This window comes from Denitratisoma sp. agr-D3 (genome assembly GCF_054658675.1).
In genome coordinates this window covers 320,001-375,280 of record NZ_BAAGIA010000001.1, presented here as the reverse complement: position 1 = coordinate 375,280, position 55,280 = coordinate 320,001, and the positions used below count along the sequence as shown (strand labels likewise).

Annotated in this window: 56 protein-coding genes, 2 rRNA genes and 1 pseudogene (2 of these 59 cut by a window edge); 35 read left to right on the top strand and 24 right to left on the bottom strand. The window is 63.1% G+C overall.

What is annotated here, in order from left to right:
• The 5 genes in view from fliW to ubiA are tightly spaced (at most 37 nt apart) and all read left to right on the top strand, a layout consistent with a single transcriptional unit that may run on beyond the window.
• Positions 1 to 363, top strand: the 3' portion of a protein-coding gene (gene fliW, locus ACYQ2U_RS01835) for a flagellar assembly protein FliW (RefSeq protein WP_459948625.1). It extends 81 nt beyond the left edge of the window; only the last 363 of its 444 coding nucleotides appear in the window; the start codon falls outside the window, past its left edge; its stop codon occupies positions 361 to 363.
• A gap of 37 nt (positions 364 to 400) precedes the next feature.
• Positions 401 to 781, top strand: a complete 381-nt coding sequence (locus tag ACYQ2U_RS01830) for a Rid family detoxifying hydrolase (RefSeq protein WP_459948624.1) — start codon at positions 401 to 403, stop codon at positions 779 to 781.
• Positions 759 to 2,924, top strand: coding sequence for an ATP-dependent DNA helicase RecG (recG, locus tag ACYQ2U_RS01825; RefSeq protein ID WP_459948623.1), 2,166 nt, complete (start codon positions 759 to 761; stop codon positions 2,922 to 2,924). The genes ACYQ2U_RS01830 and recG overlap by 23 nt, the downstream gene beginning before the upstream one ends.
• Complete coding sequence (locus ACYQ2U_RS01820; protein ID WP_459948622.1) at positions 2,921 to 3,523, top strand: chorismate--pyruvate lyase family protein; 603 nt, start codon at positions 2,921 to 2,923, stop codon at positions 3,521 to 3,523. Before recG ends, ACYQ2U_RS01820 begins: the two co-directional genes overlap by 4 nt.
• On the top strand, positions 3,520 to 4,389 hold the full coding sequence (gene ubiA / locus ACYQ2U_RS01815; protein ID WP_459948621.1) for a 4-hydroxybenzoate octaprenyltransferase: 870 nt from the start codon (positions 3,520 to 3,522) through the stop codon (positions 4,387 to 4,389). The genes ACYQ2U_RS01820 and ubiA overlap by 4 nt, the downstream gene beginning before the upstream one ends.
• A gap of 189 nt (positions 4,390 to 4,578) precedes the next feature.
• Here ubiA and ACYQ2U_RS01810 read toward each other — a convergent pair whose 3' ends face one another.
• From ACYQ2U_RS01810 to ACYQ2U_RS01775, 8 genes are all read right to left on the bottom strand, one after another.
• Positions 4,579 to 5,163 (bottom strand): acyl carrier protein phosphodiesterase, encoded by a 585-nt coding sequence (locus ACYQ2U_RS01810; protein ID WP_459948620.1) that lies wholly within the window; start codon positions 5,161 to 5,163, stop codon positions 4,579 to 4,581.
• Positions 5,164 to 5,371: 208 nt separating this feature from the next.
• Positions 5,372 to 6,673: a DUF1329 domain-containing protein gene (locus tag ACYQ2U_RS01805; RefSeq protein WP_459948619.1), complete on the bottom strand. Its 1,302-nt coding sequence runs from the start codon at positions 6,671 to 6,673 to the stop codon at positions 5,372 to 5,374.
• 121 nt (positions 6,674 to 6,794) lie between these two features.
• Positions 6,795 to 7,799, bottom strand: coding sequence for a 2Fe-2S iron-sulfur cluster-binding protein (locus ACYQ2U_RS01800; protein ID WP_459948618.1), 1,005 nt, complete (start codon positions 7,797 to 7,799; stop codon positions 6,795 to 6,797).
• Positions 7,796 to 8,788, bottom strand: coding sequence for an aromatic/alkene monooxygenase hydroxylase subunit beta (locus ACYQ2U_RS01795; RefSeq protein ID WP_459948617.1), 993 nt, complete (start codon positions 8,786 to 8,788; stop codon positions 7,796 to 7,798). Before ACYQ2U_RS01795 ends, ACYQ2U_RS01800 begins: the two co-directional genes overlap by 4 nt.
• A gap of 12 nt (positions 8,789 to 8,800) precedes the next feature.
• Positions 8,801 to 9,112: an MmoB/DmpM family protein gene (locus ACYQ2U_RS01790; RefSeq protein WP_459948616.1), complete on the bottom strand. Its 312-nt coding sequence runs from the start codon at positions 9,110 to 9,112 to the stop codon at positions 8,801 to 8,803.
• A gap of 21 nt (positions 9,113 to 9,133) precedes the next feature.
• Positions 9,134 to 9,448, bottom strand: coding sequence for a Rieske 2Fe-2S domain-containing protein (locus ACYQ2U_RS01785; RefSeq protein WP_459948615.1), 315 nt, complete (start codon positions 9,446 to 9,448; stop codon positions 9,134 to 9,136).
• 26 nt (positions 9,449 to 9,474) lie between these two features.
• Positions 9,475 to 9,738: a toluene-4-monooxygenase system B family protein gene (locus ACYQ2U_RS01780; protein ID WP_459948614.1), complete on the bottom strand. Its 264-nt coding sequence runs from the start codon at positions 9,736 to 9,738 to the stop codon at positions 9,475 to 9,477.
• A gap of 26 nt (positions 9,739 to 9,764) precedes the next feature.
• The gene (locus ACYQ2U_RS01775; RefSeq protein ID WP_459948613.1) at positions 9,765 to 11,270 is read right to left on the bottom strand and encodes a ferritin family protein; all 1,506 of its coding nucleotides are present in this window, start codon (positions 11,268 to 11,270) and stop codon (positions 9,765 to 9,767) included.
• A 135-nt stretch (positions 11,271 to 11,405) separates the two neighbouring features.
• Here ACYQ2U_RS01775 and ACYQ2U_RS01770 point away from each other — a divergent pair, with 135 nt between their 5' ends.
• Together ACYQ2U_RS01770 and ACYQ2U_RS01765 are read left to right on the top strand one after the other, a co-directional pair.
• Positions 11,406 to 11,642 carry a hypothetical protein gene (locus tag ACYQ2U_RS01770; protein ID WP_459948612.1) on the top strand — a complete coding sequence of 79 codons (237 nt, stop codon included), beginning with the start codon at positions 11,406 to 11,408 and terminating at the stop codon, positions 11,640 to 11,642.
• A 10-nt stretch (positions 11,643 to 11,652) separates the two neighbouring features.
• Positions 11,653 to 13,425, top strand: a complete 1,773-nt coding sequence (locus ACYQ2U_RS01765; RefSeq protein ID WP_459948611.1) for a sigma 54-interacting transcriptional regulator — start codon at positions 11,653 to 11,655, stop codon at positions 13,423 to 13,425.
• An 18-nt stretch (positions 13,426 to 13,443) separates the two neighbouring features.
• On the opposite strand, the gene ACYQ2U_RS01760 is transcribed toward ACYQ2U_RS01765, so the two are convergent.
• Positions 13,444 to 13,773 carry a CZB domain-containing protein gene (locus ACYQ2U_RS01760; protein ID WP_459949231.1) on the bottom strand — a complete coding sequence of 110 codons (330 nt, stop codon included), beginning with the start codon at positions 13,771 to 13,773 and terminating at the stop codon, positions 13,444 to 13,446.
• 96 nt (positions 13,774 to 13,869) lie between these two features.
• A pseudogene (locus ACYQ2U_RS01755) lies at positions 13,870 to 14,298 on the bottom strand (methyl-accepting chemotaxis protein); the annotation flags it as partial.
• A 488-nt stretch (positions 14,299 to 14,786) separates the two neighbouring features.
• Here ACYQ2U_RS01755 and ACYQ2U_RS01750 point away from each other — a divergent pair.
• The 20 genes from ACYQ2U_RS01750 to ACYQ2U_RS01655 all read left to right on the top strand — a co-directional run bounded on the left by ACYQ2U_RS01750 (position 14,787) and on the right by ACYQ2U_RS01655 (position 32,431).
• Complete coding sequence (locus ACYQ2U_RS01750) at positions 14,787 to 15,965, top strand: glycosyltransferase (protein ID WP_459948610.1); 1,179 nt, start codon at positions 14,787 to 14,789, stop codon at positions 15,963 to 15,965.
• An 8-nt stretch (positions 15,966 to 15,973) separates the two neighbouring features.
• Positions 15,974 to 16,351 (top strand): diacylglycerol kinase, encoded by a 378-nt coding sequence (locus ACYQ2U_RS01745; protein WP_459948609.1) that lies wholly within the window; start codon positions 15,974 to 15,976, stop codon positions 16,349 to 16,351.
• A 73-nt stretch (positions 16,352 to 16,424) separates the two neighbouring features.
• On the top strand, positions 16,425 to 17,618 hold the full coding sequence (locus ACYQ2U_RS01740; RefSeq protein ID WP_459948608.1) for a glycosyltransferase family 4 protein: 1,194 nt from the start codon (positions 16,425 to 16,427) through the stop codon (positions 17,616 to 17,618).
• Positions 17,619 to 17,682: 64 nt separating this feature from the next.
• Positions 17,683 to 19,176 (top strand): 4-hydroxy-3-polyprenylbenzoate decarboxylase, encoded by a 1,494-nt coding sequence (gene ubiD / locus ACYQ2U_RS01735; protein ID WP_459948607.1) that lies wholly within the window; start codon positions 17,683 to 17,685, stop codon positions 19,174 to 19,176.
• 153 nt (positions 19,177 to 19,329) lie between these two features.
• A complete protein-coding gene (locus ACYQ2U_RS01730; RefSeq protein WP_459948606.1) occupies positions 19,330 to 20,304 on the top strand; it encodes a helix-turn-helix transcriptional regulator in 975 nt (324 codons plus the stop codon).
• A gap of 140 nt (positions 20,305 to 20,444) precedes the next feature.
• Positions 20,445 to 20,801, top strand: a complete 357-nt coding sequence (locus ACYQ2U_RS01725; protein ID WP_459948605.1) for an ArsR/SmtB family transcription factor — start codon at positions 20,445 to 20,447, stop codon at positions 20,799 to 20,801.
• Between the two features lie 13 nt (positions 20,802 to 20,814).
• Entirely contained in the window at positions 20,815 to 21,324 is a 510-nt protein-coding gene (locus tag ACYQ2U_RS01720) for an arsenate reductase ArsC (RefSeq protein WP_459948604.1), read from the top strand.
• Positions 21,325 to 21,357: 33 nt separating this feature from the next.
• On the top strand, positions 21,358 to 21,771 hold the full coding sequence (locus ACYQ2U_RS01715) for an arsenate reductase ArsC (RefSeq protein WP_459948603.1): 414 nt from the start codon (positions 21,358 to 21,360) through the stop codon (positions 21,769 to 21,771).
• Positions 21,772 to 21,815: 44 nt separating this feature from the next.
• Entirely contained in the window at positions 21,816 to 22,841 is a 1,026-nt protein-coding gene (gene arsB, locus ACYQ2U_RS01710) for an ACR3 family arsenite efflux transporter (protein WP_459949230.1), read from the top strand.
• A gap of 12 nt (positions 22,842 to 22,853) precedes the next feature.
• Positions 22,854 to 23,219 carry an arsenite efflux transporter metallochaperone ArsD gene (gene arsD, locus ACYQ2U_RS01705; RefSeq protein ID WP_459948602.1) on the top strand — a complete coding sequence of 122 codons (366 nt, stop codon included), beginning with the start codon at positions 22,854 to 22,856 and terminating at the stop codon, positions 23,217 to 23,219.
• A gap of 9 nt (positions 23,220 to 23,228) precedes the next feature.
• Positions 23,229 to 24,980, top strand: a complete 1,752-nt coding sequence (arsA, locus tag ACYQ2U_RS01700) for an arsenical pump-driving ATPase (protein ID WP_459948601.1) — start codon at positions 23,229 to 23,231, stop codon at positions 24,978 to 24,980.
• Between the two features lie 99 nt (positions 24,981 to 25,079).
• Complete coding sequence (locus ACYQ2U_RS01695) at positions 25,080 to 26,732, top strand: sigma-54 interaction domain-containing protein (protein WP_459948600.1); 1,653 nt, start codon at positions 25,080 to 25,082, stop codon at positions 26,730 to 26,732.
• Between the two features lie 150 nt (positions 26,733 to 26,882).
• A complete protein-coding gene (locus ACYQ2U_RS01690) occupies positions 26,883 to 28,052 on the top strand; it encodes an acyl-CoA dehydrogenase family protein (RefSeq protein ID WP_459948599.1) in 1,170 nt (389 codons plus the stop codon).
• Between the two features lie 24 nt (positions 28,053 to 28,076).
• Positions 28,077 to 28,259, top strand: a complete 183-nt coding sequence (locus ACYQ2U_RS01685; protein ID WP_459948598.1) for a rubredoxin — start codon at positions 28,077 to 28,079, stop codon at positions 28,257 to 28,259.
• A gap of 78 nt (positions 28,260 to 28,337) precedes the next feature.
• On the top strand, positions 28,338 to 28,877 hold the full coding sequence (locus ACYQ2U_RS01680) for an OsmC family protein (protein ID WP_459948597.1): 540 nt from the start codon (positions 28,338 to 28,340) through the stop codon (positions 28,875 to 28,877).
• A 4-nt stretch (positions 28,878 to 28,881) separates the two neighbouring features.
• Positions 28,882 to 29,226, top strand: coding sequence for a carboxymuconolactone decarboxylase family protein (locus ACYQ2U_RS01675; protein WP_459948596.1), 345 nt, complete (start codon positions 28,882 to 28,884; stop codon positions 29,224 to 29,226).
• Positions 29,227 to 29,328: 102 nt separating this feature from the next.
• Positions 29,329 to 30,498, top strand: a complete 1,170-nt coding sequence (locus tag ACYQ2U_RS01670; RefSeq protein ID WP_459948595.1) for an FAD-dependent oxidoreductase — start codon at positions 29,329 to 29,331, stop codon at positions 30,496 to 30,498.
• A gap of 54 nt (positions 30,499 to 30,552) precedes the next feature.
• Positions 30,553 to 31,041, top strand: a complete 489-nt coding sequence (locus ACYQ2U_RS01665) for a GNAT family N-acetyltransferase (protein ID WP_459948594.1) — start codon at positions 30,553 to 30,555, stop codon at positions 31,039 to 31,041.
• A 95-nt stretch (positions 31,042 to 31,136) separates the two neighbouring features.
• On the top strand, positions 31,137 to 31,850 hold the full coding sequence (sfsA, locus tag ACYQ2U_RS01660; protein WP_459948593.1) for a DNA/RNA nuclease SfsA: 714 nt from the start codon (positions 31,137 to 31,139) through the stop codon (positions 31,848 to 31,850).
• Complete coding sequence (locus tag ACYQ2U_RS01655) at positions 31,850 to 32,431, top strand: M48 family metalloprotease (protein ID WP_459948592.1); 582 nt, start codon at positions 31,850 to 31,852, stop codon at positions 32,429 to 32,431. The genes sfsA and ACYQ2U_RS01655 overlap by 1 nt, the downstream gene beginning before the upstream one ends.
• On the opposite strand, the gene ACYQ2U_RS01650 is transcribed toward ACYQ2U_RS01655, so the two are convergent.
• Positions 32,428 to 33,231 (bottom strand): UDP-2,3-diacylglucosamine diphosphatase, encoded by an 804-nt coding sequence (locus tag ACYQ2U_RS01650; RefSeq protein ID WP_459948591.1) that lies wholly within the window; start codon positions 33,229 to 33,231, stop codon positions 32,428 to 32,430. The two genes, ACYQ2U_RS01655 and ACYQ2U_RS01650, sit on opposite strands and share 4 nt — an antisense overlap.
• A 357-nt stretch (positions 33,232 to 33,588) precedes the next feature.
• On the bottom strand, positions 33,589 to 35,007 hold the full coding sequence (gene dacB / locus ACYQ2U_RS01645; protein WP_459948590.1) for a D-alanyl-D-alanine carboxypeptidase/D-alanyl-D-alanine endopeptidase: 1,419 nt from the start codon (positions 35,005 to 35,007) through the stop codon (positions 33,589 to 33,591).
• Between the two features lie 228 nt (positions 35,008 to 35,235).
• Here dacB and ACYQ2U_RS01640 point away from each other — a divergent pair, with 228 nt between their 5' ends.
• From ACYQ2U_RS01640 to ACYQ2U_RS01625, 4 genes are all read left to right on the top strand, one after another.
• Positions 35,236 to 35,757 carry a DsrE family protein gene (locus ACYQ2U_RS01640; RefSeq protein WP_459948589.1) on the top strand — a complete coding sequence of 174 codons (522 nt, stop codon included), beginning with the start codon at positions 35,236 to 35,238 and terminating at the stop codon, positions 35,755 to 35,757.
• A gap of 236 nt (positions 35,758 to 35,993) precedes the next feature.
• Positions 35,994 to 36,284, top strand: coding sequence for a co-chaperone GroES (gene groES, locus ACYQ2U_RS01635; RefSeq protein WP_459948588.1), 291 nt, complete (start codon positions 35,994 to 35,996; stop codon positions 36,282 to 36,284).
• 39 nt (positions 36,285 to 36,323) lie between these two features.
• Positions 36,324 to 37,967: a chaperonin GroEL gene (gene groL / locus ACYQ2U_RS01630; protein ID WP_459948587.1), complete on the top strand. Its 1,644-nt coding sequence runs from the start codon at positions 36,324 to 36,326 to the stop codon at positions 37,965 to 37,967.
• A 261-nt stretch (positions 37,968 to 38,228) separates the two neighbouring features.
• Positions 38,229 to 38,831 carry a hypothetical protein gene (locus ACYQ2U_RS01625; RefSeq protein ID WP_459948586.1) on the top strand — a complete coding sequence of 201 codons (603 nt, stop codon included), beginning with the start codon at positions 38,229 to 38,231 and terminating at the stop codon, positions 38,829 to 38,831.
• Here the strand turns inward: ACYQ2U_RS01625 and ACYQ2U_RS01620 are convergent.
• From ACYQ2U_RS01620 to ACYQ2U_RS01585, 8 genes are all read right to left on the bottom strand, one after another.
• On the bottom strand, positions 38,814 to 39,302 hold the full coding sequence (locus tag ACYQ2U_RS01620) for a disulfide bond formation protein B (protein WP_459948585.1): 489 nt from the start codon (positions 39,300 to 39,302) through the stop codon (positions 38,814 to 38,816). The two genes, ACYQ2U_RS01625 and ACYQ2U_RS01620, sit on opposite strands and share 18 nt — an antisense overlap.
• Before the next feature lie 70 nt (positions 39,303 to 39,372).
• Positions 39,373 to 40,662 (bottom strand): sulfate adenylyltransferase subunit CysN, encoded by a 1,290-nt coding sequence (cysN, locus tag ACYQ2U_RS01615; protein ID WP_459948584.1) that lies wholly within the window; start codon positions 40,660 to 40,662, stop codon positions 39,373 to 39,375.
• The gene (cysD, locus tag ACYQ2U_RS01610) at positions 40,662 to 41,576 is read right to left on the bottom strand and encodes a sulfate adenylyltransferase subunit CysD (protein WP_459948583.1); all 915 of its coding nucleotides are present in this window, start codon (positions 41,574 to 41,576) and stop codon (positions 40,662 to 40,664) included. Before cysD ends, cysN begins: the two co-directional genes overlap by 1 nt.
• Before the next feature lie 12 nt (positions 41,577 to 41,588).
• A complete protein-coding gene (locus ACYQ2U_RS01605; RefSeq protein WP_459948582.1) occupies positions 41,589 to 42,317 on the bottom strand; it encodes a phosphoadenylyl-sulfate reductase in 729 nt (242 codons plus the stop codon).
• 9 nt (positions 42,318 to 42,326) lie between these two features.
• A complete protein-coding gene (locus ACYQ2U_RS01600) occupies positions 42,327 to 42,845 on the bottom strand; it encodes a DUF934 domain-containing protein (RefSeq protein WP_459948581.1) in 519 nt (172 codons plus the stop codon).
• Positions 42,838 to 44,523 carry a nitrite/sulfite reductase gene (locus ACYQ2U_RS01595; RefSeq protein WP_459948580.1) on the bottom strand — a complete coding sequence of 562 codons (1,686 nt, stop codon included), beginning with the start codon at positions 44,521 to 44,523 and terminating at the stop codon, positions 42,838 to 42,840. The genes ACYQ2U_RS01600 and ACYQ2U_RS01595 overlap by 8 nt, the downstream gene beginning before the upstream one ends.
• Positions 44,524 to 44,536: 13 nt before the next feature.
• Positions 44,537 to 45,307: a sulfite exporter TauE/SafE family protein gene (locus tag ACYQ2U_RS01590; protein WP_459949229.1), complete on the bottom strand. Its 771-nt coding sequence runs from the start codon at positions 45,305 to 45,307 to the stop codon at positions 44,537 to 44,539.
• A 97-nt stretch (positions 45,308 to 45,404) separates the two neighbouring features.
• On the bottom strand, positions 45,405 to 47,216 hold the full coding sequence (locus tag ACYQ2U_RS01585; protein WP_459948579.1) for an ABCB family ABC transporter ATP-binding protein/permease: 1,812 nt from the start codon (positions 47,214 to 47,216) through the stop codon (positions 45,405 to 45,407).
• 55 nt (positions 47,217 to 47,271) lie between these two features.
• Here ACYQ2U_RS01585 and ACYQ2U_RS01580 point away from each other — a divergent pair, with 55 nt between their 5' ends.
• Complete coding sequence (locus ACYQ2U_RS01580; RefSeq protein ID WP_459948578.1) at positions 47,272 to 47,694, top strand: acyl-CoA thioesterase; 423 nt, start codon at positions 47,272 to 47,274, stop codon at positions 47,692 to 47,694.
• Between the two features lie 15 nt (positions 47,695 to 47,709).
• On the opposite strand, the gene ACYQ2U_RS01575 is transcribed toward ACYQ2U_RS01580, so the two are convergent.
• Complete coding sequence (locus ACYQ2U_RS01575; protein WP_459948577.1) at positions 47,710 to 49,008, bottom strand: protein kinase domain-containing protein; 1,299 nt, start codon at positions 49,006 to 49,008, stop codon at positions 47,710 to 47,712.
• Between the two features lie 13 nt (positions 49,009 to 49,021).
• The gene (argH, locus tag ACYQ2U_RS01570) at positions 49,022 to 50,428 is read right to left on the bottom strand and encodes an argininosuccinate lyase (protein ID WP_459948576.1); all 1,407 of its coding nucleotides are present in this window, start codon (positions 50,426 to 50,428) and stop codon (positions 49,022 to 49,024) included.
• Between the two features lie 80 nt (positions 50,429 to 50,508).
• Between argH and ACYQ2U_RS01565 the strand changes: the two genes are divergently transcribed.
• From ACYQ2U_RS01565 to ACYQ2U_RS01555, 3 genes are read left to right on the top strand one after another with little or no spacing between them, the layout of a single operon-like run.
• Positions 50,509 to 51,345, top strand: coding sequence for a sensor histidine kinase (locus tag ACYQ2U_RS01565; protein WP_459948575.1), 837 nt, complete (start codon positions 50,509 to 50,511; stop codon positions 51,343 to 51,345).
• A complete protein-coding gene (locus tag ACYQ2U_RS01560) occupies positions 51,342 to 52,115 on the top strand; it encodes a LytR/AlgR family response regulator transcription factor (protein ID WP_459948574.1) in 774 nt (257 codons plus the stop codon). The genes ACYQ2U_RS01565 and ACYQ2U_RS01560 overlap by 4 nt, the downstream gene beginning before the upstream one ends.
• Before the next feature lie 10 nt (positions 52,116 to 52,125).
• Positions 52,126 to 53,661, top strand: a complete 1,536-nt coding sequence (locus ACYQ2U_RS01555) for a cyclic nucleotide-binding domain-containing protein (protein ID WP_459948573.1) — start codon at positions 52,126 to 52,128, stop codon at positions 53,659 to 53,661.
• A 349-nt stretch (positions 53,662 to 54,010) separates the two neighbouring features.
• On the opposite strand, the gene rrf is transcribed toward ACYQ2U_RS01555, so the two are convergent.
• Positions 54,011 to 54,123 (bottom strand): 5S ribosomal RNA (rrf, locus tag ACYQ2U_RS01550).
• A 140-nt stretch (positions 54,124 to 54,263) separates the two neighbouring features.
• Positions 54,264 to 55,280: ribosomal RNA gene (locus tag ACYQ2U_RS01545) — 23S ribosomal RNA — on the bottom strand (it continues 1,862 nt past the right edge of the window).

Sequence of the window (55,280 nt, the reverse complement as noted above, 5' to 3'; positions counted from 1 at the left end):
GCGGGCATTCCCGGCTTCGACGAGATGCACCGCTTCAGCCTGTTCCATCCCGAAGGCGAGGACCCCAAGTACTTCATCCTCCAGTGCCTGGACCATCCCGAGGTGGCCTTCAACATCGCCGATCCGGCCCGTTTCGGCTTCAGTTATGAAATCGCCCTGTCCGACGAGGAAAGCGCCATCCTGGGTCTCGACGACCCGGCCGACGCGGTGGTGGCGGTCCTGCTGCTCAAGGAAGCCGAAAGTGGCCAGCCCCTGCGGGCCAACCTCCAGGCACCGTTGATCCTCAACCTGAAAACCCGCAAGGGCCTTCAGCATGTATTCTCTCGCCTCGACTATCAGGTCACCCTGAAGGGCAGCAAGTAAGCCCTCAACAAGCCCTTAGCCGCGAGGAAGTCCATTCATGAGCAAGAAAATCATCGCCACCGACCAGGCCCCCGCCGCCATCGGTACCTACTCCCAAGCCGTACAGGTGGGCAACACCGTCTACATGTCCGGCCAGATCGGCCTCGACCCCGCCACCATGACCCTGGTGGACGGCATCGATGCCCAGATCGTGCGCGTCTTCGAGAACCTCAAGGCCGTGGCCGCCGCCGCCGGCGCCAGCCTGAACGACGCGGTGAAGTTCAACATCTACCTCACCGACCTGGCCAATTTCGCCAAGGTCAATGAAGTCATGGCCAAGTACGTCGCCCAGCCCTACCCGGCCCGCGCCGCCGTGGGCGTCAAGGAACTGCCCAAGGGCGCGCTGGTCGAGGCCGATGCCGTCCTCGTCCTCGGCTAAAAAGCCCACCACACCCCGTCGCAAGAAGACCGCAGCCGCCGTCGCCGACGGGGCGCCCGCCGACACCACGGCGGACGGCAAGGCCGCCAAGGCGTCCGTCAAGCGCGTCCCCGCCGCCGCCATTCCGGGCGTCACGCCCCTGCTGGCGGAAAAGCTGGACCGCCTCGGCATCCAGCGCGATGAAGACCTCGCCCTGCACCTGCCCCTGCGCTATGAGGACGAAACCCGCATCACTCCGGTAGCCGAGGCCCTGCCCGGCCTTGCCGCCCAGTTCCAGGTGGAGGTGATCAAGACCGAAGTGGCCTTCCGCCCCCGCCGGCAACTGATCTGCCACACCCAGGAAGCCGATAGCGGCGACACCCTGCTGCTGCGTTTCCTCAACTTCTATCCCAACCAGCAACACGCCCTGGCCCCCGGCGTCACCGTGCGCCTGTTCGGCGAAGTACGCCACGGCTTTTTCGGCGCCGAATGCGTCCATCCCCGCTTCCGCGTGGTGCGGGAGGACACGCCCCTGGCCGACCGCCTGACCCCCGTCTATCCCACCACCGCCGGGTTGGGCCAGGGCACGCTGCAAAAGCACGTGCAAGCCTCCCTGGCCCGGGTGGATCTGAGTGACACCCTGCCTGACGCGCTGCGCCGTCCACTCAAGCTCATGCCCCTGGCCGAGGCGGTGCACACCCTGCACCATCCCCCCCCCAGCCTGAGCATGGAAGTGCTGGAACAGCGCGGCATCCCCGCCTGGACCCGGGTGCGTTTCGACGAGCTGCTGGCCCAGCAACTCTCCCTGCGCCTGGCCTACGCCGCCCGCCGCGCCAAGGGGGCGCCGCGCCTGCAAGCCAGCGGACGACTCAGCCAAAAACTCCTGGCCAGCCTGCCCTTCGCCCTCACTGGCGCCCAACAAAGGGCCTGGCAGGAAATCGCCGCCGACCTGGCCCAGCCCCACCCCATGCAACGCCTGCTGCAAGGGGACGTGGGCAGCGGCAAGACCATCGTCGCCGCCCTGGCCATGCTCCACGCCGCCGAAGCCGGCTACCAGTCCGCCCTCATGGCGCCCACGGAAATCCTCGCCGAACAGCACTACCGCAAGCTCGCCGCCTGGCTCGAACCCCTGGGCCTGCAAGTGGCCTGGCTCACCGGCAGCCTGAAGAAAAAAGACAAGGAGGCCATGGCCGCCAAGATCGCCAGTGGCGAAACCCTGCTGGCGGTGGGCACCCACGCCCTGATCGAGGACACCGTGCAGTTCGCCCGTCTGGGCCTGTCCATCGTGGACGAGCAGCACCGCTTCGGCGTCAAACAGCGGCTGGCCCTCAAGCAGAAAGCCGAGTCGCCCCACCAGCTCACCATGTCGGCCACCCCGATCCCCCGCACCCTAGCCATGAGCTTCTACGCCGACCTGGATGTCTCGGTGCTGGACGAACTGCCGCCTGGCCGCACGCCAGTGGTGACCAAGCTGGTCAGCGATGCCCGTCGCCACGAGGTAGTGGGGCGGGTGCACGACGCGGTGCTGGCGGGGCGGCAAGCCTACTGGGTCTGCCCCTTGATCGAGGAATCGGAAGCCCTGCAACTCAAGACCGCCCAGGAAACCTTTGATCATCTCTGCGCCGAACTGCCGGACCTCAAGGTGGGCCTGGTGCATGGCCGCCTCAAACCCGCCGAGAAGGCCCAAGTGATGGAAGCCTTTCTGCGCAATGACATCCAGGTGCTGGTGGCCACCACGGTGATCGAAGTGGGGGTGGACGTGCCCAACGCCAGCCTCATGGTGATCGAGCACGCCGAACGCTTCGGCCTGTCTCAACTGCACCAGCTGCGTGGTCGCGTGGGCCGCGGCACGGCCGAGTCGGCCTGCGTGCTGCTGTTCGCCAGGCCCCTGTCGGAGACCGCCAGCCAGCGCCTGCGCATCATTTACGAGAACACCGACGGCTTCGAGATCGCCCGCCAGGATCTGGCACTGCGTGGCCCCGGCGAATTCATCGGCGCCCGCCAAAGCGGCGTGCCGATGCTGCGTTACGCCACCCTGGAGGACACGCAACTGGTGGAGCAGGCACGCAACGTCGCCGAGGAAATGATCCGCCACCATCCTGACGCGGTACAGCGCCATATCCGCCGCTGGCTGAGGGGCGCCGAGGAAATGTTGAAGGCATGAAACGGGCAGCGCCAATCCGCAACGTCTCGCGCAAGGCCCAGGGCCCTGACGCGGGCGGCTGGCAGCCCGGGCTCACCGGACTCCATTGCCCGCCACGTCTGGCCGACTGGTTGCAGGAGCGCCGTTCCCTCACCGCCCGCATCCTGCGCCAAGCCCCTTCCGGCACGGCGTTTTCCGTCACCGTATTGCGTCAGGGCCTGGCCCTTCCCCTGGCGGACGAAGCCGTCCTGATCGGTGGCCGTGCCGACCGGCGCGTGCTGGTGCGCGACGTGGTGCTCAGCCTCGGCGGGCGGGCAGTGATTTACGCCCATACCGTGCTGGCGCCGGACCAGGCGCGCCATCCCTGGCCCTGGCTGGACCGCATCGGCCAACGGCCCCTGGGCAGTATCCTGTTCACCCGTCACGACATCGTCGCTGGCCCCCACCGTTATCGCGGCCTGGACCGTCGTCATCCGCTTTACCGGGCCGCCGCGCCCTGGTCTGGCACCCCGACCCCGGCCCGCCTGCCGGCGCGACGGGCCTGTTTTTTCCTGCAAGGTTCGCCCTTGCTGGTCACCGAAGTCTATTTGCCCTCTCTGTTGGAACTCTGCGCACCATGAACTGGCAAGCCGTCAAACACCGCCTCGATCTCTACGAAAAACTGATGCGCCTGGACAAGCCCATCGGCATCCTGCTGCTGCTCTGGCCCACCCTCTGGGCCCTGTGGATCGCCAGCCATGGCCAGCCGGACGGGTTGCTGGTCTGGATCTTCTCCCTCGGCACGGTGCTGATGCGCTCCGCAGGCTGCGTCATCAACGACTACGCCGACCAGGACTTCGACCGCCACGTGGAACGCACCAAGGACCGCCCCCTCACCGCAGGCAAGATCGGCAGCAAGGAAGCCCTGGCCCTGGCCGGCGGGCTGGCGGTGCTTTCCTTCCTGCTGATCCTGCCCCTCAACACCCTGGTCTGGTTATTGTCCGTGGGCGCGTTGTTCGTCGCCGCCAGCTACCCCTTCACCAAGCGCTTTTTCGCCATCCCCCAGGCCTACCTGGGCATCGCCTTCGGCTTCGGCATTCCCATGGCCTTCGCCGCCGTGCAGGAACGGGTGCCCGTCGAGGCCTGGTTGATGCTGCTGGCCAACATCTTCTGGGCCATCGCCTACGACACCGCCTACGCCATGGTGGACCGCAACGACGACCTGAAAATCGGCATCAAGACCAGTGCCGTCACCTTCGGTCGCTTCGAGGTGAGCGCGATCATGATTTGCTACGTCCTGACCTTTTCCCTGCTCGCCTATGTGGGCCATCGCGTCCATCTCGGCTGGGGCTGGTACGGCGGCCTCCTCGCCGCCTGCGGCCTGGCGGGCTACCACTACACCCTAATCCGTACCCGGGAACGAGGGCCTTGCTTCAAGGCCTTCCTCCATAACAACTGGGTCGGTGCGGTGATCTTTGTGGGGCTGGTGGTGGATTACTGGATTTGAGTAGACGCCGTTTGCGCTGAGCCCTTCGATACCCAGAGGATCGGCTCAACGCATGGTGTTGAAGCATCACCCCAGAATTTTTCCAAAAGCGCCCACCGGGACCCCTACTGGTCGTAGCGTCGCAAAGTCGAAACTTCCTTTGTCTCTCCTCCGCTCGTGCTGAGGTATCGAAGCACGAGCGGAAAAATGCTACGCGGCTAACACTTCCGCCACCATCGCTTGCGCCGCTACCATGAACTCACGGAAGTCGGCCTCGAAGCCCGCCGCATCGCGCAGGAACTCCACCTCGCTGCCCGCCAGGGGATTGGGCAGACGCAGGCGGCGTTCTCCCATGCGACGCAGGGCATGGGCCACGGCATCCAGGTCGGCGTAGCTGGCAAGCCAGTCGCCTTGGGCCATGGCGCGGGCGACCGGCACCATGGCGGCGGGCAGTTCGTTTTCCCGGCGCTGCATCAAGGTGTAGGCCTGCATCGTGAAATCGGCCAGGGGAGCGGCATGGAAATCGGTCCAATGCTTGGCCAGCAGATGGTCGTAGAACATGTCCACCAGGATGCCGCCGTAGCGGCGACGCTCGGCGCTGACCCTTTGCCGGCTGCGCTGAAAAGCGGCGTGGCGGTCGGCAAAACTGTCGATGCGGCGATGGAGCATGACCCCTGCCGCCAGATCGTCAGGCAGGACGCCAGGTAAGGGCCCCTTGACGAAATCCCCCATCACGCCGCCCAGGCGAAGATGGTCGGCATCGGTGGCGAGATAGAGATGAGCGAGGAAATTCACGGTGCGGTGTTGTCGCCCCGGCGTGCGAATACGCAACAAGCGGGGGAGCAAGCCAGCAGGCAGTCAGTAAAGTCGTCAGCATACCCGAACGGGGACAACAGCCATCCATGGCCCAGGCACTGGTGGCGACGCCGAAAAAACCACGGGGCAAAAGGGCCGGCGGCGGGATCTCTCGCAGGGTGACCCCGCCACCGGCAAGTAATGCGGGTTAGTCGCCGCCGCGCATATATTGGACGTTGAACATGGACGGTGGGTTGGCCGTCGGTTCACTGACCATCTTGAGCTCCAGGGCAGTGCAATGGCTGGCCTGCACGTCGAGCATGGAGGCGCTGGTGTAGATCATGATGCCGGCGTTCTTATTGATCGGCACGTGGTAGGCGGAATCGGAGAAGCCCACCATCCAACGCTTCCAGAGCGCCCCCTTCTTGTCGTAGATGAGGATGATGGGGAACACGGTGCCCTGGGCGTCCATGTACATCACCCGCTTGCCGATGGGGTTGCTCGGGTTGGTTGGCACGCTTTCCAGCACATGGACCTGGCGCAGGGACCAGGGGATGTTGGGGAAACAGTTGGACTGGCCATGGAAAGTGACCATGCCGAAGCCGTCATTGTCCTTGGGCCCCAGGCTTTTCCACTCGCTGTGGCGATAGACCGGCATCAGCATGGTCTTGGTTTCCAGATATTTCCAATCGGCGTCGAGCACCCGTCCGTTATAACCCTCGAAGTCCTCGATCATCAGGTCGGAGCCAAGGAAGGAGTCGGTCGTCTGACCCGTGGCGAGCCGCCGCACGCGACGCTGAAAACCCAGATAGAGATAGGAATCGTCCAACTTCTGGTCGTCGTCGAAGCGCTGGATGAGGAGCTGGGTGTTCTTCAAATCCTGGGGCGCAAGCACCTTGAGGTAGATGCCGCGATAGATATTCGAGGGGTTGGGTTCGATATCGTTCACCGGATTCTGGGTGGTCCGGTGCTTCAAGCTGATGAAGTGGAAATCGAAGTCCATCTGGCGCTCGACCTTGGCGGAGGCGTAGTCGATGTATTTCCAGTAGAAAGGGAAAATGCGTCCGCTATCGCCGACGATCTGGCTGAACTTGTAGTTGAAGGCCAGCTTCTCCCCCGCGCGGGGATCGCTCTTGTCGGGCTGGATGGGAAAGGGCCGGCCGGCCACGTAGCCTTCTATGGTGCCGGGCTTTGCGCCCAGCTTCACCTGATTGGCGTTCTTTTTGGTGGCGGCGATGTAATTGGGATGGAGCGCGATCGACTGCGTCTGCTCGACCGGGATTTCCAACTGCCCTTTCTCGACCAGATTGTAGGTAGCGATGTCGAGAATCTCCTTGAACCTGGCCACGTTGCCCTTGTTGATCACCGTCCCCTGGCTCAGGCCGGGCACGGTGGGCATCCCTTTCTTGTAGGGAAAAAACGAGGCATCGATATCCGCCTCGGTGACGGCATGGGCGGATGTGGCCAGGACGACGGCCGGAACGGCAAGTGCGATGAGACTTTTTTTCATGCGAGAGTCCTCCGTGCTGTTGTAGGTATTTGACGACGTTCGGCGGGACGGCACGCCAACTTGGAGATCGGCGCGCCGTCCCGCATTGCTGCTGGGTTGAGGCGGGGCAAGCGAAAATGGGCTAGAAGAATCGGTCTTGGTGGATTTGGCCAAGCGGAACCTGGTGACGCAGGATCAACATTTCCTGCACCGCCTCAACCATGGCGGGCGGCCCCGCCAGGTAGAACTCGAACTCCTTGAAACGGGAGGCCAAGTCCTCCTCCAGGCATTGGTGGATGAAGCCACGACGACCGGACCACGCCGGATCGGGTAACGACACCGCGATCACATGGCGCAGACCGTTGCCCTGCCCGGCCAGCGCGGCGACCTCCTCTTCGCCGCATACGTCGGCCCGGCTACGGGCACCGTAGTAGAAATGCACGGCCGGTGGGATAGGCATGGCCATCGCGCCACGGACAATCGACAACATCGGCGCCAGGCCAGAACCACCGGCAATGCAGACGATGTCGCGCCCGGCCTGTTGCCGCAGCCAGGCCATGCCGTAGGGACCGTCTAATCTGATCCCGCCCCCCGGCTGGCATTGCTCGAATAGACGGGAGGTGAATTCGCCACCGGGCACCTTGCGGATGATGAATTGCCAGACGCCTTCCCCATTGGGCAAATTGCTCATGGAGTAGGCACGTGGCCTCGCTACGCCGGGCAGGCTCAGCAAGGCGTATTGGCCGGGAAGGAAGGTCGCGGCATCGTCGGTGCGAAAAGTGAACTCACGCAGGTCGTGGGTCAAATCGCGCACGGCGAGCAAGGTCGCCTCATGCATGGTCGGCCTCACGGGGGGAACGTATTCCCCCCCCGGCTTTGCCCGGATGACGCAATCCCCTTCCACCAAGGATTGGCAAGACAGGTACTTCCCCTTCGCCCGATCCCGCTTGGAAATACCCGGCGCCTCCGGCCAACGGTCATGGATATCCCCGGCCAGCAGTTCGACGCGGCAGTTACCACAGGCGCCGGAACAACAGTCGTAGGGCAGACCCAGGCCCGCGCGCAGGGCGGCGCCGAGGAGCGTGTCTCCCGACGCGACCGGGAAGACCTCGCCCCCCTCGATGGTCACCATCGCCGCCATGGTCATGAAGCCAGGCCACAACTGCGATGGAAGGCCAGCACCCTCTCCTTGGCACTGGCAGCGGTGGCGGCACCGTCCGGCAAGGGGCCGCAGTAGGCATCGATGGCCCTTTCGGCGAGTGGCAGCCATTTGTCCACCCATTGCTGGATCCGCGGCCGGTTGCCTTCGCTGGTGGCGGCAAACTCGACCAGCGCGGTGGCCCAACGCCGATGCCGGGCGGCGTCCAACAACTCCGCATCGGCCAGCAGACCCAGCAGGGTATCCCCCTCGTGCTTGGCGGCGTTGCCCAGGCCGCGCAGCACGGCCTCTTCCATCGCCGGCTTGACGATGAGGTTGAGCACGACGAAGGACTCCGCCCAATCCCAGGTGATCAAGGCCTTCTCGATCAATTCGCGAAATCCCTGCCAGGCGGCATCGCCTTCCCAGATCGCCCGTTCCTGGATACCGAAACCCGACGCGGTAAAGGTCTTGCTCAGTTCGCGGGTGCGGTAGGCGACGTGGGTCAACCAACGCAGGGAATCGGCGGTCTGATAAGTGGCACAGTTGGAAATGGTGGACGCAGGCGCCATCTGGGACAGGTAGGCGGACATCATCTGAATGCCGTGCACCAGGTAGCGGGACGGTGTGTACAACCGGGCCAGTTTGCCCGCCCATTCGGCACTCAGGGAAAGGTCGTGTTCGCGCTCGGAAAACTGGTCGAGCAGACTGAACACATAGGTCTCCTGGCCATCCTGAATCAGGTTGTAGGTGCGATACACAATTTCGTCCGGATCGCGGAAGGCGTTCCAATCGGCGTGGCGCACCGGACTCAGGTTGCGATGCCGCTTGAACCACTCGGCGATGGGAAAGTTCGGATCGAGCTCGAAGGGTGCGTCCGGATTCTTCGTGCTGTAGTGCAGGTTGGTCGACACGATTTCGTATTCGCTCGGACGACGGCGGTTACCGGCCAGATGGCTCCAGGTCTTGAGGGGCTTGAGGGGCGTTACGGTGGTCATGGACAACTCCCGTCAGATGGATTTGTTGAAGTAGAAGCGGACGAACTCGGCGGTCTGCTCGATGCGACCGGCGAAGGACCCCAGGTTGATCTCCAGCTCGGACATCCTGAAGGGCCGGCCCAACTGGGCTTCCAGGGTGTCGCGGCGGATGATCAACTCGTTTTCGGTGTCGATGCGGATGTAGGCGCCCTTATCGTCCACGCGGATCGCCTTGCCCGGGTTGTCGATCTGGGCGGCCTCGATCACGGCCTCGGTGATGTCGCTGCAACGCAAGACCGGCCCGACCCGGTTGTTCTTGTAAGCATCAATGGTGGCTTGGCTCATTTACTGTCCTCGGTTGTCTTCTTAAGAATGGGCGTAGTAGGGTTCGATGCCCGCGATGTCCACATGGACCTCCTCCCCGATGACTTGCAGCGGGTATTCGGCGAGCTTGCAGTCGCCGGGGTTGATCCCGGCGCCGCTGGCGGCATCGAAGGTCCATTGGTGAGCGCGGCACATCACGACCTTTCCGGAGAACTTGCCCTCGGCCAGGGAGATGTCCTGGTGTGGACAGAGTCCCTGGAAGGCCTTCAGGTCGCCACCGGTGGGCCAGACCAGGAGGATTTCGGTGTCACCGAGATCGAAGGCGGCCATGTCGCCTTCCCAGATGTCGTCGAGCATGCACAATTTCTGAAACGCCATACCGCTTACTCCGGTGTGCAGAAAATGAACTCAAGACAGTCCATGGGCTGGATGTCAGTCTGGTCCACCCGCAGCCTGGCGTCGTAGAAACTCTCGCCATCCTGGCGGCGGACGCGCACGATCTTGCCGGGCTGGGCCTTGACCCGCTTTCCCAGCGAATGCACGGCGGCATCGTCGATCAACTCGGCAACGGTCTTGCTCGTATCCGTCACCACCAGCTGGAGCACGAAGTCTCCCTGGAAATTGGAAATGATTGGAAGTGCAGCCATGTTTCCTCGCCTATCGTTTGGTTGAGTTAAGCGGCCTTGGCCGCATAGTGTTGGGCACGGAACTTTTCCGCCCAGGCATATTGGTGGGCATCGTCGCCACACTCGCCCGGCGCGATGTTCATGTAATTGAGGACTCCGCCCAGATCGGCGGGCTGGATCACACCGCCCAACAACCGATCCACGATGGACATGTGGTCGCGGTAACGGGCAGGGTTGGTCTGGAACACCCAGCGGTCGATCTCGGAATTGAAGTGATAGCGACGCCCCTCGTAATCGAGCGGATAGTCGCGCACGTTCCATTTGTCGCCGGGGATGGCGCAGATGGGCAACTGACTCATGTTGCACACCACGGGCAGCGTTTGCGGCAGGGTCTTGTCGATGCGACCGGTCAGGATGTTCTCGGTGATCACGTCCCAACACCTGCCGAAGCTGTCATTCCAACCCGGGTACTTCTCCTCCAGCCAATCGCGTTCCTCTGGGGAAACGCCGGCAGCGGGGTTCCACCACAGGGTCGGCCGCCAGAACCACAGGCCCATCTGGTAGGCGTGGTGCTGGTAGTCGAACTCGGCGATCATCTTTTCCCAGTACCAGGGCAAGTCCAACCCCAGATCAATCAGGGAGCGCTCGAACTGGCCGACGATCCACTCCTGCATAAACTCCTTGAAGGAATGCTTGCGATTGGCCAAGGGCGTGTTGTAGTCCATGGCGGGACCGGTCAGGATGCAGAAGATCCGCCAGGCCCGGGCGATGCCGAGATACACCAGTTGTTCGGCCTCCTCCTTCTTGCCGTTCTCGATCAATACCTGCAAGGCAGGACCGCCGATCTGGGCATGGCGGGACTCATCGGTCTGGATGGAGGAGATCAAGCTTGAAAAGGTGTAGTCCCCCACGTCGCCCGCATCGGACGCCAAGCCGAGGAACTGCATGTTGGTGAATCCGGTCTCGAAGGCGAAGGTCAGCATCACGGCGATACTCGTCGCGTCACGGGCGAGGAACAGGTCGTCGAAGGTGTGACGGGCGGCGATGGCAGCCCATTCGTTCGAGTGGTAGGCCTTGTGTGCCCAGTCGAACTGGCGGTCCTTGCTGCAATGCTCATGGGGAAAGAAGAGCTGAAGCTGGGCATGGCGGTTCTCATCCATCATGCCGAAGGTGGCCATGTTGCGCATACCGGGGGCCAGCCCGAAGCGGGCCATGCGGGCCTCGGCGCTCATGGCCGCGTATTCACCCAGGGCGATGGCGCCATAGTGGGACTTGAGGATGGACAGCCAGCCCGGGTCTGCATTCTCGAACAGCTTGTTGCGTTCCAAAGCCGCCTTGACCGAATAGGCGCCGGCATCCTTTTCACGCTGGATAGAAACGTATTCGGGAAATGAGGTCTTGTAGGGCTCGTCGTAACTCTCCCACTTTTCCCGGCCAACACCGATGCCGCCGGTCATTACATCGGGGAAGAGTTCCGCCTCGGTGACGTAGGCGGGGCTCCAGTTCGTGCTCCGCGCGATGTCGTACCACTCGTTGCGTTCCAGTAGCGCCATGTCGAATTCTCCTGTTCAGGTTTTTGTCGAGTCGCCTTGGCAGGCGTCGGACAGGAGGATTGCAACGGCTATGCCAGCGGGGCGGGACGTCCCGCAATTAATTGACGACTCAAAAATAAAAAGTTGTTTTTATTGATGAATGAAATAAAAGTGCTATATCTATGGCCGACGGCGATCCGCTGGTCATCCGGCATCGCCACCGATTTTTCTTGTAATGCTGAAAAGCGGTGGCTGGATTTTCAGGCGGTGTTTTCATGCCTTGATGAAATCCAGATGAAGGACATGCCGACGGCAACCCATGACACGACGGCAACAGAGAGCATGGTTTTTGCAGACCCCTATGCGCCCCAACCATGCGCATGCGAGCTGTGAGTGAGACGAAATGAGTGACGAGAAAAAAACGATCAATGGCACGCCCCTACTCGACCAAGTAGCCACCAAGTACGTGCCCAACTTCCCCGACATCGGTGATCTTTCCAAGCGCCTGCGGTTCACTCCCGACAAAGGAAGGATCATGCTCGACGACAGAAGGATGATCCTGCTACATGTTTCTTCCCTCGCCTCGTTGCGGCGGGAACTGATCGAAAGCATGGGCCTTGAAGCCGCGCGTGGGCTGCTGACCCGCATCGGCTACCAGGCCGGCGCACGGGATGCGGAACTCACCAAGAAGGTCCGCCACAAGAGTGGCATCTACGATTCCTTCCTGGTGGGTCCCCAATTGCTTTCCCTAGAGGGCGTGGTGTTCTCGGAACCGATCAATCTCGTCATCGATGTGGAACTGGGGGAGTACTTCGGCGAATTCATCTGGCGCGACTCGTCCGAGAATGAAGCCCACATCGCCTCCTACGGTATCGGCAACGAACCCGTATGCTGGATGCAGACCGGTTACGCCTGCGGGTTCACGAGCACCTTCATGGGTCGACAGATTCTTTACCGCGAGGTCGAATGCAAGGGCATGGGCCACGAGTTCTGTCGCGTGATCGGCCGCCCCCTGGACGAATGGGACAACCCGGAAGAGGATGCCCGCTACTTGCAGGTGGGCGATTTCGTTCAATGGCAACCGTCGGCCCGCGAAAAAAACCGTCCGCACACGGGTGACAGGAAGCGCACGGAAGACGCCGCCAATGGCGACTTCGGCATGATCGGCATGTCGGCCGGCTTCAATGCGGTTTGCCACATGGTCAAGAAGGCCGCGCCCACCGATGCCACGGTGCTCTTCCTCGGCGAGAGCGGCGTTGGCAAGGAAATCTTTGCCCGCAACCTCCATGCCCTGAGCCACCGCGCGGACAAGCCCTTCATCGCGGTGAACTGCGCGGCGATTCCGGAACATTTGATGGAGTCCGAGTTGTTCGGCGTGGAAAAGGGTAGCTACACCGGTGCCACGGCTTCACGCCCGGGACGTTTCGAACGCGCCCATGGCGGCACCCTGTTCCTCGACGAGATCGGTACCCTTTCCCTGACCTCTCAAGGCAAGCTGTTGCGCGCCTTGCAGGAAGGGGAAATCGAGCGGGTCGGCGACAGTCGCACACGCAAGGTGGACGTCCGGGTGATCGCGGCGACGAACGTGGACTTGCGCGAGGAGGCCAAGAACGGTGCTTTCCGGGAAGACCTTTATTTCCGGCTCAACGTCTTCCCGATCCGGGTGCCGCCCCTACGCGACCGCCGCGACGACATTCCCGTGCTCATCGATTGGTTCCTACAACGCTTCTGTACCAAGCACCGCAAGAACATTACCGGCTTCAAGGAACGGGCGGTCGATGCCCTGATCAATTACGACTGGCCGGGGAATGTGCGCGAGCTGGAAAACATCATTGAACGCGCCGTCATCCTCGCCGACGAAGGCAATGCGCTCGACCTGTGCCATCTCTTCACTTGCGGCGAAGAGCTGCGCCCGGAGTCCCTCACCCTCGACACCAAGGGGGTGGTTTCGGCAGTCAGCCCGGAGGCCGAGGACGAAAGCGCGGCCCTGGTAGAAAATCTGCTGACAACGATACAGATGGGCGCCAACCGCTCACTGGAACTGCCGGAAGCGGAAAAAGCCCTGATGAAGGCGGCCCTGCAACAGTCCAAGGGGAAACTTTCCAGTGCTGCCCGCCTGCTCGGAATATCGCGGGCGAAACTCGAATACCGACTGAAGAAATACGGGTTGGCGTAACCGCCGCCCCCAGGATCGTCAGCGAACCGCGGACTCGGCCGCCAGGCGCTCCAGATATTCCACCACCTTCAAGCTGGCCTCTTCCATGCCGGCCAGGGCGGTGATGGCAGCGTCGCCATCACCGCCGCGATGGGCCTTGACCGCGTCGGTGCCGTTGCTGTGCACGGCGATGTGTTGCAACTCCAGTTCCCGATAACCGGGCAGGGAGGAGAACAGGGCGGCGCCGTCGCCTTCGTAGTACCACTTGCCGAGCCGACATTCCCGGTGACTGGCAAAACCCGTTTCATCCTTGTCGCTGAGCCCCATGACCACCCGGTACACCTCCATCTTGTAGACCAGGTGATCCACCTTGGCCGTCTCGACGAAGCTACGCAGGGCCACGGCGGAAATGGTGTGACCCAGGGTATCGGATACCTTTTGCAGCACGGCGATGTGGCGCTTGGCGTCCTCCCCTTCGCCGGCGAAGGAAGCCATCTGGGCCGGTGTCACCTCCAGTTCGTTCTTGGCCTTGTCGGTTTCCGACTGGACACCGTCCACTAGGGCGGCGATCTGGGCAGTGGCCTGGGTGGTGCGCACCGCCAGCTTGCGCACTTCGTCCGCCACCACAGCAAAACCGCGCCCGGCCTCGCCGGCACGGGCCGCCTCGATGGCAGCGTTGAGGGCCAACAAGTTGGTCTGATCGGCGATCTCCTTGATGAGATCAAGAAAGTTGCCGATCTCGGTGGTGCGGGAACGCAACGTCACCACCGCCTCGCCGGTCTGCTGGGTCTTCACCGTCAGCAGATGAATGATCTCATCGAGCCGGTCCACGGCGGCGACGCTGGCATGGACCGATTGATCGGCGTCGCCGGCCACGTCCTTTTCCTGCTTCATGGCCTGGGCGAGGGTCGCCAGGGTCTGCTGCACCAATTTGAGGGAGTCGCCGAAGGTGTTGATCTGGCGGTACAAGCCCTGACCGTAGGCCACGGCACGTTCCTGTTCGGCAAGGCGGGCCTGGGTTTGGTCAAGCGCCTCGCCCATGGACGCCAGCTTGTCCTCCCGTTCCTGCAAGGCCGCCTTCAAAGCGGCAATTTCCTCATCCCGCGCCTGCAATAAACGTTTGGACTTGCCGAACATGAGGCCCTCTCCCGGTCGGTTTTCTAATAAAGCCGGCGATCATAGGCCACCTGGATGCCAAATAGTTATCTAATTTGGATTCCAGTGTTAGTAATTTCTCACCCCGTCGGCCGCGCCGAAACGGCCACGGGGTGGGCCTTGGCATCGATTTCAAACATCGCAAAAACCTCACTTCCGCCCAGGGAGCGGCTCCCGGTCTTGCCGCTGTAATACCTTCGCAATACAGAGCCGTTACCGTGGCGGGCATGATGACCGAACCCTTGCGCGTACTGATGCTCTCCGACGTGTACTTTCCCCGCATCAACGGGGTGTCCACGTCCATCGAAACCTTCCGCCGCGATCTGCCCGAACAGGGGGTCGAGGTCACCCTGATCGCCCCGGACTACCAAACCCCGGAACAGCACGCCCACATCCACCGGGTGCCGGCGCGGCAACTGCCCTTCGACCCCGAGGACCGACTGATGCACTGGGGCAAGCTGCACCGCACTGCCCACGGCCTGGCACCGCGCCGCTTCGACGTGGTGCATATCCAAACGCCCTTCGCCGCCCACTACGCCGGCATCCGCTTCGCCCGCCGCCACCGGCTGCCGGTGCTGACCACCTACCACACCCATTTCGAGGAATATTTCCACCACTACCTGCCCCTGCTGCCGCGCCCCCTGCTCAAGGGCACCGCGCGCTGCATCGCACGGGGCCAGTGCAACGGCCTCGACGCGGTGGTGGTGCCCTCCCGCGCCATGGAAGACACGCTGCGCGGTTACGGCGTCCATGCCCCGGTGCACATCCTGCCCACGGGGATTCCGGTGGACCGTTTCCGCGACGGCGACGGCGCTGCCTTCCGCCGCCGTCACGATATTCCCGCCGACCGCCCGGTAGGCCTCTACGTGGGCCGCGTCGCCCATGAAAAGAACATCGGCTTCCTGCTTGAAGCCACCCGCCACATGCGCGACCTGAATCCGTCCTTCCTGCTGCTGGTGGCCGGCGAGGGCCCGGCCTTGCCGGCCCTGCAACGGCAGGCGCGGCAACTGGGCATCGAGGACCAGGTGCGCTTCATCGGCTACCTGGACCGGGCCACGGAACTGCCCGGCTGCTACGCCGCCGCCGATGTCTTCGTGTTCGCCTCCCGCACCGAAACCCAGGGCCTGGTATTGCTGGAAGCCATGGCCGCCGGGGTACCCGCCTACGCCTTCGCCGAGATGGGCACCAAGGACATCCTCGATCCCCTGCGCGGCGCCGTCATCGCCCCCCAGGAGGCCGCTGCCTTCGCCGCCGGACTGCACGACCTGCTGCGGGACGAAGCGCGTCTGGCCGACCTGGGCCAGGCCGCCCGAGCCTGGGCCGACGAATGGTCGGCGCCGCAACGGGCCAAGCAATTGGCCTCGCTTTACGCTCAACTCGCCTCCCAATCCCGCAACCAACCCTGACTTCGACTATGTCCGAACAAGAAAGCCCCTTCAAGGGCAAGACCGGCCTCACCCGCATCTGGAACGCCTTCAACTATTCCCTCGACGGCCTCGCCGCGGCCTATCGCCACGAGGACGCCTTCCGCCAGGAAGTCTGGCTGGCCCTGGTGCTGATCCCCGCCGCCTGCCTGCTGCCCGCCCCCAACCTGGGCCGCGCCCTGATGATCGCCAGCGTGCTGCTAGTGCTCATGGTGGAACTGCTCAACTCTGCCGTGGAAGCGGCGGTGGACCGCATCTCCCTGGAAAACCACCGCCTCGCCAAGCGGGCCAAGGACATCGGCAGCGCCGCCGTGCTGGTGTCCCTGGTCAATGTGGCCGTGGTCTGGGGCCTGGTGCTGCTGGGCTGACCACGGCGTCACTGTCACGGATTCATCACCGGCCTGTCATCAAACCGTCGCGCCCCGGGCACACCATGGGGTCATGCACGCCGAATTCCAGAACCTGATCGAATCCGCCCCCCGGGCCGCCCTGCGGGTGGCCCTGGTGACCGAAACCTTCGCGCCGGAAGTCAATGGCGTGGCCATGACCCTGGGTCGCATGGTGGACGGCCTGCGCCAGCGCGGCCACGCCGTGCAGTTGATCCGGCCGCGCCAGGGCAAGAGCGACGCGCCGCCACCCCAGCCGGGGCTGGAGCAGGTCGTGGTGCCGGGCCTGCCCATTCCCCGCTATCCGGGGCTGCGCTTCGGTCTGCCCAACGGTCGCGCCCTGCACCGCCTCTGGGCCGCCCAGCGACCCCACATCGTGCACGTGGCGACGGAAGGCCCCCTGGGCTGGGCAGCGCTGAATACCGCACGGCGACTGGGCATTCCCGTCAGCTCCACCTTCCACACCAACTTCGACGCCTACAGCCGCTACTACGGCATCGGCTGGCTGCGGGGCGGCATCATCCGCTACCTGCGCCATTTCCATAACAAGGCGGCCACCACCCTGGTGCCCACCCGCCGCCTGGCCGACACCCTCAACGAAAACGGCTTCCGCAACGTGGGGGTGCTCTCCCGCGGTGTGGATACCAAGCTGTTCACCCCTCAACGCCGTTCCGCCGCCCTGCGTGCCCGCTGGGGCCTGAAGGACGACGACCTGGTGGTGGCCTACGTCGGCCGCATCGCTCCGGAAAAGAACCTGGGGCTGGCCATTCACGCCTTTGATGCCATCCGCCACAAAGTGCCCAACGCCCGCCTGCTCTTCGTCGGCGATGGACCGGCCGCCGCCGACCTGCGCCGGCGCAGCGACAGCCAGTCGCCCTACCTGTTCGTCGGCATGCGCCATGGCGAGGACCTGGCCGAGCACTACGCCTCGGCGGACCTGTTCCTCTTCCCCAGCATGACGGAAACCTTCGGCAACGTGACGACCGAGGCCATGGCCAGCGGCCTGGCGGTGGTGGCCTTCGACTACGGCGCGGCGGGGGAATTGATCCGCGACCGGGTGAATGGCCGCCTGGTGCCCAACGGCGCCAGCGCCTCCTTCGTCGAAGCGGCGGTGGAGGTGGCCAGCAACGACGAATTGCGCCAACGCCTGCGCCACCAGGCCGCCCCGTCCGTGGCCCACCTGGACTGGGAAAACATCCACAACAGTTTCGAGGCCGCACTGACCCGCCACATCCCTCAGCAGGCCTAGTCTGTCCGGCCCGACAACGGGGCTTCGTATAATCGGGCCAGATCAACAGCCCGGTTTCCCCCCCATGGCCTACCGCGACCTGCGCGACTTCATTGCCCAGCTGGAACAGCGGGGCGAACTCAAACGCATCACCGTGCCGGTGGACACCCACCTGGAAATGACCGAAATTGCCGACCGGGTGCTGCGCGCCGGTGGCCCGGCCCTGCTGTTTGAAAATCCCGTCACCCAGGGCGTGCCCCAGGCCATGCCGGTGCTGGCCAACCTGTTCGGCACGCCGGAACGGGTGGCCTTCGGCATGGGCGTGCCCATCGCCGAACAGGCCGATTGGCAAGGCGCCCTGCGCGAAGTGGGCCGCACCCTGTCGGCCCTCAAGGAGCCGGAACCGCCCAAGGGCCTGCGCGACGCCTGGGACAAGCTGCCCCTGCTCAAGCAAGTGCTCAACATGGCCCCCAAGGTGCTGTCCTCCGCCCCCTGCCAGGAAGTGGTGTGGCAAGGCGAAGAGGTGGACCTGGCCCGCCTGCCCATTCAGCACTGCTGGCCCGGCGACGTGGCCCCCCTGATCACCTGGGGCCTCACCGTCACCCGCGGCCCGCACAAGGCGCGACAGAACCTGGGCATCTACCGCCAGCAAGTCATCGGCAAAAACAAAGTCATCATGCGCTGGCTGGCCCATCGCGGCGGTGCCCTGGACTACCGCGACCATTGCCAGCACCATCCCGACCAGCCCTACCCCGTGGCGGTGGTCTTGGGCTGCGACCCGGCCACCATCCTCGGCGCGGTGACGCCGGTGCCCGACACCCTGTCCGAATACCAGTTCGCCGGCCTGCTGCGGGGCGGCAAGACCGAGTTGGTCAAATGCCTGGGCAACAGCCTGCAAGTGCCCGCCTCGGCGGAGATCGTGTTGGAGGGCGTGATCCATCCCGGCGAGACCGCCCTCGAAGGCCCCTACGGCGATCACACCGGCTACTACAACGAGCAGGCAGAGTTTCCCGTGTTCACCGTCGAGCGCATCACCATGCGCAAGAACCCCATCTACCACAGCACCTACACCGGCAAGCCGCCGGACGAACCCGCCATGCTGGGCGTGGCACTGAACGAAGTGTTCGTGCCCCTGCTGCAAAAACAGTTCCCCGAGATCACCGACTTCTACCTGCCACCGGAGGGCTGTTCCTACCGCCTGGCCGTGGTCAGCATCAAGAAGCAGTACCCCGGCCACGCCAAGCGAGTCATGTTCGGCATCTGGAGTTTCCTGCGCCAGTTCATGTACACCAAGTTCATCATCGTGGTGGACGAGGACGTGGACATTCGCAGCTGGCAGGAGGTCATCTGGGCCATCACCACGCGCATGGACGCCAGCCGCGACACCCTGTTGGCGGACAACACGCCCATCGACTACCTGGACTTCGCTTCGCCGGTGGCCGGTCTTGGCAGCAAGATGGGCCTCGACGCCACCAACAAGTGGCCCGGCGAAACCACGCGGGAATGGGGCCGGCCCATCGTCATGGATGAGGCGGTGAAGCTGAAGGTGGACGCACTCTGGGCGACCCTCGGCCTGTAAGGAGATGGCAGCCACACCCCAACCCGTTCGTATTGAGCGTAGCGCAGCGGAGTCGAAATACGGGAATACCCATCCATCCCGCGCCCTTCGACTCCGTGGGTTGCACTACGCTCAGGACGAGCGGTAGCGACTTTAGCGATCCTCAATCCCGTCATGAACCAGACCGAGCGCTTCTACAAGATCGACCAGCTCATCACCGAGCGCAAGGTGGTGAGCTTCCAGGCCCTGCTGGAAGAACTGGAAATCTCCCGCGCCACCCTGCGTCGGGATCTGGAGTTCATGCGCAGTCGGCTCAACGCGCCCATCGTCTACGACCGGGATGCCAACGGCTACCGTTTCGACGGCGGGCCGCAGCTCGGCGACAAGTACGAACTGCCGGGGCTGTGGTTCTCCCCGGCGGAAATCCACGCCCTGCTGACCATGCAGCACCTGCTGGCGGGGCTGGATTCCGGCGGCATCCTGACGCCCCACATCCAGCCCCTGATGGCCCGGCTCAACGCCCTGCTAGGCACGGCGGACAACAGTGCGGAGGAGGTGAAGCGGCGCGTTTCGGTGCTGGCGATGGGTCGCCGCCAGGTGTCCCTGGATTGCTTCGAGCGGGTAGGCTCGGCCCTGATCGGCCGCAAGCGGCTCAGGATCGCCTATCTGTCCAAGGGCAAGGGCGAACAGACCGAGCGGGAAGTCTCGCCCCAGCGCCTGGTGCACTACCGGGAGAACTGGTATCTGGACGCCTGGTGCCACCTGCGCAACGAACTGCGCAGCTTCGCCCTGGATTCCATCCAGTCCTCCGCAGTGCTGGAAAAGCCCGCCAAGGAAATGTCGGCCCGCAGCCTGGACGAGGTGCTCGGCCCCGGCTACGGCATTTTCAGCGGCAAGAAAGTGCAATGGGCGACCCTGGCCTTCTCGCCGGCACGGGCGCGCTGGGTGGCCAAGGAACAATGGCACCCGCGCCAGAAGAGCCGCTTCGACGCCGATGGCCGCTACCGGCTGGAAGTGCCCTACGCCGACCACCGGGAACTGATGATGGACATCCTCAAGTACGGCGCCGACGTGGAAGTACTGTCGCCCCCCGAACTACGGCGACAGGTGCGGCAGGCCCTGGCCGCCGCGGCCTCGCTATACGACTAAGGATGGGCCGAATAGCTCTGTCCGCGTAGCGTCGGTCGGAAGTCCGCCGACCGCCCCTCGCGTCCCCTCCTCGCGCCATTGCCCACCAGGGCGCTAAAGAAAATCCGGCAACATTTCCATAGTTTGATAATATTCAAATCATGGAAACGTTAACCGCCGCCGAAATCTTCGCCGCCCTGGGCCACGAAACCCGTCTCGCCATCTTCCGCCTCTTGGTGGAAGCGGGCCCGGAGGGCATGAACGCCAGCGCCATCAGCGACCAGCTCGCCATGGTGCCCGCCACCCTGTCCTTCCATCTGGCCCACCTGAGTCGGGTCGGCCTCATCGCCGGCACGCGCGACAGTCGCTTCATCCGCTACGCCGCCAACTACGGAACGATGGACGACCTGATCGCTTTCCTCACCGACAACTGCTGCAACGGCCAAGCCTGCCTGCCGAAAACCGGCGCTGCCAGCAGCGTGACCAAACGGCGAGCCCGGACCAAATCTGCCTGCTGAAAGGAGTCACATCGTGACTGATCGCGTATTCAACGTTTTGTTTCTTTGTACCGGCAACTCCGCCCGCAGCATCATGGCGGAGTCCATCCTCAACCATCTCGGTCGAGGCCGTTTCCGGGCATACAGCGCGGGCAGCCATCCCGCCGGCAAGGTCAATCCCTGGGTACTGGCCCTTCTTGCCAGCCAGGGCTTGCCGACGGAAAACCTCAGTAGCAAGAGTTGGAACGCTTTCGCCGTGCCTCAAGCCCCGCGCATGGATTTTGTTTTTACCGTCTGCGACAACGCCGCCGGAGAGGTCTGCCCGGTTTGGCCAGGTCAGCCCATGACGGCCCACTGGGGCATTGAGGATCCTGCCGCCGTGGAAGGCAGCGACGAAGACAAGCGGGAGGCCGTGTCCACGGCCTTCCACCTGCTCAACCGCCGAATATCCCTGTTCACCCACCTTCCGTTTGCCAAGCTTGATGCCATGTCCCTCAAGAAGGAACTGGACGGCATCGGTCGGCTGCGGGAACAAAGCGAGTAAGTCCCGATCACTCTTCATCCGTCACGCCCCACCATGACCACAGCCAAGACCGTCCTGGTGCTTTGCACCGGAAACTCCTGCCGCTCCCAGATGGGAGAGGCCATCCTCAATCACGACCTGGCCGGTCTGGTGCGGGGGATTTCCGCCGGTACCCAGCCCCAACCCAAGGTGGCCGATGGCGCCATCGAGGCCTTGAGACTTGCCGGCCTGCCGACCGAGGGCCTGTATCCCAAAACGGTTGAGGAGGTGATGGACCAGGAAATCGACCTGGTGGTCAGCGTCTGTGACAACGCCAAGGAAACCTGCCCCATCTTCCCCCGTCCGGCAAAGCGGATTCACGTGGGCTTCCATGATCCCCATGGCGAACCCCTGGAGAGCTTCATCCAGGTACGGGACGACATTCGGGCGCGCCTGATTCCCGCCGTGCGGGAGGCTCTGTCCCTATGAGCGCCCAATGCGAAGTCGCCGTGAAGGCCGGTAGCGGAATCCCCATGAGCCGCTTTGAACGCTGGCTGACCCTCTGGGTGTTCCTCTGCATCGTGGCCGGCATCCTGCTCGGGCAGCTTGCCCCGAGCGTCTTCCAGACCATCGGCCAGATGGAAGTCGCCCAGGTCAATCTGCCGGTGGGGCTGCTGATCTGGGTCATGATCATCCCCATGTTGGTCAAGGTGGACTTCGGTGCTCTCCACGAGGTGCGTCAACACGTCAAAGGCATCGGCGTCACCCTGTTCGTCAATTGGCTGGTCAAACCTTTCTCCATGGCCTTCCTGGGCTGGCTGTTCATCCGCCATCTGTTTGCCCCCATGCTGCCGGCCGACCAGTTGGACAGCTACATCGCCGGGCTGATTCTGTTGGCCGCCGCGCCTTGCACGGCCATGGTCTTCGTCTGGAGCCGGCTGTCCAATGGTGACCCGCTGTTCACCCTTTCCCAAGTGGCCTTGAACGATTCCATCATGGTGGTGGCCTTCGCACCGTTGGTGGGCCTATTGCTGGGAATTTCCGCCATTAGCGTGCCCTGGGCCACCCTGTTCACCTCGGTGGTGCTCTACATCGTGATCCCGGTGATTCTGGCCCAGTGGCTGCGTAGGTCCTTGTTGTCCAAGGGGCAGGCTGCCTTCGATGCCGCCATGGAGAAAATCGGCCCCTGGTCCATCACGGCGCTGCTGGCCACATTGATCCTGCTGTTCGCCTTCCAGGGCGAGGCCATCATCCAACAGCCGCTGGTGATCGCCTTGCTCGCGGTGCCCATCCTGATCCAGGTCTTGCTGAACTCAGCCCTGGCCTACTGGCTGAATCGCGCCGTCGGCGAAAAGCACAACATCGCTTGCCCCTCGGCTCTGATCGGCGCCTCCAACTTCTTTGAGTTGGCCGTCGCCGCCGCCATCAGCCTGTTCGGTTTCCAGTCCGGGGCCGCCCTGGCCACCGTGGTCGGTGTTCTCATTGAAGTGCCGGTCATGTTGTTGGTGGTTAAGATCGTCAATGCTTCCAAGGGCTGGTACGAAGCCCCAAACGCGTAAAAGGAGATTGCCATGAAAAAACTCGAGGTCTTTGATCCCGCCATGTGTTGCTCCACCGGCGTTTGCGGCGTCGATGTGGATCCCGTCTTGGCCCAGTTCGCCGCCGACCTCAAATGGGTGGAGGAACACGGTGTTGCCGTTGAGCGCCACAACCTGGGCCAGGAACCCCAGGCCTTCGCCGCCAATCCGGCTGTCGTGAAGGAAATGGAGGCGGGCATCGACCGTCTGCCCATCCTCGTGGTGGACGGTCACATCATCGCCACCGGCATGTATCCCTCGCGGGTTCAGTTGGCCCAGAAGCTGGGCATCACCCTGACCACGGCAGAAAAGCCCCATATCAAGGCGGGTAGCTGCGGCTGCAAACCCGGAACCTGCTAAGGAGTCATCATGCCCTTGCCCCAGGTGAATACCCGCTTCCTGTTCTTTACCGGCAAGGGCGGAGTCGGCAAGACCTCCCTTTCCTGCGCCACGGGTCTGGCCCTGGCCGATGCCGGCAAAAAGGTCCTGATCGTCAGCACCGATCCAGCGTCCAACCTTGACGAGGTGCTGGGCGTTTCCCTGGGTCAGGCACCAACCGCCATTCCCGGAGCGCCGGGATTGTTTGCCCTCAACATCGACCCGGAGGCGGCGGCCCATGCCTATCGGGAGCGCATGGTGTCCCCTTACCGGGGCGTACTACCGACGGCCGCAATCCAGAGCATGGAGGAACAATTCTCCGGGGCCTGCACCGTGGAGATCGCCGCCTTTGACGAATTCTCCAAATTGCTGGGCGATCCGACGGCCACGGCGGACTTCGATCACGTGATCTTCGACACCGCGCCCACCGGACATACCCTGAGGCTGCTGACCCTGCCGTCGGCCTGGGACGAATTCATTGCCACTTCCACCGGCGGCGCCTCCTGCCTGGGCCCACTGGCTGGCCTGGAAAAACAGAAAGCCCTCTACGCCGCCACCGTGGCCCGCTTGTCCAATGCCCAGGAAACCACGGTGATTCTGGTGAGCCGTCCGGACACCGCCTCGCTGCGGGAGGCGGCTCGCACCCACGGAGAACTGGCGGACCTGGGCATCGAGAACATGCACTTGGCGGTCAATGGCGTGTTCAGCACGGACCGGCAGGATGATGCCGTGGCCATGGCCATGAGCCAACGATCGGTGCAGGCCTTGGCGCAGATGCCGACCACCCTGGCGGGACTGCCCAGCACAACCATTCCCTTCCTGCCCCGGGGCACCGTCGGGCTGGAATCCCTGCGCCTGATGGTTTATCCCGAGATAGCCGTGGCGCCGCCCGCAACAGCGCATCCGTCGGCCATTGATTTACCAGCGGGACTCAAGCCCCTGATCGAAGAGATCGCCCAAGCTGGCCACGGGGTGGTCATGACCATGGGCAAGGGCGGCGTCGGCAAAACCACGGTAGCGGCAGCCATCGCCCTGGCCCTGGCGCAAAAAGGCGGCCAGGTGACCTTGTCCACCACCGACCCGGCGGCCCACGTGGCGTCGACAGTGGATGGCGCCATTCCCAACCTGTCGGTCACCCGCATTGATCCGGAGGCCGAGGTTGCCCAATACACCCAGGAAGTGCTCGACAAGGCGGGCAAGCATCTCGATGCCGCAGGCAAGGCCATGCTCGAAGAAGACTTGCGGTCTCCCTGCACGGAGGAAATCGCCGTCTTCCGCGCCTTTGCCCGTACCGTGGACCAGGGCAAGGACGGCTTCGTGGTCCTGGACACGGCCCCGACCGGCCACACCATCCTGCTGTTGGACGCCGCCGAGGCCTACCACCGGGAAGTAATGCGAACCCAGGGGGATATGCCGGAGTCCGTGCGTGAATTGCTGCCGCGCCTGCGGGACAAGGACTTCACCCACGTGCTGATTGTCACCCTGCCCGAGGCAACGCCGGTCCATGAAGCCGAGCGGCTCCAGGGCGATTTGGCCCGGGCCGGAATCACGCCCTTTGCCTGGGTGATCAACCAGTCGCTGCTGGCGAGCGGCACCCGGGACCCACTCCTGAGCCAACGCGGTACCTATGAAGTACCGTTCATTGAAAGGGTTTCCCGCGACTTGGCGAAGCGATGCGGCCTGATTCCCTGGCTGGCGAACGCCCCGGTCGGCAGGCAAGGCTTGGCGGCCCTGGTCGATTGAGGTTGGGCATGGCGGCACCGCCATGCCATCGTCCTGCGCCGCCGCGACGCGGCGAAACGTGGCAACCTATAGGCTTGGATTTTGATACCCGCTCAAGCCGTGAACGACACCAACCCCATCCTTTTACCGCCGGAAGAAAAAGAAAACCTCGGTGACCAGGAGCAGCTCCTGCTGCGCGAGAGCATCCGCCTTCTGGGACGAGGCCTGGAACCGGACCCGGCGATCCGCGAGATGCTGCACCTGCTGTCGGAACTGCTGGGCCTCAATCGGGGCCGGGTGGTTCAGCACGACGGCAAGCAACTGGCTATCCGCTACGCCTACGGCCTCAGCCGGGAGGAAATCGAGCGCGGCCGCTATGCCCTGGGCGAGGGGGTCACCGGTCGCGTCATGCAGACCGGCGAAACCCTGATCGTGCAGGACATCGACGACGAGCCGGCCTATCTGGCCCGGGCGGTGCGCCGGGAAACCCTGCCCAAGGAAACGGTGTCCTTCATCGCCCTGCCCATCCTGGTGGATCGCCAGGTCACCGCCGTGCTCGGCGTCCATCGCCTGCGTTCGCGCCAGCGTTCCCTCGGCGCCGATTTGCAAATCCTGCGCACGGTGGCCGAACTGATCGGCCAGATCTTCAAGCTCAACCAGTTGCTGGAGGAACGCACCGCCCGGCTCAAGGCGGAAAATCTCAGCCTGCGCGCGGCCCTGGGACAGCAGACCCAGGCCAAATCCACCTGGGGCATCGTCGGCGAATCGCCGCAATTGCTCTCGGCCCTGGGCCAACTGACCCAGGTCGCCGCCAGCGACGCCACGGTGTTGCTGCTCGGCGAATCCGGCACCGGCAAGGAACTCTTCGCCCGCGCCCTGCACTTGCAGAGCGACCGCCGCGAGGCGCCCTTCGTCAAGGTCAATTGCGCGGCGATTCCCGACACCCTGTTCGAGTCGGAGCTGTTCGGCCACGAGAAGGGCGCCTTCACCAATGCCCACCAACAGCGCATCGGCCGTTTCGAACAGGCCAACGGCGGCACCCTGTTCCTCGACGAGATCGGCGACCTGCCCTTACCGGTGCAGGTCAAGCTGCTGCGGGTGTTGCAGGAAAAAGTGGTGGAGCGGCTCGGCGGCCGCAAGGAGATTCCGGTGGACGTGCGCATCGTCGCTGCCACCCACCAGGACATGATGGGCCTGGTGCGCCACGGTCAGTTCCGCCTCGACCTCTACTACCGGCTCAACGTCATTCCCATCCGCCTGCCTGCCCTGCGCGAGCGCCCCGGCGACATCAAGCTGCTGGTGCGGCACTTCCTCTCCCAACTGAACCAGCGCCACCAACGCAACGTGCTGATCGAACCGGCCGCCCTGTCCAGCCTGGTCTCCTATCCCTGGCCCGGCAACATCCGCCAGCTCTACAACGTGCTGGAACGCATCGTCCTCTTGTCCCGGGACGATGCGGTGGACGAGACCGCCGTGGACTACGCCCTGGTCACCGAGGCCCAGGGCCAGGTACTCGAAGCACCGTCAGCGACGCGGGGGCTCGGCGAATTCCGCAGCGGCGTCGGCAGCGGCCAACCCACGCCGCCCTCGGTGGTGCGCGGCTACCAGAACGTCGGCCAGGAGGAAAAAGCGACCATCGCCGCCGCCCTGGCTGCCCACGGCGGCAACAAGTCCCGCACGGCCAAGGCCCTCAACCTGACCCTGCGCCAGCTCAGCTACCGCCTGGAACGCCTGGGCATCGAGACGCCGAAAAAACCCACCGGCAAAGTGTAGACAAATTGTTCACACTATGGATTCGTAGCGTAGCGCGCAAATCCATAACCCACTGATCTACAAAGATAGATATCCCTGGCACGGCGGTTGCCATGGAGAAGGCAAGTCCTAACCCACCGGGTCACCAACCCGACCAGAGAGGAAGCCTTCATGAACGCCGTCCAACCCGCTTTTGCCGCCGCCCCCGCCGACGAGCTTGCCGCCGACCTTTCCCTGGTACGCGCCGTCATCGCCACCGAGCTCCTGCCCAAGATCCTGGACGTGGACCTCAAGGCCGAATATCCCGAACATTTCATGAAGGCCCTGGGTCGGGCCGGCGGCTTCCGCGGCGCCGTGTCTTCTGAGTACGGCGGCAACGGCCTCGGCATGAAGCACGTGGTGCAGGTGATGGAGGAGGTTTCCAAATCCTGCCTGTCCAGCGGCTTCCTGGTCTGGTGCCAAACCGCCTGCGCCCGCTACATCGAACAATCCGACAACACCTGGGCCAAGGAGCACTTCCTGCCCCGCATCGTCTCCGGCGAGATTCTGGCGGGCACCGGCCTTTCCAACACCGTCAAATCCTGCGACACCATTGAGGACTTCCGTCTCTCCGCCAAGCGCGTCGACGGCGGCTACATCATCAACGGCGTGCTGCCCTGGGTGTCCAACCTGGGTCCCGACCACTACTTCGCCACCGGCTGCCCGGTGGAAGGCCACGAGGCTGGCGACGACGGCCTGGTCTTCGTCCTGGTCGATTGCGGCCAGCCCGGTTTCAAGCTGGTGGACTGCGCCCACTTCGTCGCCCTCGACGGCACCCGCACCCTGGCCTGCCATTTCAAGGAAACCTTCATCCCCGACAACCGCGTGCTGTCCCATCCCGGCCAGTCCGCCGCCTACGTCAAGCGCATCAAGCCCGGCATGATCCTGGCCCAGATGGGCATGGGCCTGGGACTGATCGACGCCTGTTGCGATCTGATGCATCAGGCCAATCGCAGCCTGTCCCACGTCAATCAGTACCTGGACGACCAGGTGGGCGACATCGAGGCTGCCCTGTCCGGCGCCCGCGACGCCACCTACGCCATGGCCGACCAGCTCGGCGCCCCCGTGCCCGCCGGCTTCCCCCTGGAAGTGCTGAAGCTGCGCCTGGCCGGCGGCGAACTCTCGGTCAAGGCAGCCAACGCCGCCATGCTGCACCAGGGCGCGAAGGGCTACCTGGTACGCAATCCGGCCCAGCGCCGACTGCGGGAAGCCTATTTCATCGCCATCGTCACGCCGGCCACCAAGCATCTGCGGCGCGAAATCGCCCGCATCGAAAGCGGCCAGGGCTGCGGTTGCGTCTGAACCCGTCATCATCAAGGAACCGTCATGAGCGACACCATTGAAACCACCCAGTGGATCTGCAAGGTCTGCAACTGGATTTACGACGAGACCCTGGGCGACCCGGAGCACGGCATCGCGCCGGGCACCGCCTTCGCCGACATTCCCGACGACTGGTACTGCCCCGAGTGCGGCGTGACCAAGGTCGACTTCGAACCCCTGCTGTTCTGAGACGGCCTCATCCGCCGACGATCCCAACCACAACGATCCACCGTTTCCTTCACCCCCATCCCCCACAGGAGTCATTCCATGTCCACCGAAACCGTCAAAACCTATCTGCGTCCCATCGACCGCGATGGCCTGTTGAAATTCGCCGCCTCCGGCAAGGAAAACCCCGAGCGGCGCGGTACCAACAAGGTCCACACCGTGATGCAGGGCCAGTTCCGTTCCTGGAGCTTCGTTGGCATCCACAACCCGGTCGTGGTGGATGAGCCGCTGCACCTGTTCGGCGAGAACACCGCCCCCGCACCGGGCGAGATCGTGCTGTCCGCCCTGGGCGGCTGCCTGGGTGTGGGCATCACCGCCATCGCCACCTATCGCCAGGTGAAGCTGTCCCGCCTGGAAATCTTCCTTGAGGCGGACATCGGCAACACCGCAGCCTGGGGCGCCGGCGGCGCCGATCGCCAACCCGCCGACATGGGCTTCAAGGAGATCCGCGTCAAGGTGCTGATCGAGGGCGACGCCGCCAAGGCCGAGCTGGACGACATCGTGCAGAAGGCCAATTACTTCTCCCCCGTGGCCAACACCATGCGCAACCCCATCCCCTTCACCATCGCCACGGTGGACTGAGACCATGAGCAAGTCCTTCGCCGTCATCACCGCCGACGTGTCCAAGGCGCTGGGCAAACTGCGCAGCGCCATCCCGGACACCATGAAGGGCTTCGCCGCCCTGTCCCAGGGCGCCCTGGCCGAGGGCTCGCTTTCGGTGTTGCAAAAGGAACTGATCGCCCTCGCCATCGGCGTGGCCTCGCGCTGCGACGCCTGCATCGGTTTCCACGTCAAGGCGCTGATCAAGCTCGGCGTCAGCGAGGAGCAGTTGATGGAAACCCTGGGCATCGCCGTCTACATGGGCGGCGGTCCGACCCTGATGTATGCGGCCGAGGCGGTGCGGGCCTACGAGGAATTCCGCCCCGCCTGAAACCGGCGCCTTGCTCTGCCCCCGCGCCGGCGCATCCCCTCGGGGCGCCGGCGCATTTTTTTGACGTCATGGCGAAATGCCGTGCTTCCGTCTGGAGAAGTCATGACCCAGCCTCAGGACACCGTGATCGTCGGCAGCGGTTTCGCCGGCATCACCCTCGCCCGGGAACTGCGTAAGCTCGACCCCGCGCGCCCCATCCGCCTGATCAGCGCCGACGACGGCGCCTTCTATTCCAAGCCCAGTCTCTCCAACGCCCTAGCGGCCGGCAAGGAGGCCGCCAACCTGGCCCTGTCCAGCGCCGAAAAATTGGCCAATGATCTGCGCCTCGACTTCATGACCCATGTCCGCGCCGAGACAATCGACGCGACTGGCCACCGGCTGCATACGTCCCAGGGCGAGTTGTCCTACGCCCATCTGGTCCTGGCCGTCGGCGCCGAGCCGCTGCGGCTGCCCCTGCAAGGTGATGGCGCCGGCGATGTGGTCAGCGTGAATAGCCTCGTCGACTATGCCGAGTTCCGGCGTCGGCTCAAACCCCAGGCCCGGGTGGCCATCATCGGTGCCGGTCTGATCGGCTGCGAGTTTGCCAACGATCTGTGCGCCAGCGGCCATGAAGCCCATCTGTTCGACCTGGCCGACCAGATGCTGCCGCAACTGCTACCCACTTTTGCCGCCCATGAGCTGCAAGCGAAATTGGCAGCGGCCGGGGTGGTGTTCCATCCCCGCAGCCGGCTGATGACCGTGGTGAAAACCGGGCCGTGCTATCGGCTGCAAGGGGAAGGCGTGGATGCCGAGCCCTACGACCTGGTGCTCTCGGCGGCGGGCCTGCGTCCGCGCCTGGCCCTGGCCCAAAGCGGCGGCATCGCCGTTGCCACGGGCATCGTCACCGACCGCTGGTTGCGCACGTCGGCTGCCGACGTCTACGCCCTGGGCGATTGCGTGGAAATGGCGGGCCAGGTCCTGCCCTACATCCAACCCATCCTGCTTGGTGCCAAGGCCCTGGCCCAGACCCTGACCGGCACCCCGACGCCGGTCAGCTATCCGGCCATGCCCGTGGTGGTAAAGACCCCGGCCTGTCCCGTCGCCCTTTGCCCGCCCCCCGGCGACCGGGCCGGGCACTGGGAACAGACCCCGGTGGATGGCGGTCTGCGCGCCCTCTATCGGGATGCCGTGAGTGCCGAGCCTTGCGGCTTCATCCTGATGGGCGAAGCGGCGAAGGAACGCGCCGCCCTCGCCAGCCGCATGCCGCCGCTGCTGGCACCGATGGCTGCCTGACGAAAGGCCGTGCCAGAATGCGGGCTTCCCGCCATCCCCTTCATTGCTTGCACCATGACCCTCGCCCTCCAGCCCCTGGACCTGAACCGTCCCGACCACGCCACCGCCTTCATCTCCCTGCTCGACCACTACGCCCACGACCCCATGGGCGGCGGTACCGGGCTGAGTGCCGAGGTCAAGGCGGTATTGCCGCAGCGGCTCAAGGCCGTGCCCCATTTCTACGGCGCGCTGGCCTTCATGGACGACAAGGCGGTGGGTTTGATCAACTGCTTTTTCGGTTTTTCCACCTTCGTCGGCGCGCCCTTGCTCAATGTGCACGACATCGTGGTCCATGCCGACCAGCGCGGCACCGGCGTCGGCCAGGCACTGCTGGCCCACGCCGAACAGGTGGCGAGGGAAAGGGGCTGCTGCAAGCTGACCCTGGAGGTGCTCTCCAACAACCACCGGGCAATGAAGGCCTACGAGCGGGCCGGCTTCGCCCCCTACGTACTCGACCCGAAGGCTGGTCAGGCGTTGTTCCTGCAGAAGAAGCTGACGGACTGAAATCGCCGCGCCCCATCACGGGCGACGGGGAATGACGTTGCTCGAAGCGACGGACGAATGCACTACACTCCGGCCTTTCTCCCGCTCCATCTACCATGCAACTCCCCACCCTCGTCCCCGGCCGCCTCATCGTCCGTCGCAATCGTTTCGTTGCCGAGGTGATGCTGGACGACGGCTGCGCCGTCGAGGCCCACTGCCCCAACACGGGTTCCATGATGGGTTGCAAGGCCCCGGGTAGCCGGGTCTGGTTGTCGCCGGCCGAGAATCCAGAACGCAAGCTGCAATGGACCTGGGAGCTGGTCGCCGCCGAGGATTCGCCGCAGACCCTGGTGGGGCTGCACACGGGGCGCAGCAACCACCTGGTGCGGGAACTGGTCGCCGCGGGCGGTGTACCCGAATTGGGGAATTACCCCCGCATTCGCAGCGAGGTACGTTACGGCGAGGAGAACAGCCGCATCGACTTGTTGTTGGAGGACGACACGCGGCCGCCTTGTTATCTGGAGGTGAAGAACGTGACGGCGGCGGTCGCCGACGGCATCGGTTTCTTCCCCGATGCGGTGACGACACGGGGAGCCAAGCACCTGCGGGAACTGATGGCCGTGGTGCGTGGCGGCGCCCGCGGCGTGATCTTTTTTTGCGTGCAACGCAGCGACGTCAAGGAAGTCCGCCCCGCCGACCATATCGATCCGGCCTATGGTCGCGCCCTGCGCGAAGCCCTGGCGGCGGGCGTCGAAGCCCTGGCCTGGGGCGCCGAAGTGAGCCCCGAGGCCATCCGCCTGGCGCGGCCCTTGCCCGTGGTGCTACCGTGATGGCGTCATGGCCCAGACCGGGCCGGCATTGGCTCGTCGCCCTGCTGCTGCCCTTGCTGGCGGCCTGTGCCGGCGCGCCCGCATCGCCGCAGCGAGCGGATTGTCAGAAACGATTGGAGGGCATCGCGCAATCGTTGCTGCCCAGCTTCGCTAGCCTGGGCTATCGGCCCACGGCGTATATCGTGATGGACGATACCCTGGCCAACGGCCGGGGCTTCCCGGCGGCACCGGAGGTGTTCGGCGACTCCTTGCCCGGCGGGCGGATCCGCTTGCGTTCCAGTCTCTGCGCCAACGATGCCTTCGCCACCATCGTGGTGGCCCACGAAATGGCCCACCTGGCGCTCAACCACCACGGCACGCCCGGCACCGGCGTCAGCCTGGCCTGGGAGACGCCCCAGAACGAGCTGGCCGCCGATGACCTGGCCCGCAAGGTGTTGCAGGCGCAAGGCGCGCCCAAGCCCTGGATCGATTATCTGGCCTGCCGCCTGGGACAGTGCGAGCGGGGGCCATGGAAGAACAAGCCTGTCGGTAGTGAGCCGGCCAACAACGGACCGGCGGCGGAGCAACGGCTTTTTAACTAGGCGGCAACCGCGTTCTGGGATTTTTCGCGGGGTGCCAGCACCAGGGGCACGGCCACGCCTCCCTGCTCCACCAGTTCCAGGCGGCCGTCCATGTGCTCGACGATGGCGGTACAGCTATCCACCCAGTCGCCGCAGTTCACATAGGTGATGCCGTTGATCTCCCGCAGGGTGGCGTTATGGATGTGGCCGCAGACGACGCCATCCATGCCCCGCTCCTTGGCGGCGTGGATCACCGAGTCCTCGAAATCGAAAATGAAACTGACCGCCGTCTTCACCTTACGCTTGGCGTAGCCCGCCAGGGACCAGTAACCGGGCCGGCCGAGCTTGCGCCGACACCAGGACAGCCAGCTATTGGCGCGCACCAGCCAGTTGTAGGCCATGTCGCCCAGAATGGCGACCCACTTGTGGTAGCGCGTCACCTGGTCGAACTCGTCGCCGTGCACCAACAGGAAGCGGCGACCGTCGGCGAGGGTATGCACGTATTCGTTCACCACCTGGATGTCGCCGAAAGCGGTGCGGTCGTATTCCCGCAGGGCCTCGTCGTGGTTGCCCGGGATCAGGAACACCTTCTCGCCGTGACGGGCCCGGCGCAGTACTTTTTGTACGACCGTGTTCTGGGCCGGACTCCAATGGATGCCCCGGCTCATGGACCAGAAGTCGATGATGTCGCCCACCAGGAAGACGTATTCGGCTTCGTGGTCCCGCAGGAAATCCAGCAAGCGTTCCGCTTGGCAGCCCCGGGTACCCAGGTGGATGTCGGAAAGGAAAATGGAACGGACCCGTTTGACGTCTTGGCTCAAGAATGCCCCCGGCGATTCGGCAGCCGGATGCAGGCGTCGGGCAAAGACCGCGGCGATACCCACCGGCTGGTGCCCGAGGCTAACGGTGGGATGTTTCGCCCGTATGACACGCCGCAACTGAGCCGTTTCCAGGGGATCGCGGCGGCGAACGATGGGTTTTCCACGACGCCCCTGGACCTTCCGCGATGCTTTGCTATAGTGGCCTAAGCACCTTCAGGGACGCCTCGTCATGGCCGTAGCCAGATCGGTTCCTTCCACCGTAGCAACCGTTCCTACCGACGCAGCCTCTCCGGCTGTACCCGACCGGCCGACGAAGCCCTGAAGCGTGCTCGCCCTCCGCCCCCTGGTTCTAGCGCCTCAGCGCCTGCCCTCGTAAGCCCATTGCAGCAGGGCATCCTGCGCCCCCTGGGCCAGGGCGGCGTTGGCGTGGTTGACCAAAAACACCACCAGCACCATCTTGCCGTTCCGGTCTTGGACGTAGCCGGCGATGGTCTTTACGCCGTCCAGGGTGCCGGTCTTGATATGGGCCCGCCCCGCCACGCCCTCGTTGCCCAGGCGTTTTTTCATTGTGCCGTCCACTGCCGTGAGGGGCAGGGATGCCATGAATTCCGGCATCAACGGGCTGTCCCAGGCGGCCAGAAGCAAGCGGGCCAGGCTGGCCGGTGCGATGCGTTCCTTGCGCGACAGGCCAGAGCCGTTCTCCAGCACCAACTCGGGGAAGACCAGCCCCCGCTCCGTGAGCCAACGACCCACCGCCTTGCCCGCCATGTCGGCGCTGGCGCCCGGTTGCGGGGCGAGACTGAGGAACAATTGGCGCGCCATCACGTTATTGCTGTATTTGTTGATGTCGCGCACCACCTCCGCCACGGTGGGCGACTCGGACTCCGCCAACACGCGGGCATCGTCTGGCACCGCCCCGTCCCGGACATCCCCCAGCAGTTCGCCGCCCATCTCCCGCCACAGCAGGCGGAACAGGCCGACGATGTATTGGTCGTGGGGCAGTACGCTCAAATTCCACACCCGTTCGCCGCAACTGACGGAATAGCTCCCCGTCAGCACTAGACGGAAACGGTTGCCGTGGCGACTCAGGTCGGTGCGCAGGGCTTCCTTCCAATCGCCGCAGCCGTTGTTGCCGAGCTTGATCAAATTGACGATATCCAGATTGTCCGGCAACAACTCAGGCGTGACGGCGAGGGCTTTCTGCGCGGGATCGGGTCTCAAGCCCAGGCGCAGGACCTTGAAATTCAACAACAGGGGATCGGGCCCAACGTTGTAGGGACGCATGGGCTGGTCGTCGAAACTGCCGCCGTCCTCGGTGTTGGCAAAGGCGCGCCGGTCCAGCACCAGATCACCCTTGATCTCCCGCAAGCCCCTGGCGCGCAATTGGCGCAGCAGCAACCAGAACCGTTCCCCTGTCAGCTTGGGGTCGCCGCTGCCGCGCAAATACAGGTCTCCGACGAGCACACCGTCCACGATGGGAGCCGTCGCCAGTACCTGGGTTTTCCAAGTAGCGGCCGGCCCCAGTGTCTCCAAGGCGGCGAAGGTGGTCACCAGTTTCATCACCGAGGCCGGATTCATCGCCTGCTGGGCGTTGTGGCTCAGGCGGGGCGAGGTCGCGCCCACTTCCTGCACCACCACGCCGACGGCACCCTGGGGGATATTGGCAGCGGCCAAGGCCTTGCTGACCGTCGGCGGCAAGGACGCCGGCCCCTGCCCCCAGGCCGGGGAAATCAGCCCCAGCATTCCCAGGGCCAGCAAAAATAGGCTTGTCGGCATCAAACGATGGCGTCCGCCGCGTCGAGGAGAAGGAATGGCATGCATCGGCGCAGCATATTCCGCCAACGCCGAGACAAAAAGCCGAAAGACGCCCGGTTAACCCGCCCCCCTCCGGCGACCCACGACGCCGATGCTTCGGGCTACACTGCCCTGGGCCTGGACCATGGCATTCCGGCAATCAGCGAGACCGCCCCGCCCACTATAAAAACGCCCAATGAGGAGACCATCATGCGCAATTGGCTTTTTTGCCTGTTTTTTGTCGTCGGCACTGCCCTGGCCGGACCGGATGACCCGTCCAAGTTCGACGGCACTCCCCTCGGGCCGCAAAAGGCGGTCTATCAGTTCAACTTTGAAAATCCAGAAGACCTGCTTCAGGGCCTGGGCTACATCAACAATCACTTGCAGGGCCTCAAGGACTACGGCGACCTTGCCCACTCCCACATCGTCATCGTCGCCCACGGCAATGAGCTCCACATGCTGTCCCGCCTCAACCGGGCGGCCTACCCCGACATTTACGACCGCCTGAAAAAGCTCACCGACCAGGGGGTATCCCTGCGCATCTGCCGCAATGCCGCCCAGTTCCGGGGGTATAAACCCGAGGACTTCTACGACCTGGCCACGGTGGTCCCGGCCGCCATGACCGAACTGGCCAAATGGCAGCACAAGGGCTACGCCTACATTTCCGGCAACGTCATCAAGCGGACGAAACGTAGCGAATTCAAGGACAAGCATCCCGAAATCATGGACTGAGGTGCCGCCCCTCGGCCCCTGCCTACCACCGCCGGCGCCCTGCCGGCGGAATTTTTCCTGGTTTCCATTCGCCGCCCCCTTGAAAAGGGGACATGCCGCCCCTATTATTAGCACTCGAAAGCATTGAGTGCTAACAGCCTGCTCGGCAAAATCCGGCACCCATGCTCATCTGACTGATTTTTAACAACTTTGCAGCATTGCTGCACCACTCAGTCCTCACTATAAGGAGATAGACCATGAAAATTCGTCCCTTGCACGACCGCGTGATCGTCAAGCGTCTGGAAGAAGAGCGCACGACGGCCTCCGGCATCGTCATTCCCGGCTCTGCCGCCGAAAAGCCCGACCAAGGCGAAGTGATCGCCGTGGGCGCCGGCAAGATCCTGGAAGACGGCAAGGTCCGCCCCATGGCCGTCAAGGCCGGCGACCGCGTGCTGTTCGGCAAGTACTCCGGCCAGACCGTGAAGGTTGATGGCGAAGAACTGCTGGTCATGCGCGAAGAAGACATCATGGGCGTCGTTGAAGCCTAATTCCACGCCAATCACATCAAGATCCAAGGAGAAACAACAATGGCTGCTAAAGAAGTCAAGTTCGGCGATTCCGCTCGCCAACGCATGGTTGAAGGCATCAACATCCTGGCCGACGCCGTCAAGGTGACCCTGGGCCCCAAGGGCCGTAACGTGGTGCTGGAGCGTTCCTTCGGCGCCCCCACCGTGACCAAGGACGGTGTGTCCGTGGCCAAGGAAATCGAACTGAAGGACAAGTTCGCCAACATGGGCGCCCAAATGGTCAAGGAAGTCGCTTCCAAGACCTCCGACGTGGCTGGTGACGGCACCACCACCGCCACCGTGCTGGCCCAAGCCATCGTCCGCGAAGGCATGAAGTACGTTGCCGCCGGCATGAACCCCATGGACCTGAAGCGCGGTATCGACAAGGCCGTGGCTGCCACCATCGACGAGCTGAAGAAGCTGTCCAAACCCTGTACCACTACCCAAGAGATCGCCCAAGTGGGTTCCATCTCCGCCAACTCCGACGCTGACATCGGCAAGATCATCGCCGACGCCATGGAAAAGGTCGGCAAGGAAGGCGTTATCACTGTTGAAGACGGCAAGTCCCTGAACAACGAGCTGGAAGTGGTGGAAGGTATGCAGTTCGACCGCGGCTACCTGTCCCCCTACTTCATCAACAACCCCGACAAGCAGATCGCCGTGCTGGACAGCCCCTTCGTGCTGCTGTTCGACAAGAAGATCTCCAACATCCGCGACCTGCTGCCCGTGCTGGAACAAGTCGCCAAGGCCGGTCGTCCCCTGTTGATCATCGCTGAAGACGTGGACGGCGAAGCCCTGGCCACCCTGGTGGTGAACAACATCCGCGGCATCCTGAAGACCGTGGCCGTCAAGGCTCCCGGCTTCGGCGACCGTCGCAAGGCCATGCTGGAAGACATCGCCATCCTGACCGGCGGCACCGTGATCGCTGAAGAAGTCGGCCTGTCCCTGGAAAAGGCCACCCTGCAAGACCTGGGTCAAGCCAAGCGCGTGGAAATCGGCAAGGAAAACACCACCATCATCGACGGCGCCGGTACTGAAGACGCCATCAAGGCTCGCGTTGCCCAAATCCGCGTTGCCATCGAAGAAGCCACTTCCGACTACGACCGCGAAAAGCTGCAAGAGCGCGTCGCCAAGCTGGCTGGCGGTGTAGCCCTGATCAAGGTTGGCGCTGCCACCGAAGTCGAAATGAAGGAAAAGAAGGCCCGCGTGGAAGACGCCCTGCACGCTACCCGTGCTGCGGTTGAAGAAGGCATCGTCCCCGGCGGCGGCGTTTCCCTGGTGCGCGCCCGTGCTGGCGTGTCCGTCAAGGGCGACAACGCTGACCAAGACGCCGGCATCAAGATCGTGCTGCGCGCCCTGGAACAACCCATGCGCGAAATCGCCTCCAACGCCGGCGACGAGCCCAGCGTGGTGGTGAACAAGGTGCTGGAAGGCAAGGGTAACTTCGGTTACAACGCCGCTTCCGGCGAATACGGCGACATGGTGGCCATGGGTGTGCTGGATCCCACCAAGGTGGAACGCACTGCCCTGCAAAACGCTGCTTCCGTGGCCGGCCTGATGCTGACCACCGACTGCATGGTGGCCGAGCTGGCTGAAGACAAGCCCGCGATGCCCGACATGAGCGGCATGGGTGGTATGGGCGGTATGGGCGGCATGGGCATGTAATGTCCGTCCGCCGGACAGGGAGCTTGCTCCCTGTTCTGCCCCACAAAAGCGCTCCTTCGGGAGCGCTTTTTTTCTGTCCCACATTCTTGCGATGCCCGTGAAAACCACGATCAACGGGCGCAATCCCGGGTTTACATCCCCAGCGGGAATCCCCATACTCGCTAGCATTCGTGCATTGCAGCATCCCGATGGCAACGGGAATGCAATGGACAACGGGGCTCGCCGCTTCGTCCCGAAACCGCCAGCCCGCCAGGAGAAAATATGCGCACCGTCAGTTCGTCCCGCCGTTGGGGCAAGGTCAAGCGACGCAAGTCCCAACTCAAGCTCGAACAAAATAAAGCGCAGGCGGAAACCATCAGCAGTCCTGACAACGACCGGGATGAATTCCCCCGTCGGCGCCCGATGCCGCGTCGGGCGCCGCAGGGTTGGATGCAGCGCCATCCGGGACTGTTGCTATCGCTGGCAGCCTTGGCGGCCTTCACCGCCCTGGCCGCCATCATCTACGTCATTCCTAAGTCGACGCCGCATTACGAAACGGAAAAAAGAAAAGATCAGCCGACGCTCTCCGCCTTCGGTTCCGACAAGCAGGGAACCCGCGCCGCGCCGACCGACCAGAGTTTTCTCGATACCCACTACAACCAGGATAGCGTGCCCCATGGCGGTGGCGGCTATGCGGGCAACGGCAGCGGTGGCACCGGCAATACCAACAGCAGCGCGAGTGCCAAAGGGCCCAACGCCAGTTTTGGCGACGGTACGGTGACGCGCAAGGACGGTGACTGCCAGGTCAATGCCAGCGGCTCCAGCAATTTTGCCGGCGCCCTGGCGGACTGCGTCAAGGCTGGCGCCTCAACGGCGTCGAAATAACTGGAAGCCGGCAGCGAGGCCCAAAACGGAGAAAACGATCAGGGAGTAGTTGGCGATGCTCAGGCCGAACAAGGTGAACCCGGGATCGGAGCACATGCCGCTGGAAAGGAACAGGTCGGGCGCTTGCTCGCCGGCCCAATAGACGAAGTTCTCCCACCATGGGGTATTGGCGGTGCAGCTGGGGCCCTCCGGGTGCAACTGCAACCAGCTTTGATAGGCGGCGATATAAGCGCCCGTGCCAGCCGCCAGCACCAACAACGCCGAGGCGATGCGGGCACTCAAGGGCCGATGCGCCAGGGCCACCGCCGCCAGGCCGATGACACCGAAGGCCAGGTAGAGCATGCGTTGCAGAATGCACAGGGGGCAAGCCGCCAGATGCATGAGGTTGCCCAACAGCACGCCGCCGAAAAAACAGCCCAGCCCGGCAAGGGCCAGGAACGCGAACAGGGAGCGGGGTCGAAGCAGCATCATGAGCAATCCGAAAATGACGGGCAAGGCGCCGAAGTGACTGTGACCTTGCCCGTCGTATCGGGTTCCCGACTCAGGCGGCGTCGCCCAGAATCATCCCTGCCCCCACCGTGTTGTTGGTGGACTCGTCGATGACGATGAACGCACCGGTGCCGCGGTTGTCGGCATAGGCGTCGATCGCCAAGGGCTGGGCCAGCTTGAGGGTGACTTTGGCGATGTCGTTCATTTGCAGCTTGTCGGCGCTGACGTTTTCCAGGCTGTGAATGTCCAGCTTGTGGGCGATGCCCGCCAGTTTGGCTTGCGTGGTGCGGGTGGTGTGGCGCACCAGATAACGACGGCTGGGCTCCAGCGGCGTTTCCGACAGCCAGCAAAGCTGGGCCTCAATGGCCTTGGTCACGGCTGGCGCAGCATCGGCAGACTTGACGATCATGTCGCCCCGGGAAATGTCGATCTCGTCGGCCAGCAGCAGGGTGACGGATTGCTCGACGAAAGCGGAGCCGATGGACTGCCCAGCCAGTTGCACGTCCTTCACCGTGGTGGTGAGACCTGACGGCAGCACGGTAACAGCATCGCCGATGGCGATGGAACCGGCCTCAATGCGGCCCATGAAGCCGCGATAGTCGTGCAGTTCGGGATTGGCGGAATCCTGCGGACGGCAAACGTATTGCACGGGAAAACGGAAGGGCTCGTCGTGCTCGGAATGGGCACCGGGCGCGGCTTCGAGGATGTCGATCAAAGTGGGGCCTTGATACCAAGGCATGGCTTCGGAACGGTCCACCACGTTGTCGCCAGTCAATGCGGACAGGGGCAGGAACTTGAAATCCTTGATGCCCAGCTTGGCGGCGAACTCCCGGTAATCGGCTTCGATCTTGTCGAACACGGCCTGGTCGAAATCCACCAAGTCCATCTTATTCACCGCCACCAGAATGTGGGGAATGCCCATCAGGTGGGCGATATAGGAATGGCGCTTGGTCTGGGGCAGCACGCCGCGACGGGCATCGATCAGGATGATCGCCAGGTTGGCCGTAGAGGCCGCCGTCACCATGTTGCGGGTGTATTGCTCATGGCCCGGTGCGTCGGCCACGATGTACTTGCGGGTGCCGGTGGTGAAGTAGCGGTAGGCCACGTCGATGGTGATGCCCTGCTCCCGCTCGGCTTGCAGGCCGTCGGTGAGCAGGGACAAATCCACCGCTTCCATACCGCGCTTGGCGGAGGTCTTTTCGATGGCGTGCAGGGTGTCGGCCAGGATGGCCTTGGTGTCGAACAGTAGGCGACCGATCAGGGTGCTCTTGCCGTCGTCCACGCTGCCGCAGGTGAGGAAGCGCAGCAGGCCGTTGTCAGAAATATTGTCGCGGGCGCTCATCAGAAGTAGCCCTCCTTCTTGCGTTGTTCCATGGCGGCCTCGGAGGCCTGGTCGTCCAAACGGGTAGCGCCGCGTTCGGTGATGGTGGTGGTGGCAGTCTCTTCGATGATCTTGGCCACGGTGTCGGCATCGGATTCCACCGGCGCGGTACAGGTGATGTCGCCCACAGTGCGGAAACGCACCAGTACGTCCTCCACCACATCGCCGGGCTTGGCCGGGGTGATGTCGGTCACGGGCACGATGGAACCGCCCTTGCGCACCACGGGACGGGTGTGGGCAAAGTAGATGCTGGGCAGTTCCAGCCCTTCGCGCTCGATGTACTGCCACACGTCCAGCTCGGTCCAGTTGGAAATGGGGAAGGCGCGGATGTTCTCGCCCTTGTGGGCGCGGGCGTTGTACAGGCTCCAGAGTTCGGGGCGCTGGTTCTTCGGGTCCCAGCCGCCGAATTCGTCGCGGAAGGAGAAGATGCGTTCCTTGGCCCGGGCTTTTTCCTCGTCGCGACGGGCGCCACCGATACAGGCGTCGAATTCGAATTCGGCGATGGTTTCCAGCAGAGTGACAGACTGGTGCTTGTTGCGGGATTCGCCGGGGTGCTTGAGCACCACGGTGCCGCGCTTCATGGAGTCTTCCACGGAACGCACAATCAGACGCTCGCCCAGTTCGGCCGCCCGCTTGTCGCGGAAGGCGATCACTTCCGGGTAGTTGTGGCCGGTATCCACATGCACCAGGGGGAAGGGGAACTTGCCAGGACGGAAGGCCTTCTCTGCGATGCGCAGCATGCAGATGGAGTCCTTGCCGCCGGAGAAGAGCAGAGCCGGGTTGGAACACTGGCCCGCCACTTCACGCATGATGTGAATGGCTTCGGCTTCGAGCCAGTCGAGATGGCTCAGGGTCTTTTGTTTGGTCGTATTCATCGCGCTATTTTCTCAAACCTTGCTGACGTGCAGGCCACATTCCTTGCCTGCCGGTTCTTCCCACCACCAACGCCCGGCCCGCACATGCTCGCCGGGTTGGATCGCCCGGGTACAGGGGGCACAGCCGATGCTGGGGTAGCCCTTCTCGTGGAGCTTGCTGTAAGGCACGTCGTTGAGGCGGATAAAGGCCCAGACTTCGGCCTCGGTCCAGTCGGCCAGGGGGTTGAATTTCTCCAGGCCGTTACCTTGATCGAAGGCTTGCACCGGTAGTTCGGCGCGGGTTTCAGACTGTTCGGCGCGCATGCCGGTGATCCAGGCCTTCTTGCCTTTCAGGGCCCGTTGCAGGGGCTCCACCTTGCGGGCATGGCAACAGGCTTTGCGGTTCTCCACGGAATCGTAGAAACCGTTGATGCCGTGGGCCCTGGTGAAGGCTTCCACATTTTCGTGCGCCGGGTAATAGAAGGTGAGGATCAGGCCGTAGTGGCGCTTGAGGCGGCCCATCAGATCGTAGGTTTCCTGAGGCAGACGGCCCGTGTCCAAAGAGAAGATGTCGATGGGCAGTTTGTTACGGACGATCAAGTGCGTCAGCACCATGTCCTCGGCACCCAGGCTATTGGCCAGGCCGGCAGGGCTGTAGTCGGCGGCGATCTTTTGCAGCAGGGCCAGGGCAGCTTCGCTCTTGGCCTTGACGGAGGCCACCAGGGCGGCGTCGTTCAGGTCGGGGTTCATGTTGTCAGCCATGGTGAGTCCTCAAGCGGCCCGACGGCGAAAGAAGGGAACGGGCTGATCCACGGAGCCCTGATAGACCTCGCTGAAATCCTTGAGGCTGGCTAGGGCATCTTCAATGGACTTGTCTTCCCGCACGGCGAAGGCGTCAAAGCCAACCCTAGCCAGGTAGAAGATTTGGTCCTTGAGCACGTCGCCGATGGCCCGCAGCTCGCCCTTGTAGCCATAGCGAGTACGCAGCAGCACGGCGCTGGAATAGCCACGACCATCGCGGAAGATCGGGAAGTCGATACCGATGACGGCGAATTCCTGCAAGTGGGGCAACAGCACGGCAGGGTCATCCTCCGGCGCCAGCCAGACGCCCAGGTCGTCGCCATGGTGCTTGCGCTGGACCAGTTCGTCGCTGTGGGCGCGCCACACGGCCAGGGGCACCAGCACCTTGCCGGCGGGTACCTTTACTTCGGCGGGCAACTGGCCCTCGGCCACGCGCAACACTTGCCAGTCGTCGTTTGCGATCTGGCCGTTCTTGATGATCTTAGTCATGGTCAATCTCCCGGGCGACGGTATTCACGCCTTCGTAGGCGCGGGCCTTGAACTCTTCCACGCCGATGCGACGATAGGTATCGATGAAACGCTCACCGGCTTGGCGACGGCTGCGATAAACGCCCACCACGCGCTCCACCACGCCGGCCACGTCAGCCGCCCGCACGGAGGGGCCGATCACCTTGCCCAGGCTGGCCTCCATGCCCCAGGCGCCGCCCAGGGTGATTTGGTAGAACTCCTGGTCGTTCTTGTCCACGCCGAGAATGCCGATATGACCCACATGGTGATGACCGCAGGCGTTCATGCAACCGGAGATGTTGAGCTTGAGGCTGCCCACGTCTTCCACATCCTCCAGATTGGCAAAGCGCTCCTGGATGGAGTTGGCGATGGGGATGGAACGGGCATTGGCCAGATCGCAGAAATCGCCGCCGGGGCAGCAGGTGATGTCAGTCAGCAAGCCCACCGTGGGCGTCGTCAGACCGGCACCGCCGGCCTGGGTCCACAGCAGGTAGAGATCGGCCAGCTTGACGTCGGGCAGCACCAGATTCTGGGCCTGGGTGACGCGCAGTTCGCCGAAACCGAAGCGGTCCGCCAGGTCGGCGGCGAAGATCATCTGTTCGCTGGTGGCATCGCCGGGGGCCAGCCCCTCGGCCTTGAGGGACAAGGTCACCGCAGCGTAGCCGGGCACCTTGTGGGCGTGTACGTTGTGAGCTGCCCATTTGGCAAAAGCCTTGTCATCGCGCAGGGCGATGTCGTACTGGGGATCTTTCGCCGGCAAAGCCTGGTAGGCCGGTGCGGTGAAGTGGGCGGATACCCGCGCCACTTCGGCTTCGGTCAGGGTAGCGGGACCATCCTTGAGGTGGGCCCATTCCTCTTCCACTTGCTTGCCGAAGGCTTCCACCCCCAGAGCCTTGACCAGGATCTTGATCCGCGCCTTGTAGGGATTGTCGCGGCGGCCGAAGCGGTTGTACACCCGCAAGATGGCTTCGGAATAGGACAGCAGGTGCTGCCAGGGCAGGAATTCCTTCACCACCACAGCGAGGATGGGCGTGCGGCCCAGGCCACCACCAACCCAGACACGGAAGCCGACTTCACCAGCGTCGTTCTTCACCAACTGGAAACCCATGTCGTGGATGCGCACGTTGGCGGCATCGTCCGGGCCGCCGGAGAAGGCGGTCTTGAACTTGCGCGGCAGGTAGGCGAACTCAGGGTGGAAGGTGCTCCACTGACGGTAGATCTCGGCCCAGGGGCGGGGGTCGGCCACTTCCGTGGCGGCGACACCGGCTAGGGGATCGGAGCTAGTGTTGCGGATGCAGTTGCCGGAGGTCTGGATGGCGTGCATGTCCACCTCGGCCAGCTCTTCCAGCATCTGGGGAACGTCTTCCAGCTTGGGCCAGTTCAGTTGCAGGTTGTGGCGGGTGGTGAAGTGGCCGTAGCCCTTGTCGTAGCGGGTGGCAATGTCGGCCAGCTTGCGCAGTTGCTTGCTCGACAGCAGGCCGTAAGGCACGGCGATGCGGAACATGGGCGCATGGCGCTGAATGTAGAGCCCGTTCTGCAAGCGCAGGATGCGGAACTCGTCGGCGGACAAGGTACCGTCAAGGAAGCGCCGTGTCTGGTCGCGGAATTGGGCGACGCGCTCTTTGACGATGCGGCGGTCGACTTCGTCGTATTGATACATAGGACTCTCTCTGTCAGAAAGCGATGAGTTTGCCGCCCACCAGGACCAGCATGCCAGCCAGGGTGGGACGCAGGATATGTTCGGGAACGCGGGTGGACAGGTGGCTGCCGATGTAGATGCCGGGCAGGGAGCCCAGCAGCAGGGAAGCCAGCAGATGCCAGTTTACGCTACCCAACCACCAGTGGCCGAGGCCCGCCACCAGGGTCAGGGGCACGGCATGGGCCAGGTCGGAACCGACGATGCGGTGGGCGGCGATCTTGGGATACAGGAAAAACAGCGCGGTCACCCCCAGGGCCCCCGCACCCACCGAGGAAATGGAGACCAGCACGCCCAGGGTCGCCCCCATGGCCACGGTTTTCCAGGGGTGGTGCTCGGTGTCGGGGTTGTGGCGGCGAGCCCAGGCCAGCAAGCGTTGGCGGAAAATCAGGGCGGCGGACGTCAGCACCAGGGCGATGCCCAGGGCGAAGGTGATGGCCTTGGTCGCGCTGCCCAGGCCGCCCGGGGCGAAATGATGGACGCCGATCAGGGTCAAGGCGGCCGCCGGCATGCTACCGCTGGCCAGCAGGCGAACGATGCGCCAATCCACGGTGCCCTTGCGGGCATGAACCCAGGTGCCGCCGGACTTGGTGATGGCGGCGTAAAGCAGGTCGGTGCCCACGGCCGTGGCCGGATGGATGCCGAACAGCAGCACTAGCAGGGGCGTCATCAGGGACCCACCGCCGACGCCGGTCAGGCCGACGATGGCGCCGACGGCAAAGCCGGACAGGGTCTGGGCGAAATCGATCATGGAAAGGGAAGCCGGGAGTCGCAAATAACAGGAGCGAATCGTAACGGCAACCCTTAATTACCAGAAATACTTTATCGTTACTTCTTAATAACTTTTACGCAAGTTGTTCTGCATTTTCCTGCTGTTGCAGGGCCCACATCTGGGCGTAGGCGCCCCCCGCCTCCAACAGCTCACGGTGGGTACCCCGCTCCAACACCCGGCCCTGGTCGAGTACCACGATCTGGTGGGCGTTCATCACGGTGGACAGGCGGTGAGCGATGATCAGCGTGGTACGGCCGACGGCCGCCTCTTCCAATTCGGCCTGGATCGCCTTCTCGGTACGGGAGTCCAGGGCGGAGGTGGCTTCGTCGAAGATCAGGATGGGCGGATTCTTGAGCAGGGCGCGGGCGATGGCGACCCGTTGCTTCTCGCCGCCGGACAACTTGAGGCCCCGCTCGCCCACCTTGGTATCGTACTTGTCCGGCAAGCCCTCGATGAAGTGATGCAGGTGGGCGGCCTTGGCGGCGGCGATCACCTCCTCGTGGCTGGCGCTGGGTCGACCGTACTGGATGTTGTAGTAAATGGTGTCGTTGAACAGCACCGTGTCCTGGGGCACGATGCCGATGGCGGCCCGCAGGCTGGCCTGGGTCAAGTGGCGCAGGTCATGGCCGTTGATTCGCACCGACCCACCCTGCACGTCGTAGAAACGGTAGAGCAGGCGCGCCAGGGTGCTTTTGCCGGAGCCACTATGGCCCACCACGGCCAGGGTCTGGCCAGCGGGGATGTCCAGGCTCACGTTGTGAAGAATGGGGCGATTGGCATCGTAGGCGAAGTCCACGCTCTCGAAGCGGATGGCGCAAGGAGCCGGCGCCAAGGCCACTGCATCGGGCGCATCCTGGATTTCCCGATTCTGGCCAAGCAGGCCGAACATGCGCTCGATGTCGGTCAGGGCTTGGCGGATTTCCCGATAGAGGATGCCGAGAAAATTGAGGGGGGTGTACAGCTGAATCAGGAAGGCATTGACCAGGACGATGTCGCCCACAGTCATGGTCCCGGCCGCCACCCCGGCCGCCGCGCGCCACATCATCAAGCTCACGCCGACGGCGATGATGGCGGCCTGGCCCAGGTTGAGCCAAGCCAGGGAAAGCTGGCTGTCGATCTGGGCCGTTTCCCATTTTTTCATCTGCTTGTCGTAGCGCGCCTTTTCCCAGTCCTCGTTGTTGAAGTACTTGACCGTCTCGAAGTTGAGCAGGCTGTCGATGGCGCGGGCATTGGCGGCCGAATCCAGTTCATTCACCAGACGGCGCTGGGCGACGCGGCGATTGGAAACGATGATGGTGTAGGCGATGTAGGTGCCCAAGGTGCCCACGGTGATCAGGGCGAAGACCACGTCGTAACGCACGATCAGTACCACCAATACCATCAGCACCTCGATGATGGTGGGCAGGATGGAGTAGAGGGAATAGCTGATCAGACTGCCGATAGAACGGGTGCCCCGCTCGATGTCGCGCGTCAGGCCACCGGTCTGCCGCTCCAGATGGAAGCGCAGGGACATGCCGTGCAGGTGCTCGAACACCTGAAGGGCGATGGTGCGCACCGCGCGCTGGGTGACCCGGGCGAACACCAGTTCCCGCAGTTCCTGGAACATGGCGGCGGAGAAGCGCAGCAAGCCATAGGCGCCGAGCAGACCCAGGGGCACGGCCAGCCACTGCTGCTCCTTGGGGATCGACAGGGTATCGATCAGGTTCTTGAACACCAGGGGGACCGCCACATTGGCGACCTTGGCGCAAATCAAGCAGGAGAGGGCGATGATGACCCGCCACTTCCAGGCCCACAGATAAGGCAGCAGGGTTCGGATGGTTTGCCAATCGTGGCGTTCGCCGTGGTGTTGCGCCGGCAGCGGCAAGGCGGGGGAGCTGTGTCTCATGGCGCAATTGTAAGCCGGTATGATGCAGGGCCGACTCTCTCAACCACACGTGATCATGACCGCAACTTCCAGCATTTTCCCCCTGCCCGACCGCCAGCCCGTGATACGGGTCATCCCCATGCCCGCCGACCTCAATCCGGCCGGCGACGTTTTCGGCGGCTGGATCATGGCCCAGGTGGATTTGGCCGGCGCCATCCCCGCCCGGTACCTGACCCGGGGCCGGGTGGCGACGGTTTCGGTCAACGCCTTCCAGTTCAAGCAGCCGGTGGCAGTGGGCGACCTGGTGAGCTTCTTCGCCGATGTGGTGCGGGTGGGTAACACCTCCATCACCGTCGATGTGCAGGTTTACGCCACCCGCCAGCCGCACCTGGAAGACCCGGTGACGGTGAAGGTGACCGAGGCCACCCTGACCTACGTGGCCCTCAACCCGGACGGCAGCAAGCGCACCATTCCCGAAGAAGCCAAGGCCGGCCTCTAGGGTGACGAGTCCGACCTAGAACGCGGCGAGGCGGTTGTTGGCGCTATTCAGCCGCTTGCTGAGGACCGCCAGGAATCCTTGGTAAAAGTGCATGCGGCAGGCGTCGGAAGCATGATCCAGGGTATCGCCCTGAATCACCATGATCCGCGTCGGGCTGCGCCCCACCACATCGGCGCTGCGCTGCTTGTTACCGCCGATCACGGCCATTTCGCCGAAGCAGTCGCCGGGGTTGAGCACGGACAGGGTGCGGCCCTTCTTCACCACGTGGGCCTCGCCAAACAGCAGGAAGCAGAACGCATCCCCCAAATCGCCATCCTTCATCAGGACCGTCTCCGCCGGTGCATCCTGCCAGTGGGAGAAGCGCACCACTTCCCAGATTTCCACGTCGGAAAACTCGCGGAAAAACGTCATGCCGCGCAGGGTCTCGAACTTTTCACTGTCCGGCATCTCCTGCCGTTGGGGCACGAGCTTGTCGCCGCCGCGAAAGCAGCGGGTCAGGTCATGGGAGAAGGCGTCCCAGTCCGGATAACGCTGGCTGCGGTCCCGGGCCATGGCCCGGGCGACGACGGCGTCGAAACGGGCCGCCACGGCAGCGGGAATGTCGGCGCGCAAAGCCGAGGGCGGCGGCGGCGTGTCGTTGCAGATTTGGTGGATCATGCCGTAATTGCTGCTGGCCTGGAACGGTAGGCGCCCCGTCAGCAGACGGTACATCACCACGCCGAGGGAATAGATGTCGGTCTGTTGGTTGAGGGGCTGTTCCTGCACCTGTTCCGGGGACATGTAGGCAGGCGAACCCACGCCCGTGACCTGGGTATGGCTCTGTTCGTCGTTGTCCAACAGGGCCGCGCCGAAATCGGAAATCTTGATGTCGCTGCCCTCGGCGGCAACCAGCAGGATGTTGGCCGGCTTGATGTCGCGGTGGATGATGCCCAGGCGGTGGGCGTAATCCAGTGCCCGGGTGCACTTGAAGATCATCTCCACCAGACGCTCAAGCGGCAGCAAGCGGTCGACAGCACAAAATTGTTCCAGGGTGCCGCCGGCCACGTATTCCATGACCACGTAGCTCTCCGCATCGGCCACCACCGCATCGTAGATTTGCACGATATGGGGATGGCTGAGGCGTCCGGCCAGGGAGGCCTCGTTCACCAACAGATGGCGGTGGACGCGGCCCCTTTCCTGGTTACGCAGGGCTTCCGGCAGGAAGCGCTTGACCGCCACCTCGCGCCGGGCGAAGGGGTCATAGGCCAGGTAGACCGTGGCGGTGGCACCTTCGCCGAGAGGTCGGCGGACTTCGTATTTGCCGATCCGGTCCACGATCCGGTGATTGCTACAGTCCGTTCCTGGCCCGCAGGATGGCGGCCTTGACCTGTTCGGGCGCGGTGCCGCCGATGTGATTACGGGCCGCCAGGGAACCGGCGACCGTCAGTACTTGGAACACATCCTCGCCGATCAGGGCGGAAAAAGCCTGCAACTCGGCCAAGGTGAAATCGCTCAAATCGCAGCCCTTGGTTTCCGCCGCACGCACCGCCAGGGCGACGGCTTCGTGGGCGTCGCGGAAGGGAAGCCCCTTCTTCACAAGGTAGTCGGCCAGGTCGGTGGCCGTGGCGTAACCCTGCTTGAGGGCTGCGGCCATGGCATCCGGCTTGACCGTGATGCCCGGCACCATGTCGGCAAAAATGCGCAGGGTGTCGATGATGGTGTCCGCCGTATCGAACAGAGGCTCCTTGTCCTCCTGGTTGTCCTTGTTGTAGGCCAGGGGCTGTCCCTTCATCAAGGTCAGCATGCCCATCAGGTGGCCGAAGACGCGACCGCTCTTGCCCCGGGCCAGTTCGGGCACGTCGGGATTCTTCTTCTGGGGCATGATGGAAGAGCCGGTGCAGAAGCGATCGGCGATGTCGATGAAACCGACACGGGGGCTCATCCACAGAATCAACTCTTCGGAGAAGCGGGAAATGTGCACCATGATCAGGGAGGCCAGGGAGGTGAACTCGATGGCGAAATCCCGATCCGAAACGGCGTCCAGGGAGTTTTCGCAGACGGCTTCGAAGCCCAGTTCCCGGGCCACGAATTCCCGATCGATGGGGAAGGTAGTACCGGCCAGGGCGGCCGCGCCCAGGGGCAAGCGGTTTACCCGTTTGCGGCAGTCCTTCACCCGCTCCCGGTCCCGTTTCATCATTTCGACGTAGGCCAACAGGTGGTGGCCGAAGGTCACGGGCTGGGCAACCTGCAAGTGGGTGAAGCCGGGCAGGGGCGTTTCCGCGTGGCGTTCAGCCAGGACGAGCAGCGCACGGATGTAATCGGCCAGGAGTACGTCGATGGTGTCCAGTGTATCCCGCAGCCAAAGGCGGATGTCCGTGGCAACCTGATCGTTGCGGGAGCGGCCGGTGTGCAGCCGCTTGCCGGCATCGCCGACCAAGGCCGTGAGACGCTTCTCGATGTTGAGGTGGACGTCCTCGTCATCCAGGTTCCAGTTGAATTCGCCCCGCTCGATTTCGCCCCGAATCCGTTCCATGCCCTGTTGAATGGCGGTCAGGTCGTCTGCGGAAATGATGCCCTGACGGGCCAACATCTTGGCGTGGGCCAGGGAGCCCCGGATATCCTGGGCAGCCATGCGACAATCGAAAAAGACCGAGGCGGTATAACGCTTGACCAGGTCGGAAACGGGCTCGGAAAACCGGCCGGACCATACCTTGCCGTCCTGGTTGTCGCCGTGGGATGCTTGTTGTTCTGTCATAATCGAAACGCCGCAAAGATGAAGCCCGCCCGTCGGCCGGCATGAGAAAGAATCGATCGCCACCAGCACGCCCAGGCGCCATGGCCAAAGAACGCGAAAGTATACGGCAATTCCCCCTCTCGCCGCTGCCTGCCCTGACCGTCACCAGGGCGTCCTCTTGGCGCAGGCAGCTTCTGGTTTCCCTCTTCTTCGTCGTGGTCGTGGCGGCGGCGTCCCACTTGGTCGGACTGGCGCTCGTTCCGGTCTTGGTCGGCAGCACGGTAACCGCCTTGTTGCTCCTCGTCTGGCGGCTCCACAGCGAAAAAACTGGCCCCACCATCGCCGAGGCCCGCCTGATGGCGCTGACCGCTCGTATCCGTCCCCATTTCCTATTCAACAGCCTGAATGCAATCCTCGGCACCATCCGCAGCGATCCACGACGGGCGGAACTGGCCCTTGAGGAGTTATCGGACTTATTCCGTGCCCTCCTGCAAGACCCCAAGGAGCTTGTTCCCTTGTCGGAGGAGCTGGCCCTGTGCCGGCAATACCTTTCCCTGGAACGCTTGCGGCTGGGTGACCGGGTCCAGGTCCGCTGGGATATCGATCGCTGCCCGGCGGATGCCCTGATGCCGCCGCTGGTTCTACAGCCCTTACTGGAAAACGCTGTCTATCACGGCATCGAACCTATGGCCGAAGCGGGTTGCATCGACATTCGCCTTTTCAGCGAAGGCGATCTTTTGCTCATTGAGCTCAGCAATCCTTCTTCACCGCTGCATGGGCACGAGGCCGGCAATCGCATGGCCCTGGACAACATTCGGGAACGTCTGGCGCTGTTTTATGGTGATCACGCCAGCGTCCATTGCACTCCCCTCGGCGACCGATTCGTCGTCAGGCTCATCCTTCCCTATCGACAGACTCGTCTAGGCCTTCCGGCATGAGTACTGAACCGCTGCGCTTGCTTCTAGTGGACGATGAGGCCCCGGCCAGGCGGCGGCTAAGGCAATTGCTGGAAGATATTGCCCCGCTATTACCGAGTCTCATCATGGGCGAAGCAGAAGATGGGCTTGCCGCCTTGGACCTGCTGCGGCAAACCGAGGTCGATGTGGTCCTCAGCGACATACGCATGCCCCGCATGGATGGCCTGCAACTCGCCTTGCAATTGCAAAAATGGCAACGCCCTCCGGCAATCATTTTCACCACCGCCTTCGATGACTATGCGGTCAAGGCTTTTGAGTTAACCGCCACGGATTATCTGCTCAAACCCGTGCGCGCCGAACGGCTGCTGGCGGCGTTGCGAAAAGTACCCCCCCCTCGGGCTGGCGCAATGGACGCAGACGTGTTGCGGATTTTGGCCCCCGGCGGGCGGACTCACCTTTGCGCCAGTGAACGGGGACGTTTGATCTTGATTCCCGTCCAGGACATTCTCTACCTGCGCGCAGATGCCAAATACGTGTCAGCCCGTACCCGTCACGGCGAACACTTGCTGGATGAGACCCTGAATAAATTGGAAGACGAATTTGGCGACCGTTTTCTAAGGACACACCGCAATTGCCTAGTTGCCCGTTGTGCCATCAAGGGCTGTCTGCGTGAGGCCAGTGATGGCGGCGCAGATGGTCGATGGTGGTTGTTGATTGAGGGGGTCGATGAAAAAATTCCCGTCAGCCGTCGTCAATGGCCGACAATAAAATCATTAGTCACTCAACGTTGAGGCCCCCCCCGTGTTCGATTTCGTGACTCACGCCTTTCATCTTTTTTGGACGCCGGAAGAACCCTGGCTGATTCTCTTCGGCTTTACCCTATGGCTGTTCTTGCGACGAGCGCTTCCCGTGGGCAGTCTTTACGTACTAAAACAGACGCTGACCTTTTTCATTCTGAGTTTGTTCGGTCAATTAGCTGGGGCGCTGATGGATGCACTCGGCTGGCGGGATATTGGCGCTGGGCTATATGCCCTCTGTGTGGTTACAGTGGGCATCGCCTTGATCCGTTTTGTCGGCCTGCTTCTTTTCCGCCTCATCCTCCCCTTTTTGCGGATTGAGACGCCTCGCATCCTCGAGGATCTGACCGTCACGATTGCTTACGGCTTTTGGTGTGTCATCCGCCTGCGCTATGCCGGTCTCGACCCCTCTCAGATAGTCGCCACCTCCGCGTTGATCACGGCCATCGTTGCCTTTGCAATGCAGGACACACTAGGCAATGTCCTTGGCGGCCTGGCGATCCATCTGGATCACTCGGTCGAAATCGGCGACTGGATCGTTCTCGAAGGGGTATCCGGGCGGGTAATCGATATCCGCTGGCGCTACACCAAGGTCGCCACCCGTAATGGCGAAAAAGTGGTCATCCCCAACAGCTTTCTGATGAAGAACAAGTTTTCCGTTGTAGGAGCAGCCACCAGTCAAGCCACACCCTGGCGCCGCTGGATTTGGTTCAACGTCGATTTCGATCACCCTCCCCACCGTGTCATTGAAGTTGTTGAGCGGGTGGTACGGGAGGCAGAGATCGCCAATGTCGCCCGCGAACCGAGCCCACAGGTCGTGGTGATGGAATTCGGCCCCGGTTATGCGCGCTATGCTCTACGCTATTGGCTGACCGATCCCAACGTGGACGATCCGACCGATTCCGAGGTACGAGCCCACGTCTTTTATGCGCTTGAACGCGCTGGCATGTCCCTCGCCATTCCCCAGGAAGTGCGCCATATCGTCAAGGAAAACGAAACCCACGAACAGTTGCTGGCGCAGCGCGAGCAACAACGACGCATTGATGCCCTGCGTGGTGTCGAATTGTTCAAGGAACTATCTCAGGAAGAGTTGCAGACGCTCTCCTCCCATCTGGTCCATGCCCCATTCACCAGTGGCGACGTGATCACCCGTCAAGGAACGGCGGCTGACTGGCTCTACATACTGATCGCCGGTGAGGCCGATGTGCTGATTGAGTCCGACCATGGCCGGCAATTGCTCACCACCCTCAAGCCCGGCTCCGTTTTTGGCGAAATGGGCCTCATGACCGGCGAGCCCAGACGAGCGACCGTGGTGGCACACACCGATGTGGATTGCTATAGCCTTGGCAAGACTGGCCTCAATACGATCATTCAGGCTCGTCCTGGCGTTGCCGAGGAAATTTCTCGAATACTGTCCAGCCGTGAGGACGAGTTGGAGAAGGCCAGGCATGCGCTCCATCAGAGCGCATTAGCGACGCGCAAGCCAAGTCATGAAACCCTGCTGAATCGTATCCGGGATTTCTTCAAAGTACCTGGCTAGCTAAACGCAGGTGCTGTCGTGAAGGCATAGGCCTATGCGTAAGCAGCTGGCGAATCGCTCTGTGCAGCAGCATTCCCACATGCTGCTAACAGCCGTTCTCCCTCGAACTACCGACAAATGGGGGACCTTTGAATACCCTACCGTCTTTATACCAGCGCTGATTTTCTCGTCTGTAGTAAGGCCAGTGATTGCTTCACTCAGGTTCTGAGGTGGTTAAGCAGGACTCAGCGCACAGCCGTTGTGAAGCCTATCGAGGCGGAGATCAAGGGTTGATCAAGCGTTGCACGGAAGTGCAACTACAAATGCAAACGCCCCACCTGGAGACAGGAGGGGCGTTTGTTTGAGGGGGGTCTGGCGCTGACCTACTTTCTCACCCGAGTGGGCAATATCATTGGCGCGGTCTTGTTTCACGGTCCTGTTCGGGATGGGAAGGGGTGGTTCCAAGACGCTATGGGCACCAGACTAAACTGGCGTGTCGAGAGGGTGAGCGTATAGCTGTTAGCTCAAGACACATGATTCGGTGAAGTAAAGATTTAATGAGGTTGGTGATGCATTTTGCGCAGAGTTGCTCGTGGTGATTAGCCACTGGCACTCAAAGTTATAGGGTCAAGCCGCACGGGCAATTAGTATTGGTTAGCTTAATGCATTACTGCACTTCCACACCCAACCTATCAACGTCCTGGTCTTGGACGACCCTTTAGGGGAATCGAGTTCCCGGGATATCTCATCTTGAGGCGAGTTTCCCGCTTAGATGCTTTCAGCGGTTATCTCTTCCGTACTTAGCTACCCGGCGATGCGACTGGCGTCACAACCGGTACACCAGAGGTACGTCCACTCCGGTCCTCTCGTACTAGGAGCAGGCCCCCTCAAATATCCAACGCCCACGGCAGATAGGGACCAAACTGTCTCACGACGTTTTAAACCCAGCTCACGTACCACTTTAAATGGCGAACAGCCATACCCTTGGGACCGGCTACAGCCCCAGGATGTGATGAGCCGACATCGAGGTGCCAAACTCCGCCGTCGATATGAACTCTTGGGCGGAATCAGCCTGTTATCCCCAGAGTACCTTTTATCCGTTGAGCGATGGCCCTTCCATACAGAACCACCGGATCACTATGACCTGCTTTCGCACCTGCTCGTCTTGTTGGACTCGCAGTCAAGCCTTCTTTTGCCATTGCACTATCAGTACGATGTCCGACCGTACCTAGAAGACCTTCGTACTCCTCCGTTACCCTTTAGGAGGAGACCGCCCCAGTCAAACTGCCCACCATGCACGGTCCCCGATCCGGATTCACGGATCAAGGTTAGAACCTCAACGACACCAGGGTGGTATTTCAAGGTTGGCTCCACGCGATCTGGCGACCACGTCTCACAGCCTCCCACCTATCCTACACAAGTCCCGTCAAAGTCCAATGCAAAGCTACAGTAAAGGTTCATGGGGTCTTTCCGTCTAGCCGCGGGGAGATTGCATCTTCACAAACACTTCAACTTCGCTGAGTCTCAGGAGGAGACAGTGTGGCCATCATTACGCCATTCGTGCAGGTCGGAACTTACCCGACAAGGAATTTCGCTACCTTAGGACCGTTATAGTTACGGCCGCCGTTTACCGGGGCTTC

Bases quoted from the DNA above. Each gene is read 5' to 3' on its own strand.
- ACYQ2U_RS01830 (WP_459948624.1), top strand. From the start codon at position 401: ATGAGCAAGAAAATCATCGCCACCGACCAGGCCCCCGCCGCCATCGGT.
- recG (WP_459948623.1), top strand. From the start codon at position 759: ATGCCGTCCTCGTCCTCGGCTAAAAAGCCCACCACACCCCGTCGCAAG.
- ACYQ2U_RS01820 (WP_459948622.1), top strand. From the start codon at position 2,921: ATGAAACGGGCAGCGCCAATCCGCAACGTCTCGCGCAAGGCCCAGGGC.
- ubiA (WP_459948621.1), top strand. From the start codon at position 3,520: ATGAACTGGCAAGCCGTCAAACACCGCCTCGATCTCTACGAAAAACTG.
- ACYQ2U_RS01805 (WP_459948619.1), bottom strand. From the start codon at position 6,673: ATGAAAAAAAGTCTCATCGCACTTGCCGTTCCGGCCGTCGTCCTGGCC.
- ACYQ2U_RS01800 (WP_459948618.1), bottom strand. From the start codon at position 7,799: ATGACCATGGCGGCGATGGTGACCATCGAGGGGGGCGAGGTCTTCCCG.
- ACYQ2U_RS01795 (WP_459948617.1), bottom strand. From the start codon at position 8,788: ATGACCACCGTAACGCCCCTCAAGCCCCTCAAGACCTGGAGCCATCTG.
- ACYQ2U_RS01790 (WP_459948616.1), bottom strand. From the start codon at position 9,112: ATGAGCCAAGCCACCATTGATGCTTACAAGAACAACCGGGTCGGGCCG.
- ACYQ2U_RS01785 (WP_459948615.1), bottom strand. From the start codon at position 9,448: ATGCTCGACGACATCTGGGAAGGCGACATGGCCGCCTTCGATCTCGGT.
- ACYQ2U_RS01780 (WP_459948614.1), bottom strand. From the start codon at position 9,738: ATGGCTGCACTTCCAATCATTTCCAATTTCCAGGGAGACTTCGTGCTC.
- ACYQ2U_RS01775 (WP_459948613.1), bottom strand. From the start codon at position 11,270: ATGGCGCTACTGGAACGCAACGAGTGGTACGACATCGCGCGGAGCACG.
- ACYQ2U_RS01770 (WP_459948612.1), top strand. From the start codon at position 11,406: ATGAATGAAATAAAAGTGCTATATCTATGGCCGACGGCGATCCGCTGG.
- ACYQ2U_RS01765 (WP_459948611.1), top strand. From the start codon at position 11,653: ATGAGTGACGAGAAAAAAACGATCAATGGCACGCCCCTACTCGACCAA.
- ACYQ2U_RS01750 (WP_459948610.1), top strand. From the start codon at position 14,787: ATGATGACCGAACCCTTGCGCGTACTGATGCTCTCCGACGTGTACTTT.
- ACYQ2U_RS01745 (WP_459948609.1), top strand. From the start codon at position 15,974: ATGTCCGAACAAGAAAGCCCCTTCAAGGGCAAGACCGGCCTCACCCGC.
- ACYQ2U_RS01740 (WP_459948608.1), top strand. From the start codon at position 16,425: ATGCACGCCGAATTCCAGAACCTGATCGAATCCGCCCCCCGGGCCGCC.
- ubiD (WP_459948607.1), top strand. From the start codon at position 17,683: ATGGCCTACCGCGACCTGCGCGACTTCATTGCCCAGCTGGAACAGCGG.
- ACYQ2U_RS01730 (WP_459948606.1), top strand. From the start codon at position 19,330: ATGAACCAGACCGAGCGCTTCTACAAGATCGACCAGCTCATCACCGAG.
- ACYQ2U_RS01725 (WP_459948605.1), top strand. From the start codon at position 20,445: ATGGAAACGTTAACCGCCGCCGAAATCTTCGCCGCCCTGGGCCACGAA.
- ACYQ2U_RS01715 (WP_459948603.1), top strand. From the start codon at position 21,358: ATGACCACAGCCAAGACCGTCCTGGTGCTTTGCACCGGAAACTCCTGC.
- arsB (WP_459949230.1), top strand. From the start codon at position 21,816: ATGAGCCGCTTTGAACGCTGGCTGACCCTCTGGGTGTTCCTCTGCATC.
- arsD (WP_459948602.1), top strand. From the start codon at position 22,854: ATGAAAAAACTCGAGGTCTTTGATCCCGCCATGTGTTGCTCCACCGGC.
- arsA (WP_459948601.1), top strand. From the start codon at position 23,229: ATGCCCTTGCCCCAGGTGAATACCCGCTTCCTGTTCTTTACCGGCAAG.
- ACYQ2U_RS01690 (WP_459948599.1), top strand. From the start codon at position 26,883: ATGAACGCCGTCCAACCCGCTTTTGCCGCCGCCCCCGCCGACGAGCTT.
- ACYQ2U_RS01685 (WP_459948598.1), top strand. From the start codon at position 28,077: ATGAGCGACACCATTGAAACCACCCAGTGGATCTGCAAGGTCTGCAAC.
- ACYQ2U_RS01680 (WP_459948597.1), top strand. From the start codon at position 28,338: ATGTCCACCGAAACCGTCAAAACCTATCTGCGTCCCATCGACCGCGAT.
- ACYQ2U_RS01675 (WP_459948596.1), top strand. From the start codon at position 28,882: ATGAGCAAGTCCTTCGCCGTCATCACCGCCGACGTGTCCAAGGCGCTG.
- ACYQ2U_RS01670 (WP_459948595.1), top strand. From the start codon at position 29,329: ATGACCCAGCCTCAGGACACCGTGATCGTCGGCAGCGGTTTCGCCGGC.
- ACYQ2U_RS01665 (WP_459948594.1), top strand. From the start codon at position 30,553: ATGACCCTCGCCCTCCAGCCCCTGGACCTGAACCGTCCCGACCACGCC.
- sfsA (WP_459948593.1), top strand. From the start codon at position 31,137: ATGCAACTCCCCACCCTCGTCCCCGGCCGCCTCATCGTCCGTCGCAAT.
- ACYQ2U_RS01655 (WP_459948592.1), top strand. From the start codon at position 31,850: ATGGCGTCATGGCCCAGACCGGGCCGGCATTGGCTCGTCGCCCTGCTG.
- dacB (WP_459948590.1), bottom strand. From the start codon at position 35,007: ATGCCGACAAGCCTATTTTTGCTGGCCCTGGGAATGCTGGGGCTGATT.
- ACYQ2U_RS01640 (WP_459948589.1), top strand. From the start codon at position 35,236: ATGCGCAATTGGCTTTTTTGCCTGTTTTTTGTCGTCGGCACTGCCCTG.
- groES (WP_459948588.1), top strand. From the start codon at position 35,994: ATGAAAATTCGTCCCTTGCACGACCGCGTGATCGTCAAGCGTCTGGAA.
- groL (WP_459948587.1), top strand. From the start codon at position 36,324: ATGGCTGCTAAAGAAGTCAAGTTCGGCGATTCCGCTCGCCAACGCATG.
- ACYQ2U_RS01625 (WP_459948586.1), top strand. From the start codon at position 38,229: ATGCGCACCGTCAGTTCGTCCCGCCGTTGGGGCAAGGTCAAGCGACGC.
- ACYQ2U_RS01620 (WP_459948585.1), bottom strand. From the start codon at position 39,302: ATGATGCTGCTTCGACCCCGCTCCCTGTTCGCGTTCCTGGCCCTTGCC.
- cysN (WP_459948584.1), bottom strand. From the start codon at position 40,662: ATGAGCGCCCGCGACAATATTTCTGACAACGGCCTGCTGCGCTTCCTC.
- cysD (WP_459948583.1), bottom strand. From the start codon at position 41,576: ATGAATACGACCAAACAAAAGACCCTGAGCCATCTCGACTGGCTCGAA.
- ACYQ2U_RS01605 (WP_459948582.1), bottom strand. From the start codon at position 42,317: ATGGCTGACAACATGAACCCCGACCTGAACGACGCCGCCCTGGTGGCC.
- ACYQ2U_RS01600 (WP_459948581.1), bottom strand. From the start codon at position 42,845: ATGACTAAGATCATCAAGAACGGCCAGATCGCAAACGACGACTGGCAA.
- ACYQ2U_RS01595 (WP_459948580.1), bottom strand. From the start codon at position 44,523: ATGTATCAATACGACGAAGTCGACCGCCGCATCGTCAAAGAGCGCGTC.
- ACYQ2U_RS01585 (WP_459948579.1), bottom strand. From the start codon at position 47,216: ATGAGACACAGCTCCCCCGCCTTGCCGCTGCCGGCGCAACACCACGGC.
- ACYQ2U_RS01580 (WP_459948578.1), top strand. From the start codon at position 47,272: ATGACCGCAACTTCCAGCATTTTCCCCCTGCCCGACCGCCAGCCCGTG.
- argH (WP_459948576.1), bottom strand. From the start codon at position 50,428: ATGACAGAACAACAAGCATCCCACGGCGACAACCAGGACGGCAAGGTA.
- ACYQ2U_RS01565 (WP_459948575.1), top strand. From the start codon at position 50,509: ATGGCCAAAGAACGCGAAAGTATACGGCAATTCCCCCTCTCGCCGCTG.
- ACYQ2U_RS01560 (WP_459948574.1), top strand. From the start codon at position 51,342: ATGAGTACTGAACCGCTGCGCTTGCTTCTAGTGGACGATGAGGCCCCG.